56 protein-coding genes (1 of these 56 cut by a window edge) are annotated in these 55,630 nt (G+C 68.2%); 34 read left to right on the top strand and 22 right to left on the bottom strand.

What is annotated here, in order from left to right; genetic code table 11:
- The 3 genes in view from fliP to MT490_RS12800 are tightly spaced (each overlapping or abutting the next) and all read right to left on the bottom strand, a layout consistent with a single transcriptional unit that may run on beyond the window.
- On the bottom strand, positions 1–695 hold the 5' portion of the coding sequence (fliP, locus tag MT490_RS12810; RefSeq protein WP_297388186.1) for a flagellar type III secretion system pore protein FliP. Its footprint begins 52 nt before the window's first position; 695 of the gene's 747 nt are visible here — the first part of the coding sequence; it begins with the start codon at positions 693–695; the stop codon falls past the left edge of the window.
- Positions 688–1,239, bottom strand: coding sequence for a flagellar biosynthetic protein FliO (locus tag MT490_RS12805; protein WP_297388183.1), 552 nt, complete (start codon positions 1,237–1,239; stop codon positions 688–690). The genes fliP and MT490_RS12805 overlap by 8 nt, the downstream gene beginning before the upstream one ends.
- Positions 1,239–1,475, bottom strand: a complete 237-nt coding sequence (locus tag MT490_RS12800; RefSeq protein ID WP_297388180.1) for a FliM/FliN family flagellar motor switch protein — start codon at positions 1,473–1,475, stop codon at positions 1,239–1,241. Before MT490_RS12800 ends, MT490_RS12805 begins: the two co-directional genes overlap by 1 nt.
- Positions 1,476–1,640: 165 nt before the next feature.
- Between MT490_RS12800 and flgC the strand changes: the two genes are divergently transcribed.
- From flgC to katG, 6 genes are all read left to right on the top strand, one after another.
- Entirely contained in the window at positions 1,641–2,048 is a 408-nt protein-coding gene (flgC, locus tag MT490_RS12795) for a flagellar basal body rod protein FlgC (RefSeq protein ID WP_297388177.1), read from the top strand.
- 12 nt (positions 2,049–2,060) lie between these two features.
- A complete protein-coding gene (locus MT490_RS12790) occupies positions 2,061–2,375 on the top strand; it encodes a flagellar hook-basal body complex protein FliE (protein ID WP_297388174.1) in 315 nt (104 codons plus the stop codon).
- 2 nt (positions 2,376–2,377) lie between these two features.
- The gene (locus MT490_RS12785) at positions 2,378–2,641 is read left to right on the top strand and encodes a flagellar biosynthetic protein FliQ (RefSeq protein ID WP_297388171.1); all 264 of its coding nucleotides are present in this window, start codon (positions 2,378–2,380) and stop codon (positions 2,639–2,641) included.
- Entirely contained in the window at positions 2,638–3,396 is a 759-nt protein-coding gene (gene fliR / locus MT490_RS12780; RefSeq protein WP_297388168.1) for a flagellar biosynthetic protein FliR, read from the top strand. Before MT490_RS12785 ends, fliR begins: the two co-directional genes overlap by 4 nt.
- Positions 3,396–4,466, top strand: coding sequence for a flagellar biosynthesis protein FlhB (flhB, locus tag MT490_RS12775; protein WP_297388166.1), 1,071 nt, complete (start codon positions 3,396–3,398; stop codon positions 4,464–4,466). Before fliR ends, flhB begins: the two co-directional genes overlap by 1 nt.
- Before the next feature lie 128 nt (positions 4,467–4,594).
- Positions 4,595–6,799, top strand: a complete 2,205-nt coding sequence (katG, locus tag MT490_RS12770) for a catalase/peroxidase HPI (RefSeq protein WP_297388164.1) — start codon at positions 4,595–4,597, stop codon at positions 6,797–6,799.
- A gap of 180 nt (positions 6,800–6,979) precedes the next feature.
- On the opposite strand, the gene MT490_RS12765 is transcribed toward katG, so the two are convergent.
- Complete coding sequence (locus tag MT490_RS12765) at positions 6,980–7,402, bottom strand: flagellar assembly protein FliX (RefSeq protein ID WP_297388162.1); 423 nt, start codon at positions 7,400–7,402, stop codon at positions 6,980–6,982.
- Between the two features lie 83 nt (positions 7,403–7,485).
- Here MT490_RS12765 and MT490_RS12760 point away from each other — a divergent pair, with 83 nt between their 5' ends.
- From MT490_RS12760 to MT490_RS12745, 4 genes are all read left to right on the top strand, one after another.
- The gene (locus MT490_RS12760) at positions 7,486–8,589 is read left to right on the top strand and encodes a flagellar basal body P-ring protein FlgI (RefSeq protein WP_297388159.1); all 1,104 of its coding nucleotides are present in this window, start codon (positions 7,486–7,488) and stop codon (positions 8,587–8,589) included.
- Positions 8,589–8,876: a rod-binding protein gene (locus MT490_RS12755; RefSeq protein ID WP_297388156.1), complete on the top strand. Its 288-nt coding sequence runs from the start codon at positions 8,589–8,591 to the stop codon at positions 8,874–8,876. Before MT490_RS12760 ends, MT490_RS12755 begins: the two co-directional genes overlap by 1 nt.
- Entirely contained in the window at positions 8,876–9,298 is a 423-nt protein-coding gene (locus MT490_RS12750) for a flagellar protein FlgN (protein WP_297388153.1), read from the top strand. The genes MT490_RS12755 and MT490_RS12750 overlap by 1 nt, the downstream gene beginning before the upstream one ends.
- A 133-nt stretch (positions 9,299–9,431) precedes the next feature.
- The gene (locus tag MT490_RS12745; RefSeq protein ID WP_297388150.1) at positions 9,432–9,602 is read left to right on the top strand and encodes a hypothetical protein; all 171 of its coding nucleotides are present in this window, start codon (positions 9,432–9,434) and stop codon (positions 9,600–9,602) included.
- A gap of 263 nt (positions 9,603–9,865) precedes the next feature.
- Here the strand turns inward: MT490_RS12745 and MT490_RS12740 are convergent, their stop codons facing one another.
- Both MT490_RS12740 and MT490_RS12735 read right to left on the bottom strand, forming a co-directional pair.
- Positions 9,866–10,273, bottom strand: coding sequence for a flagellar basal body protein (locus MT490_RS12740; protein ID WP_297388148.1), 408 nt, complete (start codon positions 10,271–10,273; stop codon positions 9,866–9,868).
- Between the two features lie 2 nt (positions 10,274–10,275).
- On the bottom strand, positions 10,276–13,008 hold the full coding sequence (locus tag MT490_RS12735) for a hypothetical protein (protein ID WP_363321748.1): 2,733 nt from the start codon (positions 13,006–13,008) through the stop codon (positions 10,276–10,278).
- Between the two features lie 121 nt (positions 13,009–13,129).
- Here MT490_RS12735 and MT490_RS12730 point away from each other — a divergent pair, with 121 nt between their 5' ends.
- The 8 genes from MT490_RS12730 to MT490_RS12695 all read left to right on the top strand — a co-directional run bounded on the left by MT490_RS12730 (position 13,130) and on the right by MT490_RS12695 (position 22,851).
- Positions 13,130–14,164, top strand: coding sequence for a flagellar motor switch protein FliG (locus tag MT490_RS12730; protein WP_297388142.1), 1,035 nt, complete (start codon positions 13,130–13,132; stop codon positions 14,162–14,164).
- A 7-nt stretch (positions 14,165–14,171) separates the two neighbouring features.
- The gene (locus MT490_RS12725; RefSeq protein ID WP_297388139.1) at positions 14,172–14,840 is read left to right on the top strand and encodes a FliH/SctL family protein; all 669 of its coding nucleotides are present in this window, start codon (positions 14,172–14,174) and stop codon (positions 14,838–14,840) included.
- Positions 14,841–15,139: 299 nt separating this feature from the next.
- Positions 15,140–16,765 (top strand): flagellar basal-body MS-ring/collar protein FliF, encoded by a 1,626-nt coding sequence (gene fliF, locus MT490_RS12720; protein WP_297388137.1) that lies wholly within the window; start codon positions 15,140–15,142, stop codon positions 16,763–16,765.
- 10 nt (positions 16,766–16,775) lie between these two features.
- Positions 16,776–17,126, top strand: coding sequence for a flagellar motor switch protein FliN (fliN, locus tag MT490_RS12715; RefSeq protein ID WP_297388134.1), 351 nt, complete (start codon positions 16,776–16,778; stop codon positions 17,124–17,126).
- Positions 17,126–18,460, top strand: a complete 1,335-nt coding sequence (locus MT490_RS12710; protein ID WP_297388132.1) for a sigma-54 dependent transcriptional regulator — start codon at positions 17,126–17,128, stop codon at positions 18,458–18,460. The genes fliN and MT490_RS12710 overlap by 1 nt, the downstream gene beginning before the upstream one ends.
- Positions 18,461–18,566: 106 nt before the next feature.
- A complete protein-coding gene (flhA, locus tag MT490_RS12705) occupies positions 18,567–20,648 on the top strand; it encodes a flagellar biosynthesis protein FlhA (protein WP_297388130.1) in 2,082 nt (693 codons plus the stop codon).
- 67 nt (positions 20,649–20,715) lie between these two features.
- Complete coding sequence (locus MT490_RS12700) at positions 20,716–22,191, top strand: flagellar hook-length control protein FliK (RefSeq protein WP_297388127.1); 1,476 nt, start codon at positions 20,716–20,718, stop codon at positions 22,189–22,191.
- A 9-nt stretch (positions 22,192–22,200) separates the two neighbouring features.
- On the top strand, positions 22,201–22,851 hold the full coding sequence (locus MT490_RS12695; RefSeq protein WP_297388124.1) for a flagellar hook capping FlgD N-terminal domain-containing protein: 651 nt from the start codon (positions 22,201–22,203) through the stop codon (positions 22,849–22,851).
- A gap of 339 nt (positions 22,852–23,190) precedes the next feature.
- Here the strand turns inward: MT490_RS12695 and MT490_RS12690 are convergent, their stop codons facing one another.
- The 8 genes from MT490_RS12690 to MT490_RS12655 all read right to left on the bottom strand — a co-directional run bounded on the left by MT490_RS12690 (position 23,191) and on the right by MT490_RS12655 (position 29,525).
- Entirely contained in the window at positions 23,191–23,526 is a 336-nt protein-coding gene (locus MT490_RS12690) for a hypothetical protein (protein ID WP_297388121.1), read from the bottom strand.
- 126 nt (positions 23,527–23,652) lie between these two features.
- The gene (locus MT490_RS12685) at positions 23,653–24,054 is read right to left on the bottom strand and encodes a hypothetical protein (protein ID WP_297388117.1); all 402 of its coding nucleotides are present in this window, start codon (positions 24,052–24,054) and stop codon (positions 23,653–23,655) included.
- Between the two features lie 154 nt (positions 24,055–24,208).
- On the bottom strand, positions 24,209–25,066 hold the full coding sequence (locus MT490_RS12680) for a flagellin (RefSeq protein WP_297388114.1): 858 nt from the start codon (positions 25,064–25,066) through the stop codon (positions 24,209–24,211).
- Positions 25,067–25,236: 170 nt separating this feature from the next.
- Positions 25,237–26,592 carry an adenylate/guanylate cyclase domain-containing protein gene (locus MT490_RS12675; protein WP_297388113.1) on the bottom strand — a complete coding sequence of 452 codons (1,356 nt, stop codon included), beginning with the start codon at positions 26,590–26,592 and terminating at the stop codon, positions 25,237–25,239.
- Positions 26,593–26,764: 172 nt separating this feature from the next.
- On the bottom strand, positions 26,765–27,526 hold the full coding sequence (gene flgH, locus MT490_RS12670; protein WP_297388112.1) for a flagellar basal body L-ring protein FlgH: 762 nt from the start codon (positions 27,524–27,526) through the stop codon (positions 26,765–26,767).
- 19 nt (positions 27,527–27,545) lie between these two features.
- Positions 27,546–27,980 (bottom strand): flagellar basal body P-ring formation chaperone FlgA, encoded by a 435-nt coding sequence (gene flgA, locus MT490_RS12665; RefSeq protein ID WP_297388111.1) that lies wholly within the window; start codon positions 27,978–27,980, stop codon positions 27,546–27,548.
- Positions 27,980–28,762, bottom strand: coding sequence for a flagellar basal-body rod protein FlgG (gene flgG / locus MT490_RS12660; RefSeq protein WP_297388110.1), 783 nt, complete (start codon positions 28,760–28,762; stop codon positions 27,980–27,982). The genes flgA and flgG overlap by 1 nt, the downstream gene beginning before the upstream one ends.
- Before the next feature lie 22 nt (positions 28,763–28,784).
- Positions 28,785–29,525 carry a flagellar hook-basal body complex protein gene (locus tag MT490_RS12655; protein ID WP_297388108.1) on the bottom strand — a complete coding sequence of 247 codons (741 nt, stop codon included), beginning with the start codon at positions 29,523–29,525 and terminating at the stop codon, positions 28,785–28,787.
- Between the two features lie 116 nt (positions 29,526–29,641).
- On the opposite strand from MT490_RS12655, the gene MT490_RS12650 reads away from it, so the two are divergent.
- Genes MT490_RS12650 through MT490_RS12635 form a run of 4 tightly spaced genes read left to right on the top strand, consistent with a single transcriptional unit; the run spans position 29,642 to position 32,173 of the window.
- Entirely contained in the window at positions 29,642–30,193 is a 552-nt protein-coding gene (locus MT490_RS12650) for a flagellar basal body-associated FliL family protein (RefSeq protein WP_297388106.1), read from the top strand.
- On the top strand, positions 30,190–31,215 hold the full coding sequence (fliM, locus tag MT490_RS12645; protein WP_297388103.1) for a flagellar motor switch protein FliM: 1,026 nt from the start codon (positions 30,190–30,192) through the stop codon (positions 31,213–31,215). Before MT490_RS12650 ends, fliM begins: the two co-directional genes overlap by 4 nt.
- Positions 31,212–31,607, top strand: a complete 396-nt coding sequence (locus MT490_RS12640) for a DUF6468 domain-containing protein (RefSeq protein WP_297388100.1) — start codon at positions 31,212–31,214, stop codon at positions 31,605–31,607. The genes fliM and MT490_RS12640 overlap by 4 nt, the downstream gene beginning before the upstream one ends.
- A 23-nt stretch (positions 31,608–31,630) precedes the next feature.
- Positions 31,631–32,173: a hypothetical protein gene (locus tag MT490_RS12635; RefSeq protein WP_297388098.1), complete on the top strand. Its 543-nt coding sequence runs from the start codon at positions 31,631–31,633 to the stop codon at positions 32,171–32,173.
- 115 nt (positions 32,174–32,288) lie between these two features.
- Here the strand turns inward: MT490_RS12635 and MT490_RS12630 are convergent, their stop codons facing one another.
- Together MT490_RS12630 and MT490_RS12625 are read right to left on the bottom strand one after the other, a co-directional pair.
- On the bottom strand, positions 32,289–32,963 hold the full coding sequence (locus MT490_RS12630; protein ID WP_363321749.1) for a carboxypeptidase-like regulatory domain-containing protein: 675 nt from the start codon (positions 32,961–32,963) through the stop codon (positions 32,289–32,291).
- Positions 32,964–33,096: 133 nt separating this feature from the next.
- Positions 33,097–33,510, bottom strand: coding sequence for a hypothetical protein (locus tag MT490_RS12625; protein WP_297388092.1), 414 nt, complete (start codon positions 33,508–33,510; stop codon positions 33,097–33,099).
- A gap of 78 nt (positions 33,511–33,588) precedes the next feature.
- Between MT490_RS12625 and MT490_RS12620 the strand changes: the two genes are divergently transcribed.
- Together MT490_RS12620 and MT490_RS12615 are read left to right on the top strand one after the other, a co-directional pair.
- Positions 33,589–33,873, top strand: a complete 285-nt coding sequence (locus MT490_RS12620) for a hypothetical protein (protein WP_297388089.1) — start codon at positions 33,589–33,591, stop codon at positions 33,871–33,873.
- Positions 33,873–35,639, top strand: a complete 1,767-nt coding sequence (locus MT490_RS12615) for a hypothetical protein (protein ID WP_297388086.1) — start codon at positions 33,873–33,875, stop codon at positions 35,637–35,639. The genes MT490_RS12620 and MT490_RS12615 overlap by 1 nt, the downstream gene beginning before the upstream one ends.
- A gap of 250 nt (positions 35,640–35,889) precedes the next feature.
- Here MT490_RS12615 and MT490_RS12610 read toward each other — a convergent pair whose 3' ends face one another.
- From MT490_RS12610 to MT490_RS12600, 3 genes are read right to left on the bottom strand one after another with little or no spacing between them, the layout of a single operon-like run.
- Positions 35,890–36,798 carry a flagellin gene (locus MT490_RS12610; protein ID WP_297388083.1) on the bottom strand — a complete coding sequence of 303 codons (909 nt, stop codon included), beginning with the start codon at positions 36,796–36,798 and terminating at the stop codon, positions 35,890–35,892.
- 11 nt (positions 36,799–36,809) lie between these two features.
- Entirely contained in the window at positions 36,810–38,906 is a 2,097-nt protein-coding gene (locus tag MT490_RS12605) for a flagellar basal body rod C-terminal domain-containing protein (RefSeq protein WP_297388080.1), read from the bottom strand.
- Between the two features lie 25 nt (positions 38,907–38,931).
- Positions 38,932–40,233, bottom strand: a complete 1,302-nt coding sequence (locus MT490_RS12600) for a flagellar hook protein FlgE (RefSeq protein ID WP_297388078.1) — start codon at positions 40,231–40,233, stop codon at positions 38,932–38,934.
- 360 nt (positions 40,234–40,593) lie between these two features.
- Between MT490_RS12600 and MT490_RS12595 the strand changes: the two genes are divergently transcribed.
- From MT490_RS12595 to tmk, 10 genes are all read left to right on the top strand, one after another.
- On the top strand, positions 40,594–41,445 hold the full coding sequence (locus MT490_RS12595; RefSeq protein ID WP_297388075.1) for a hypothetical protein: 852 nt from the start codon (positions 40,594–40,596) through the stop codon (positions 41,443–41,445).
- A 467-nt stretch (positions 41,446–41,912) separates the two neighbouring features.
- Complete coding sequence (locus MT490_RS12590) at positions 41,913–42,305, top strand: flagellar biosynthesis repressor FlbT (RefSeq protein ID WP_297388072.1); 393 nt, start codon at positions 41,913–41,915, stop codon at positions 42,303–42,305.
- 15 nt (positions 42,306–42,320) lie between these two features.
- Positions 42,321–43,676: a flagellar protein export ATPase FliI gene (gene fliI, locus MT490_RS12585; protein WP_297388069.1), complete on the top strand. Its 1,356-nt coding sequence runs from the start codon at positions 42,321–42,323 to the stop codon at positions 43,674–43,676.
- Positions 43,673–44,101 carry a hypothetical protein gene (locus MT490_RS12580; protein ID WP_297388066.1) on the top strand — a complete coding sequence of 143 codons (429 nt, stop codon included), beginning with the start codon at positions 43,673–43,675 and terminating at the stop codon, positions 44,099–44,101. Before fliI ends, MT490_RS12580 begins: the two co-directional genes overlap by 4 nt.
- Positions 44,098–45,144, top strand: a complete 1,047-nt coding sequence (locus MT490_RS12575) for a peptidoglycan-binding protein (protein ID WP_297388062.1) — start codon at positions 44,098–44,100, stop codon at positions 45,142–45,144. Before MT490_RS12580 ends, MT490_RS12575 begins: the two co-directional genes overlap by 4 nt.
- A gap of 227 nt (positions 45,145–45,371) precedes the next feature.
- Positions 45,372–46,424, top strand: a complete 1,053-nt coding sequence (locus MT490_RS12570; protein WP_297388061.1) for a sigma factor-like helix-turn-helix DNA-binding protein — start codon at positions 45,372–45,374, stop codon at positions 46,422–46,424.
- Between the two features lie 65 nt (positions 46,425–46,489).
- Positions 46,490–47,002 (top strand): hypothetical protein, encoded by a 513-nt coding sequence (locus MT490_RS12565; RefSeq protein ID WP_297388059.1) that lies wholly within the window; start codon positions 46,490–46,492, stop codon positions 47,000–47,002.
- Positions 47,003–47,125: 123 nt separating this feature from the next.
- On the top strand, positions 47,126–48,277 hold the full coding sequence (locus MT490_RS12560; RefSeq protein ID WP_297388057.1) for a helix-turn-helix transcriptional regulator: 1,152 nt from the start codon (positions 47,126–47,128) through the stop codon (positions 48,275–48,277).
- Between the two features lie 82 nt (positions 48,278–48,359).
- Positions 48,360–49,970, top strand: coding sequence for an EAL domain-containing protein (locus tag MT490_RS12555; protein WP_297388055.1), 1,611 nt, complete (start codon positions 48,360–48,362; stop codon positions 49,968–49,970).
- A gap of 133 nt (positions 49,971–50,103) precedes the next feature.
- Positions 50,104–50,754, top strand: coding sequence for a dTMP kinase (tmk, locus tag MT490_RS12550; RefSeq protein ID WP_297388054.1), 651 nt, complete (start codon positions 50,104–50,106; stop codon positions 50,752–50,754).
- A 250-nt stretch (positions 50,755–51,004) separates the two neighbouring features.
- On the opposite strand, the gene MT490_RS12545 is transcribed toward tmk, so the two are convergent.
- From MT490_RS12545 to MT490_RS12535, 3 genes are all read right to left on the bottom strand, one after another.
- Positions 51,005–54,046, bottom strand: coding sequence for a TonB-dependent receptor (locus MT490_RS12545; protein ID WP_297388052.1), 3,042 nt, complete (start codon positions 54,044–54,046; stop codon positions 51,005–51,007).
- 35 nt (positions 54,047–54,081) lie between these two features.
- Positions 54,082–55,080: a N(4)-(beta-N-acetylglucosaminyl)-L-asparaginase gene (locus MT490_RS12540; protein WP_297388051.1), complete on the bottom strand. Its 999-nt coding sequence runs from the start codon at positions 55,078–55,080 to the stop codon at positions 54,082–54,084.
- Between the two features lie 243 nt (positions 55,081–55,323).
- Positions 55,324–55,630, bottom strand: a 307-nt coding sequence (locus MT490_RS12535) for a discoidin domain-containing protein (RefSeq protein WP_297388050.1), incomplete at its 5' end; no start/stop codon positions are given.

Raw genomic sequence — 55,630 nt, 5'->3', positions numbered from 1 at the left:
ACCAGCACGAAGAAGATGATCTTCATCGGCAGGGATATCGTCGGTGGCGGGAGCATCATCATGCCCATCGCCATCAGCACCGCCGAGACGGCGAGATCGATCACGAGGAACGGCAGCAGCAGCAGGAAGCCGATCTCGAAGGCGCGGCGCAGCTCGGAGATCATGAAGGCCGGAGCGAGCGTCGAGAGCGGCGTTTCGGCGCGGGTCGGGATCTGCTTGCCGGCCAGATCGGCGAACATCTTGAGGTCGCTGTCACGCACCTGGCTGAGCATGAACACGCGGAACGGCTCGGCGGTCTTCTCGAACGCGACCTGCTCGGTGATCTTGCCCTTGGTGTAGGGATCGACGCCCTCGTTCCACGCCTTCTCGAAGGTCGGCGCCATCACGAAGAACGAGAGGAACAGCGCCAGGCTGATGATCACCGGGTTGGGCGGCACGCCGGGCGCGCCGATGCCGGTGCGCAGCAGCGACAATGCCACCACCATGCGGGTGAAGCTGGTGATCGTCATCAACAGGCCCGGCGCGAGGCTGAGCACGGTCAGCATCAGCACGAGCTGGATCGCCCGCGCCGAGAGCTGGCCCTCGCCGGCGCCACCGCCGCCCAGGTTGATGGTCGTGCCGCCGGCCGCCTGCGCGTGCGCCGCCACCGGCAGCAGCACGAGCGCGGCGACGGCCGCGATCAGCAATCTACGCATTGAGCGCCTCGCGCACCGCGGCGCGGTTCCAGCGCTTGGTGTCGCGCGGACGGCGGGTGCGCTTGCGGGGCGCCGACGGGGACAGTTCGACGACGTCGTTAGGCGCCGCTTCGTCCTCATCATCAACGCGCTCGTCGTCGTTCGCGCCGCGCACCGCAGCGATCTTGGCGCGCGACAGGTCGACGAGCTTGCCGAAATTGCTGGTGAAGGCGGCGAGATCGCCCCGGAAATCGGCGACGGGCTCGGGCTGTGCGGGCGCCGGAGCGACAACCGGCTCGGGCGCGGTAATGCCGGTCTCGAGCGTAACATGCCCCTCGGGCCCGATCAGGATGAGGTGCTCGCAGCCGTCGCGGCGGATCAGCGCGATCGAACGCTTGGCGTCGACCGCGAGGCGCTCGACCAGCTCGACGCGCTTGCGTGCCGAGCCCGAGACGCGGCCCGGCAGCTTGATGTCGTAGCGGCGCACCACCCAGAGCGCGCCCGCCAGCATCGCCAGCACGATACCCAGCGCCCCGAAGGTGCGCATCATCGACAGGATATCCATCAGTGGCGCTGCTTCTTCACGAGCTCGGAGATTTCGAGCGACATCTGGTCGCCGTCGACGAGGATGCGGCCCTTGGCGACCAGCTCGCCGTTCACATAGACCAGGCTGGGATCGTCCTGGCCGCAATCGAGCGGGATCATCGCCCCGCGGCTCATCTTGAGCATCTGCCGGATCGGCACCTCGGCCGAGCCGAGCACGATCGACAGGTCGATCATAATTTCGTCGAGTACGGACATGCGCGCCCCTTTCAGAATGCCTTATAGGAAGCATTGTCCGCCCCCCGGCGCATGACCCGGCAAATTTTGCCTAGGACCATTTTTTCCGCGTCTCGAACTCACCCCCGGCAAGAATTGCCTATGATGGAGGAAATGGCCGCTCGGCCGCACTGGAGTTCGACCCACATGGACTTGAAGGCATCGCTCGGCGTCTCGGCATCGGGGCTTCGCGCCCAGTCGCTCCGGATGCGCGTGATCGCGGAGAACCTGGCCAACCAGGATTCGGTGGCGCAGACCCCCGGCGGCGATCCCTATCGGCGCCGCGTCGCCAGCTTCAAGGCCCAGGTCGACAGCGCCACCGGCGCCACCGGGGTCAAGGTCCAGTCGATCGAGACCGACAAGTCCGACTTCACCCGCGTCTACCAGCCGGGCCACCCGGCCGCGGACGGTGAAGGCTATGTGCTGCGTCCCAACGTCAACGGCCTCGTCGAGAGCGCCGACATGAAGGCGGCCCAGCGCAGCTACGAAGCCAATCTCAATGCCATCGAGGCCGCCAAGAGCCTGACGATGCGCACCATCGATCTCCTCAAGTAAGGGAAAAATCTCATGTCCATTGGAGCACTTGATGCGACCTCCGCTTATGGCAAGGTCGCAGGGATCGGCAGCGCCCTCGGCAAATCCCCGGTCGGCAAGACCGACGGCGCCGAAGGCTTCGGCTCGATGGTCGAGGACCTCGTCAGCGGCACAGCGCAGCAGATGCGCGCCGCCGAGCACGCTTCGGCCATGCAGGTTGCCGGCAAGGGCGACCTGATCGACGTCGTCACTGCGATCGGCGCCGCCGAGACCGCGCTCGACACGATGGTCGCCGTGCGTGACCGCGTCGTCAGCGCCTATACCGACATCATGCGCATGCAGATCTGACGATGTCGCCGAGCGAGGTCATCCAGCTGGTCGAAGCGGCGCTGCTGCTGGTGCTCACCGTGGTGGGCCCGCTGCTGCTGACGTCGCTGATCGTCGGCACCGTCATCGGCCTGCTCCAGGCGCTGACGCAGATCCAGGAGACCACGCTCACCTTCGTTCCCAAGCTGCTCGCGATGGGGCTGGTCTTCCTGCTGATGATGCCTACCATGGGGCAGGCGCTGTCCGGCTTCATGGCCAAGATCAGCGACCTGATCATCACCGGATGACCATCCCCGCCGACCTGGAATTCCAGGTCTCCGCCTTCTTCATCGTCTTCGCCCGCGTCGGCGCGGTGCTGATGCTGCTGCCCGTGTTCGGCGAGGATTCGATCCCCGGCCGCATCCGGATGATGATCGCCTTCGCCATGTCGGCGGCGCTCTACGGCGCGCTCGGCGAGCCCGCCCGCGCGGCGTTGCAGGGCGGTGCGGTGCTCCCCGCGGTGCTCGTCACCGAGCTGATGACCGGGCTCGCCATGGGCATGATCGTCAAGATCCTGTTCTTCGCGATCTCGATGGCCGGCTCGATCGTCAGCATGCAGGTCGGCCTCTCCGCCGCGGTGATCTTCGATCCGGCGCAGGCGAGCCAGGCGCCGATGATCTCCAAGTTCGTCGGCATCGCCGCCGCGCTCGTGTGCATGGGCATGCAGGTCCACCACCTCTGGCTCGGCGCGATCATCCACAGCTATCAGAGCTTCCCGATCGGCGGGCTGCCCCCGATGCAGGACTTCGCCCAGCTCGCCATCGCCGCCGTCGGGCGCTCGATGACGCTCGGCATCAGCCTCGCCGCGCCGCTGATCGTCTACGGCATCGTCTTCAACGTCGCGCTCGGCCTCTCGGCGCGCATCGCTCCCGCGATCCAGGTCTTCTTCATCGCCCAGCCGCTCAACCTGCTGCTCGGGCTCAGCATCTTCGCCGCCACCGTCGGCACCATGCTCACCGTCTTCGCCACCCAGATGGGCGACGCGATGCAGGGAGGCTGGTGATGTCGGGCGATACGGACCAGGAAGACAAGACAGAAGCCCCAACAGACAAGAAGCTCGAGGACGCCCGCCAACGCGGCGAAGTGCCGATGGCGCCCGAAATGAAGCACGCCGCGATGTTCGTCGCGGCGCTGGTCGTGATGGGCGGTCTCGGCACCTATACGATGCAAGCGATGGGGTCGCTGTTCATCCGGCTCTGGGGCAGCGCGGAGGATTTCCGCATGGACCCGGCCGGCGCGCAGGATTTCGCGACCGGCCTGTTCGGCGCGATCTTCACCACGCTCACGCCGATCCTCGCCGCCCTGTTCGGCTTCGCGCTGCTCGGTGGCTTCCTCCAGGGCAGGCCGATGCTGTCGTTCAGCCGGATCAAGCCCAAATGGTCCAAGCTCAATCCGGTGAGCGGCTTCCTGCGCACCTTCAGCAAGCAGTCGCTGATCGAGTTCGTCAAGACGCTCGCCAAGCTCTGCCTCGTCGTCGGCATCGGCGCGTGGATCGCCTGGCCGCATGCCGCGGGGATCGACCGGCTGGTCGGCGCCGACATGGTCTCGATGGGCGCGGCCGCGAACGACATCGTCCATGCGATGCTGGTGCCGATCGCGATGCTGGTCGGCGCGCTCGCGCTGTTCGACTTCGCCTGGCAGCGCTTCGCGTTCCTGAAAAAGATGCGGATGACGAAGCAGGAGATCAAGGACGAGTATAAGCAGAGCGAGGGCGACCCGAAGATCAAGGGCAAGATCCGCCAGCTCCAGATGCAGCGGGCCAAGAGCCGGATGATGGCCAACGTGCCCAAGGCCAGCGTGGTGATCACCAACCCGACCCATTACGCCGTCGCGCTCCAGTACGATCACGGCGCGATGAACGCCCCGGTGGTCGTCGCCAAGGGCGTCGACGCGCTCGCGCTCAAGATCCGCGAGATCGCCGGCGAGCACAATATCCCGCTGGTCGAGAATCGCCCCCTCGCCCGCGCGCTCTACGCCTCGGCCGAGATCGACCATCCGATCCCGGTCGAGCATTATGCCGCCGTGGCGGAAGTGATCAGCTACGTACTCAGGATCGCCAAGGCGAAGCGGTAACAACGCGCGATGACGCTGCAGCGCGTCATTTATTTTCGCGCTTGCGGTGAGCGGTTTTAATCGTTTTTGCCTTTCGTCGTCCGGACCTACCCTGTGGGCAAATCTCCCCCACAGGAAGGAATCGAGCCATGGACGCACCGACCACAGGCAGCCCGCTCAGCGACCCCGGCAAGGAGCCCGCTGCGCTCCGCACGCTGCTGGGACGCACCAATCGCGACTGGTGGCCCGAGGCGCTGAGCCTCGAGATCCTCACCCAGGGCGGCGTCTCGCCCGATCCGCACGACCCGGGCTTCAACTATCGCGAGGCGTTCAAGAAGCTCGATTACGCCGCGCTCAAGGCCGACCTGACCGCGCTGATGACCGACAGCCAGCCCTGGTGGCCGGCCGATTACGGGCATTACGGCCCCTTCTTCATCCGCATGGCGTGGCACTCGGCGGGCACGTACCGCACCGGCGACGGCCGCGGCGGCTCGTCCTCGGGCTCGCAGCGCTTCGCCCCGCTCAACTCGTGGCCGGACAACGGCAATCTCGACAAGGCCCGCCGCCTGCTCTGGCCGATCAAGAAGAAATACGGCGCCGCGATCAGCTGGGCGGACCTGTTCATCCTCACCGGCAACGTCGCGATCGAGTCGATGGGCGGGCCCACCTTCGGCTTCGGCGGCGGCCGCGAGGACATCTTCGAGCCCGAGCGCGACATCTATTGGGGCACCGAGGAGCAATGGGTCGGCCATCCCGACAACAAGACCCGCATCGACGACGAGGCCGGCATGGCGCTCGAGGAGCCGCTCGCCGCGATCCAGATGGGCCTGATCTACGTCAATCCCGAAGGCCCCGGCGGCAAGCCCGACACCAAGGGCTCGGCGCGCGACCTGCGGCGGACCTTCGCCAACATGGCGATGAACGACGAGGAGACCGCGGCGCTCACCGCGGGCGGGCACACCTTCGGCAAGGCGCATGGTGCGGGCGATGCCGCGAAGGTCGGCCCCGAGCCCGAAGCCGCCGACATCGCGCAGATGGGCCTCGGCTGGGCGTCGACCCACGAGAGCGGCATGGGCGATGACACGATCACCTCGGGCATCGAAGGCGCATGGACCCCGACGCCGACGAAATGGGACATGAGCTATTTCGACATGCTGCTCGACCATGAATACGAACTGGTGAAGAGCCCCGCGGGGGCCAAGCAGTGGCAGCCGGTCGGCAACCCCGAGGAGACCCAGGCGCCGGCGGCGCACACGCCGGGCAAGAAGGTCCCGACGATGATGACCACCGCCGACAAGGCGTTCAAGGACGATGCCGACTATCGCAAGATCCTCGAGAAGTTCCGCGCCGATCCGGCCTATTTCGCCGACGCCTTCGCCCGCGCCTGGTTCAAGCTGACGCACCGCGACATGGGGCCCAAGGCCCGCTATCTCGGTCCGGAAGTGCCCGCCGAGGATCTGATCTGGCAGGATCCGATCCCCGCCGGCACGCAGCTCAGCGATGCCGACGTCGCCACGCTCAAGGGCAAGATCGCCGGCTCCGGGCTGAGCGTGCAGCAGCTGGTCAAGACTGCCTGGGCCTCGGCCTCCACCTTCCGCAACTCGGACAAGCGCGGCGGCGCCAATGGCGCGCGCATCCGCCTCGCCCCGCAGAAGGACTGGGAAGCCAACGAGCCGGCCGAGCTCGCCAAGGTCCTTCAGGTCTATGAGGGCATCAAGGCGGAGCACGGCAATGTCAGCATCGCCGACCTGATCGTGCTCGGCGGCAATCTGGGCGTCGAGCAGGCCGCGAAGGCGGCGGGCCACGACGTGCGCGTGCCCTTCAGCTCGGGCCGCGGCGACGCCACCGCGGAAGCGACCGACGCCGACAGCTTCGCGCCGCTCGAGCCGCGGGCCGAGGGCTTCCGCAACTATCTCGGGGTGAAGTTCAACGTCCCCACCGAGGAGCTGCTGGTCGACCGCGCCCAGTTGCTCGACCTCTCGGCGCCCGAGATGACGGTGCTGATCGGCGGCCTGCGCGTCCTCGGCGCCAACCACGCCAAGGCGGGCAAGCACGGCCAGTTCACGAACCGGCTCGGCCAGCTCACCAACGACTTCTTCGTCAACATCCTCGACATGGACACCGCCTGGAAGCAGGTGTCCGAGACGAGCGACGAGGAGTTCGTCGGCACCGATCGCGCCTCGGGCGCGCAGAAGTGGACCGCGTCGCGCACCGACCTGGTGTTCGGCTCCAACTCGCAGCTCCGCGCGATCTCCGAAGTCTATGCCTCGGACGACGCCGGCACGAAGTTCGTGCAGGATTTCGTGAAGGCCTGGACCAAGGTGATGGACGCCGATCGCTTCGATCTGCGCTGAGCCCTAAGGACTCCCCTCCCTGCTTTGCAGGGAGGGGTTTGGGGGTGGGTGCGCGCGTCTGCGCGCCCGAAAAGACTCATTCCCGATCCGCCAAAACAGCGAAGGGCGGAGCATCGAGCTCCGCCCTTCGCTACACCCACCCCTAACCCCTCCCTTGCAGGGAGGGGAATAACGTAAGGACTAAGCCTGAACGTCGAGCTTGGCGAGCTCGACGCGGACGCGCAGCTCGATTTCGGAGAGGATCGACTGGAGCACCGGATCGTCCGACGCCTCGAAATTCTCCGACCATTCGACGATCTCGCGCAGCCGTTCGACGCTGGGGGTGCCCGTCGCCAGTTCCTTGTGGAGCCGCTCGAGCGCGTCGATCCCGCGCTCGGCATCCTTGGCCTGCTTGCGGCGGCGCTCGATCGCGGGGTCCGCGGCGGCGAGCGTCACCAGCATCGCCACCGAAGGCACGGGCTGGTTGGTGCCGGGACCCTGCATCGGCACCGGCATCTGCCGGGCCGCGGCCTCCTCCTCGGCGACCGGAAAACCCGGCGCAGCCTTGGGCAGCGCAGCCAGCAGGCTGCGTGCCATCAGCGGCGTCAGGCTGTCGATACGCACGAAATCAGGTCCTCTCGGCCCGCATTGGGCTTAATCCCTCTATAAGAAAGTTACCGCGGATTTTCCACTTTTCCCGAGGGTTTATGCACCGGTTCGCCGCCCCGCTCCTCCTGATGCTCCTGGCGCTGATCGCCAGCCCGAACGCGCTGGCGCAGACGCGGATCAAGGACATCGTCGATGTCGAGAATGTCCGCGAGAACCAGCTCGTCGGATACGGCCTCGTCGTCGGCCTCGCCGGCACGGGCGATCGCATGCGCAACGCGCCCTTCACCGAGGAATCGATGCAGGCGATGCTCGAGCGGATGGGCGTCAACATCCGTGGCACGAACATGCGCACGCAGAACGTGGCGGCGGTCTCGATCACCGCGACCATGCCGCCCTTCTCGCGTTCCGGCTCGCGGATCGACGTGCAGGTCTCCGCGCTGGGCGACGCGTCCAGCCTGCAGGGCGGCACGCTGATCGCCTCGTCGCTGCGCGCGCTCGACGGCGAGATCTATGCCGTGGCGCAGGGCCCGGTCGCGGTCTCGGGCTTCAAGGGCCAGGGTGCGGCGGCGAGCGTCACGCGCGGCGTCACCACTTCGGCGCGGATCGCCGGCGGCGCGATCGTCGAGCGCGAGGTCCCCTATTCGCTCCAATCCGCCGCGAGCCTCAAGCTCGCGCTCAAGAACCCCGATTTCGCCACCGCCGACCGCATCGCCAGCGCGATCAACGGCCGCTTCCCGGGCAGCGCGATCGTGCTCGACCCGGGCACGGTCCAGGTCGCGCCCGCCGCCAACTTCGTCGGCAACGTCATCGATCTCGTCACCCGCGTCGGCGATCTCGAGGTCAAGGTCGACCAGCCGGCGCGCGTCGTGATCAACGAGGCCTCGGGCACCGTCGTCATGAACAACGACGTGCGGATCACTCCCGTTGCGATCGCGCAGGGCGGCCTCACCATCACCGTCTCCGAGCGTCCGCAGGTCTCGCAGCCCGCGCCGCTGTCGAACGGCGAGACCACCGTGGTGCCACGCACCCAGGTCCAGGTCGACGACGGCAACGGCGCGCATCTCGCCATGGTCAGCGGCGCCTCGCTCCAGTCGCTGGTCAGCGGGCTGAACACGCTCGGCGTGTCCCCGCGCGACCTGATCACCATCCTTCAGGCCGTGAAGAGCGCCGGCGCGCTCCAGGCCGAGATCGAGGTCCAGTGATGAACGAACTCAACGCCCTTTCCGCCGCCTCCGCGACCGCCCCGGTCCGCAAGGTCGATCCTAAGAACGCCGAGACCGCCAAGGAATTCGAGGCGATGTTCCTGGGCCAGATGACCAAGATGATGCTCGAAAGCGTCCAGAAGGGCGAGTTCAACGGCGGCGCCGGCGAAGAGATGTTCCAGGGCGTTCTCGCCGAGAAGCTCGGCACCGAGATCGCCAGCCGCGGCGGCGTCGGCCTCGCGCCCGCCGTGCTCGATTCGATCCTCAAGCTCCAGCAGGGACAATAATGACCGTTCAGCTCATCGACGCGATGGTTTCGCTCACGGCCCTCATGGAGGAAGAGAGCGAGCAGCTCGCCTGCAAGGCCTATGTCCCCGAGCTCGGCGAGATCGCTGCGGCCAAGCTGCGCCTCACCGGCCGGATCGAAGCCGACTTCGCCCGGCTCAAGCGCGAGAGCCCCGATTGGGCCGAGAAGCTCGACGAGGAGGAGCGCATCCAGCTTTCGGACGCGAGCCGCAACCTGCGCGACGCCTCGACGGTCAACCAGCAGATCCTGTCGCGCCAGATCGAGCTTTCGGTCGAGATGATGGGCGCGATCGCAGCCGAGGCGCAGCGCCTCACCGGCACGCGCAGCACCACCTATGGCGCGTGCGGCGGGCTCGGCGGCATGGACGCACCCGCGCCGATCTCGATCAACGCGAAGCTGTGACGGCGAGCCCGCGCAAGCGGGCGCGCTCACGCCTCCGGATCGCCTCGAAACAATGCGATAACGCCGCTAGGTGATATCGCCTGGAAGGTGTATGCTCTTCGACTGGAGCCCGGACCGGCTCTGGAGAACGGCGATGAACCTCCTGCAATTGCCGCGTTGCATCTTCGGACAACATCACCGCGACAGACCACATGCCTGGCATGACGGGCCGGTGGTGCGCAGCCATTGCATCGGCTGCGGCAAACCGATGGTGAAGGACAGCCACGGCTGGCATCTCGCCTCTGACGTTCCCGCTGGGACCTAGGCGGCAGGGGGTCTGGCTTTTCCCGGGGGATGCGTCGAACGCCGCGCGATGCGTGCCGCCCGATTGCGGATGTTCCAAATCCTCCCCCGCCAGGGGGAGGTGGCATGCGAAGCATGACGGAGGGGGAGGAAGCACTAACCTCGCGGCGTGCTTCCTCCCCCTCCGTCGCCTTCGGCGACACCTCCCCCTGGCGGGTGAGGATTGGAATCTCGCTACTCCACAGAGCGCACTCCGCGCCCCAAGCCCCCGACAGCGCGCCGCTATCAGCCGCCGCGGCCGCCGACCGCGGTCTTCAGCATCGACATCTGCTTGCGGTAGAGACCGGTCATCGCGGTGAAGTCGGCCTGGATCTCGCCCATCTTGAGCAGCTGGTCCTCGAGCGTGACGTTGTTGCCGTCGGGCTTGGTCTCGGTGATGTCCTTGTCGAGGATCACGCCGGCGCCGACCGGCTGGATCGCGCCGAGGCTCTTCATCCGCGACGTCAGCTCGACGCGCGGCGCGGCGATCATGCCGCTGCCGCCCACCAGGCTCGCGAAATTGGGCTCGGAGACCTCGCGCGCCTTGTAGCCCGGCGTCTCGCTGTTCGCGAGGTTCTGGGCGACCACGCGCTGGCGCTCGGACAGGTTCTGCATCCGCTCGCGGATGCCGGCCAGGATCGGAGGTGTGTTCATGATCAGAATCCCAGGCTTGAGGAGGCGCCGGCGCTGAGCCGCGAAAGTGCCGCCTGATAGTTTTTGAGCTGCGCGGTCTCGCGCGCGGTCGATTGCGTGCCGGTCGCGGTGTTCTTGACGCCGTCGACCAGGCGGGCCTTGCCGTCGTCCCAATAAAGCGAGCGATAGGCGGTCTGCGACATCGAGACCGCTTCCTCGACCTTCTTCATCGCCACCTTGGCGTCGGCCTCGGTCGAGATGTTGAGCGCCTCGGTCAGCATCAGGCCGAAGCTGCCGCCCGGGCGCACCTTGGGCGCGCTCTTCGAGACGGTCTCGGGGGATTCGATCCGCTGCGGATCGATGCCGAGCTTGGCGAGCGCGTCGGTGTCGCCCGGCCCCGCGACGAACTGGATCGAATGCCCCGCCTTGGTGTCGATCCGGAGCGACTGCGTGCTGCCGGTCTTGGGCGTGGTGATCGTCGCCTTCGATCCGGTGATCCCGCGGATGCGATCGGCCAGCGTCTTCATCGTGTCGTCGGCGGTGATCTCGATCTTGCGCAGGGTTCCGTCGTCGACGCGGATCGAGAAGCTGTCGCCGGGGCGCAGCGAGGTTTGCGTGGTCACCTTGTCGGAAACCTCGGCGTTGATCGTGCCGCGCCCGAAGCCCAATGCCGAGAGGCTGCTCGCGCCGCCCTTGCTGGCGGCGATGCGCACCGGCTCGGTGCGCAGTAGCGAGGCGCCGAACTGGTTGGTGTTCTCGATCGCGCCGGTCGCCATGTCGATCCGCGACACGAAGCCGTCGGTCGCGCCCTTGCGCGTCGCGCCGAGATCGCCCGTGGTGCGGCCGCCGGCATAGAGCTCGCCGTTCATGAAGGCGATGCTGTCGACCTGGTCGTCGGCCGAGGAGCCGAGATAGGTCACGCTCGCGCCCGACAGGCCGGAATCGATCCGCGCGACGAAGCCGTCGCGGGCGCCGCTCGTGCCGTTGACCTGGGTGCCGTTCAGCGCCGCGCCGGTCGCGCCGCCCACCGCGATGGTGCCGTCGTCGGCAACCGCGATCGCGCGCGCATCGGCAGTGCCGAGGCTGATCGTGCCCAATTCGGTGGTGAGCGCCGAGCCGCTGAGCTTGCGCACCTCCGCCACGCCGTTGTTGGAGACCAAGGCGAGCACATTGCCGCTGCCGTCGACCGCGAGGCCGTTGACGCTGCCGCTGCCGGCTCCCGCGATCGTCCGCCGCTCGGCGAGCTTGCCGGTGGCGTCGATCCGCGCGACGAAGGCGTCCCCGCCGCCGCTCGCGGCCTTGCCGCCGACGAAGATCGAGCCGTCGGCGCCGATCGCCAGCGCCTTGGCGGTGTCCGCCCCGGTCGAGCGCACCACGGTCGAGAATTTCTCGTCGCCTTCCGCGTCGAACTTGGCGACGAGCATGTCGCCGTCGGTCGACGCCCCGTTGAAGCTGCCGTTGACCGTGCCCGCCACGACGACGTTGCCGTCGGGCGCGATGCTCACCGCCGCGCCCGAGGACGAGCCGCCGGCGCCGAGGCTGCGCTGCCACAGCACCCTGCCCTCGCCGTCCATCTTGGTGAGGAACAGATTGTCGTCACCGTCCGAACGGTTGGCGCCGAGATCGCCCTTGGTCGTACCGACGACATAGGAGTTGCCGAAGGCGTCGGTCGCCACCGACATCGCGTCGGTGTTGGCGTAAACGTTGCTGGTCTTGGTGGTCACCGTGGTGACCTTGCCGTCCATGTCGGTCTTGGTGGTGGTGTTGGTCGTGGTCTTGCCGAGCAGGGCCGCGCGGGCGGTCCCCGCGCGATCGAGCGCCGAGATCGTCGCCATCGAATTGCGCGTCGCGGCGCCCGCCGGATCGTCGATCCGGAACACGCTGGTCGCGGTCGGCGCGTCGAGCGCGGTCTGGCCGGTGGCGACCACCAGCGCGTCCTTCGCGCCGATCTCGTCGAGCGTGACGCGCTCGACTCCGCTCGGCGCGTTGAGCGTCATGCCCCATTTGTCGCCGCTCTTGGCCGCCTCGAACCGCGCCATCCAGCGCGGCACCGGGTTGCCCTGGGCGTCGAGGCGCACCGTGCCGTCGACATTGCGCTGGGGAATGGCGGCGATCGCGGCGTTGATCGCGGTGGTGACCGAATCCACCGTCGGCGGCTGCGGCCCCTGCGACAGATCGACGGTGACCGTATCGGTCGCGCCGGGCTTGGCCAGCGTCACCGAGAATTTCTCCTGGCCGGTGAGGCCGGGAAGCGCGTCGGTGCGTGCCTTGACCAGCCCCTTGCCGGGGACCTTGTACTGATCGGGCGCGCCGATCGCGATGCTGTTGAGGCCGCGATTGGGCTGGTAGAAGGCCAGGTTGATCTTGTCGGAAGGCGCGTTGACCAGGAAGGATTGCAGGTCGGTCAGCCCCTGCGCGAAGCTCTTCTGCAGCGAGGTGCGCTGCGCGGCGGACATCGTCTTCGCCGACGCGGCTTCGGCGAGCACGCGCAGCCGGTCCAGCGCCTTGTAGGCGATGAACGAGGTCTGGACGTCCTCGGGCAGCGTGTCCGAGCCGGTTCCCGCCTTGTCGATGATCGTCTTCATCGCCTTGATCGTGGAGGCCTGGGTCGAGAGCGGGGTGCTGGTCAGCGCCTCCTTCCAGGGCGGCGTGGTCTCCTCGAGCGTGAACAGCGCCTTGGCGGCACGCACGGCCTTGCTGTCATAGGTGACCTCGCTCACCGAAGTGAACGCGTTCGTGCCCGTGAGCAGGCTCAACCCCGCCAGACTGCTTGAGAAATTAACCGTCATGAAAGCCGACCCTTCCCCCACGCTCCTATAATAGGATGAGTGAACGCTTTCTTGCGTCCGCCCACGAATTTTCCGCGAGGGGTCCAGAATGAGCCTGATGGCGCCGATTGCCGAGCCGGTCGAACTCAAGCGCTATAGCGGTGCGCAGCGCGCGGCCGCGCTGATGCTGGCACTGGGCAAGCAGCATGGCGCCCCGATCTGGGAGCAGCTCACCACCGACGAGATCAAGGAGCTCTCCTCGACGATCTCGGGCCTGGGGCGCATTCCCGCGAACGTCGTCGAGCATCTGCTCGTCCAGTTCACCGGCGAAGTCGCCTCGATGGCGTCGCTCCACGGCAGCTACGAGACCACCGAGCGCCTGCTCGGCGGGATCCTGCCGGGCGAGAAGGTTCGGGAGATCATGGAGGACATCCGCGGCCCCTCGGGCCGGACGATGTGGGACAAGCTCTCCAACGTCAGCGAGACCGTGCTCGCCGGCGCGCTCAAGCACGAATATCCGCAGACCGTCGCGGTGATCCTGTCCAAGCTGCGCCCCGATCACGCCGCGCGCGTGATCGCCGAGCTGCCGCGCGACTTCTCGGTCGACGTCGTGATGCGCATGCTGCGCATGGAGACCGTCCAGAAGGAAGTGATCCAGCAGGTCGAGCAGACGCTCAAGAGCGAGTTCATGACCAACTTGTCGCGCTCGCAGCGGCGCGATCCGCACGAGGCGATGGCCGAGCTGTTCAACTCGCTCGACCGCTCGACCGAGGAAGCGATGCTCACCGCGCTCGACAACCGCGCGCCCGACAGCGCCGAGCGCATCCGCGCGCTGATGTTCACCTTCGAGGATTTGGCGAACCTGTTGCCGACCGCGATCTCGACGATCGTCCGCAACGCCGACAAGCGCGAGATGGCGATGGCGCTGAAGGGCGCCCCGGACCAGCTCAAGCAGATGTTCTTCGGCGCGATGACCGAGCGTGCGGCCAAGCTGATGCGCGAGGACATGGCGGCAATGGGTCCGGTGCGCGCGCGCGACTGCGAGGAGGCGCAATCCTCGCTCGTCCGCCTCGCCAAGAGCCTGGCCGACCGCGGCGAGATCCTTCTCGTCGATCCCAAGTCCGACGACGCGATGATCATCTGAGATGGGCATGAACTTCCAGACCGTCGAACGCTTCGCCTTCGACCGCATCTTCACCACGCCGACGAGCGACAGCGCCACGGTGCCGAGCGGCGACATGCTGCTCGAGATCTCCGCGCTGCGCGCCGAGCTCGCCTTGCTCCGATCGGACGTCGAGGCGCAGGTCTCGCTCGCCCGCGCCCAGGGCTTCGACGCCGGGCTCGCCCAGGCACGCGCCGAGCGCGACGTCGCGCTGCTGAGCGCAGTCGACGCCCTCCACGCCGGCATCGAATCGCTCGACGAGCGCTTCGACGACGTGTCCCGCCGCGTCACCGGCGAGGCGGCCGAGATCGCGCTCGCCGCCGCCGACATGATCGCCGGCCGCGCGATCGATGCCGCGCCCGCGGAGACGATCGACGCCGCCATCGGCCGCGCGCTCAGCCAGGTCGCGCGCGGCACCGAGCTCGAGATCCGCGTCCACCCGGACCTGATCGAAGCGATCGAGGCGCGGATCGCCGATCGCCAGTCCAAGGACCGCCGCAAGCTCCACCTGACCGTGGTGGGCGACGTGACCCTCGCGGTCGGCGATGCGCTGATCGGCTGGGAGCAAGGCGGCCTCGCCCTCGACGCCTCCGCGCGCCGCAAGGCGGTGATCGAGGAACTCGAGACGCTGCTGCCCTCGGCCGCCGGCGCGAATTGAACAATTCCTCCCCGAGCTCGCTCGGGGAGGGGGACCATGCGAAGCATGGTGGAAGGGCGCGCCGAAGGCGGCCGCCGCTTGCCGATAGGGACAACGCCGCTGCCCGGTGCCCCTCCACCACGCCCTACGGGCGCGGTCCCCCTCCCCGAGACAAGCTCGGGGAGGATTTTCGTATCTGCGCCCCTTCCCACCCGCCACTAGGCAAAAAATTCCCACCCGGCACAAACTGCCGCCCGCGCCCCTCCTATAAATGAAGGGAGAGGGGCGCTCCTGCCCCCAAGCCACATCACGGGGCGGCATTGGAAGCGATCAAGAAATTTGCCGGGCAGCTTAGCCCGAAGCGGCTGATGCTGATGGGCGGGGTGGCGTTCGTGCTGCTCGCCGCGCTCGCCTTCGTCGCGACGCGCGGCTCCGATCCGCAGATGGGCTATCTCTACACCGATCTCGATCCCTCGGCCGCGGCGACGATCACCGAGAAGCTCAAGTCGCAGAACGTCGAATACCAGCTCTCGGCCGACGGCACTTCGATCATGGCGCCGCAGGACAAGCTCGCCGAGCTGCGCATGTCGATGGCCGGCGAGAAGCTCGGCGGCAAGATCGGCTATGAGGTGCTCGACGAGGAGCAGCCCTTCGGCGTTTCCGCGAGCCGCGCCAAGATGAACGAGACGCGCGCCGTCGAAGGCGAGCTCTCCAAGTCGATCCAGACCATCCAGAATGTCAGCGCCGCGCGCGTCCATATCGTGATGCCCGAGCGTGCGATGTTCGCCGCCGAGAGCCGCAAGGCGAGCGCGGCGGTGACGGTCAAGACCAAGGGGCGCCTCTCGTCCGAGACGATCGCCTCGATCCGCTATCTCGTCTCCTCCTCAGTTCCCGAGCTTTCGCCCGAGGCGGTCTCGGTGGTCGACCAGACCGGCGCCCTGCTCGCCCGTGCGGGCGAGGCGGGTTCGGCCGGCGGCGCCGATGCCGACGAGCGCCAGCAGGCCGTCGAGGCCAAGCTGCGCGAGGAAGTCGAGGCGCTGCTCGAGCCGATCGTCGGCCAGGGCAAGGTCCGCGCCGAAGTTTCCGCGCAGATCGACCGCGACCAGACCCGCGAGGAATCGAACACCTTCGATCCCGACAAGCAGGTGATCGCGCGCCAGGTCAGCGTCGAGAATGGCGAGCAGAACAGCGAGCAGGATGCCGGCGCGCAGACCGCGAGCGTGGGCAACCAGCTCCCCGAGGCGCAGGGCCAGGCGCCCGGCGGCCCGGGCGGCACCGGCCGCCAGTCGCGCAGCAACCAGACTTCCGAGGATACGACCTACGACAACAGCTCGACCAAGACGGTCACGCTGCGCAGCCCGGGCAAGGTCACGCGCCTCACCGTGGCGGTGATGGTCGATGGCGGCGCGAACGGCCTGCCCCAGCCGCAGATGCAGCGCCTCCAGCGCCTCGTCGAGAACGCAGTAGGCATGGATGCCGAGCGCGGCGACAGCGTGGTGGTCGAGAGCATGCGCTTCGCCGCCGACGATTCGCTCGCCGACAAGGAAGCCGGCTTCCTCTCGCAGCTGCCGATGGACCGCATCTGGGGCCTGCTGCAGATCCTGGTGATCGGCGTGGTCGGCCTGATCGCGCTCAAGATGATCAAGCCGAAGATCCTGCCGCAGCTGCCCGTCGCGGCGATCGCGGCGCCCGAAGGCGTCACCCCGCTCACCGGCCAGTCGCCCGAGATGCTCGCGCTCGCCGAGCGCGCGGCGGACGGCGACGACGAGGCCATGCAGCAGCTCGAAGCCCTGGGTAACGGCGACCAGGCGCTCCTCGACCAGGAGATCGCGCTCGCCCAGGTCGACGGCCGCATCAAGCTCTCCGCCCTCAAACGCATTGGCGACGTGATCCATGCGAGCCCGCCCGAAGCGGCCTCGGTGATCCGCCAGTGGATGAACTCGTAAGGATTTGACGATGCCTACCGAACCCCACGACATCATCCCCACCGACGGCGGCGAAGCGAACGGCCCCGTGTTCGAGGATTTCGATCCCTTCCCCACCGGCGACCATATGCCCGCCGGCTCGGAAGGCCTCGAGGCGGTCCATGACGTTCCGGTCAAGGTCCAGGCGGTGCTCGGCCGCGCGCGGATGCCCGTCGGCGAGTTGCTCCACCTCGGCGCAGGCACGGTGGTCGAGCTCGACCGCCGCGTCGGCGAGCCGGTCGACATCTTCGTCAACGATCGCCTGATAGCACGCGGCGAAGTGGTGCTGATCGACAATGCGCTCGGCGTGACGCTCACCGAAATCGTGCGGCAGGACCGCTGATGCCCGGGACCGTCCGTATGATCCTGATCGGCGCCCCCGGCAGCGAGTTCCGTCGCGCCGCCGGGCTGGCGCGCGACGCGGGCGCCGACGTGGCGATGGCCGATATGCCGTCCCAGGCGCTCGACCTGCTCCGCGAAGGCGGCGGCGACATGGTGATGATCGACGTCGAGGCCGACATCGCCGGCTTCATCACCAGCCTGCGCGCCGAACGCTTCACGCTCCCCGTGCTCGCCTGCGGTATCCAGGCCCCGGCCGAACGCGCGGTCGCGGCGATCCGCGCCGGCGCCAAGGACTATGTTCCCCTGCCCCCGCAGCGCGAGCTGATCGCCGCGGCGATCGCCTCGGTGATCGAGCGCAAGGCGCCGATCCGCATCGGCGACCATCCCGTGCTCGCCCGGGCGCTGGCGCTCGCCACCGCCGTGGCCCCCACCGCCGCACCCGTGCTCGTCACCGGCGAGAAGGGCACCGGCAAGGAAGTCATGGCGCGCGCGATCCACGAGGCATCGGGCCGCACCAACCGGCTCCACGTCGTCGAATGCGCCGGCGTCGGCGCCGAAGTGCTCGAATCCGAGCTGTTCGGACACGAGGCGGGCGCATTTCCCGGCGCCGTGGCGCGCCGCGTCGGCCGGCTGGAAAAGGCCGGGCACGGCACGATCTTCCTCCGCGAGGTCGGCAGCCTCGCCCCCGCCACCCAGGCGCGCCTGCTGTCGGCGCTCCAGGAGCAGCGCTTCCGCCGCATCGGCGGCGACGAAGTCGTGCCGTTCCATGCGCGGCTGATCGCCTCGACCAGGATGGACCTCGAGGCCGCGGTCGAGGCCGGCGCCTTCCGCGCCGACCTGCTCGTCCGCCTCGGGCTCGTCCGCGTCGAGGTCCCGCCGCTCCGCGCGCGCGGCGGCGACGTGGCGCAGCTCGCGCAGCATTTCGCCACGCGCCTCGCCGAGGCCGACGGCGTCCCCGTCCGCCCGTTCGGCGAAGCGGCGCTCGTGCTGCTCAGCCGCTATACCTGGCCCGGCAACATCCGCGAGCTCGAGGATTGCATCCACCGCGCCGTCCTGCTCGCGCAGGGCCCGGCGATCGAGCCGCACGATCTCGTCCGCTCGGACGGCACGCGCCTCCTCGACCTCGAGCTCGCCGAGCCCGGCGGGCTGCAGATCGAGGGCCTGGTCGGCCGCACCGTCGAGGAAGTCGAGCGCGAGCTGATCCTGCACACGCTGGAGCGCTGCCACGGCAACCGCACCTCGGCGTCGAACATCCTCGGCATCTCGGTCCGGACGATGCGCAACAAGCTGCGCACCTTCATCGAGGCCGGGATCGCCGTCGCCCCGGCGCCCTGATGCACGCCACCCTTACCGTTCGCGCTGAGCTTGTCGAAGCGCTGTCCCGGTTCGGGCCCGAAGAACAACAGCCCTTCGACAAGCTCAGGGCGAACGGAAGAGATTGATGCCCCCCGCCCTCACCGCCCTCCTCAACCGCATCGGCATGAACCGCGACCTCGCGCTCGCCGGCTCGGTCGTCGCGATCATCGCGATGCTGATCCTGCCGATGCCGGGCTGGCTGCTCGATCTGGGCCTCGCGCTGTCGATCACGATCGCGGTGATGATCCTGATGACGGCCCTGTTCATCGAGAAGCCGCTGGAACTCAGCGCCTTCCCGACGATCCTGCTGATCGCGACGATGCTGCGGCTGGGCCTCAACCTGGCCTCGACGCGCCTCATCCTCACCCATGGCCATGAGGGCCACAACGCCGCGGGCGGGGTGATCGGTGCGTTCGGCGAGTTCCTGATGGGCGGCGAGGTCATCATCGGCCTCACCATCTTCATGATCCTGATCGTCATCAATTTCGTCGTGATCACCAAGGGTGCGGGCCGCATCGCCGAAGTCGCGGCGCGCTTCAGCCTCGACGCGATGCCCGGCAAGCAGATGGCGATCGACGCCGACCTCTCGGCCGGCATGATCACCGAGGAGCAGGCGCGCGAGCGCCGCGCCGAGATCGAGGCCGAGAGCGGCTTCTACGGCTCGATGGACGGTGCCTCGAAGTTCGTGAAGGGCGACGCGATCGCCGCCTTGCTGATCACCGCGGTCAACATCATCGTCGGCCTGACCATCGGCGTCGTCTCGCACGGCGTGCCGATCGGCGAGGCGTTCCACACCTATACCGTGCTCACCGCGGGCGAGGGCCTGGTCAGCCAGATTCCGGCGCTGATCATCTCGATCGCCGCGGGCCTGCTCGTCTCCAAGGGCGGCATCAAGGGCAAGACCGGCGCAACCCTGGGCGACCAGCTGGGCCGCTACCCCAAGGCGTTCGGCATGGTCGCGTTCCTGATGGGCGCGCTGGCGCTGATGCCCGGCCTGCCCTTCCTGCCCTTCGCCTGCTTCGCCGGCGCCGCGGGTTTTGCCGCCTGGAAGATGACCAAGCGCGCCGAGGCCAAGGCCGCGCTCGAAGTCGCCGTCGCCGCGCAGGAACAGGCGCAGGCCGCGATCGTCGAGCAGCCTATCTCGCAGACGCTTGCGCTCGACGCGGTGCGCATCGAGATCGGCTATGCGCTGCTGCCGATGATCAACGACGAGCAGCGCGAGCCGCGCCTCGACGATCAGGTCCGCGCGCTGCGCCGCCAGATGGCGACCGACTTCGGCTTCGTCCTCCCCTCGGTCCGCATCATCGACAATATGGGCCTGAAGCCCAACGAGTATGTCATCACGATCAAGGAGACCGAGGCGGCACGCGGCGAGATCCGGCTCGAGAAATTGCTGCTGATCAATCCGGGCGGCGGCCCGGTCGGCCTGCCCGGCGAGAACACCAAGGAACCGGTGTTCGGCCTCCCCGCCTTGTGGATCGATCGCGAGCTGCGCGACGAGGCCGGCTTCCGCGGGCTGACCGTGGTCGATTGCGGCACGATCATCACCACGCATCTGACCGAGCTGGTCAAGGACAATATCGCCGACCTGCTCTCCTATACCGAGACGCAGAAGCTGCTGACCGAGGTCCACAAGGACGCCGAGAAGCTCGTCGCCGACATCGTCCCCTCCAAGGTCTCGATCTCGAGCGTCCAGCGCATCCTGCAGAACCTCCTCTCGGAAGGCATCTCGATCCGCGACATCCCGACGATCCTCGAAGGGATCGCCGAGGCCGCGCCGCTGACCGCCAACCTCACCCAGATCACCGAACATGTCCGCGGCCGGCTGGCGCGCCAGATCAGCGCGTCGCAGGTGCGCGGTGAGGCGATCCCGGTGGTGACGCTCTCGGCCGAATGGGACCAGGCCTTCGCGGAATCGATCCTCGGCCAGGGCGACGAGCGTCAGCTGGCGATGGCGCCCTCCGCGCTGCAGAAGTTCATCCAGTCGGTGCGCGAGACCTATGACCGGCTGGCGCAGGACGGCGAGATCCCCTGCCTGCTCACCAGCCCCTCGATCCGCCCGTTCGTCCGCTCGATCATCGAGCGCGTGCGCCCGGCGACGGTGGTGCTCTCGCAGAACGAGATCCACGCCCGCGCCCGGATCCGCGCGCTCGGCACGATCGGTTGAGACCGTTCGCGCAACAATCATCCTATAATGAGAAGACGGCCTCCGAGGCCGGGCAAGAGGCGACCGGATGCAGATCAACCCCTTCGGCTTTCCGCTCGGCGCGGGCACACAATCCGCGTCGGCCTTCGCCGGCACCGGCCTCGGCTTCATCGATGCGCTCGGCGTCGTCGCCGAGGGCGGCGCGCCGCAGCAGTTCATCAGCCTGACGGCATCGCCCACGCCGCCTGCCCATTTCGACGCGAAGCTGTCGCAGACCCTTCTCGCGCAGGCGCAGCTCGACACGCAGGCCATCCCGGCGACCGTCACACTCCCCGGCCTCCAGCAACCGACGTCTCTGTCGCAGCTGATGACCACCGCGGCCAAGCTCCCGGTCGCGGAGCCGGCTCCGCTCGCCCCTGCCGCCGCTACCGCGACCGACGCGCCGGTCGCCGATCCGGCGACGGTGGCCGAGGCGCCCGAAGTGCCGGTCCAGCCCGAGGCGCCGATTGCTCCCCAGGCGCAGGTGCAGGCCCAGCCCGGCCCCGCCAAGCCCCGCACGCAACCGCAGATGCAGACGCAGACGTCCGCGCTGCCGGCCGACGGCCAGCCACAGCTCGGCGAGACGTTCGCGGCCGAGACCCCGGCCGTCGCCGCACCGACCGAAACCCCGCCGACTTCGCGCAAGGCGCCCCGCACCGCCGCGGCCGATGCCGACCCCGCGCAGCCGGCGGATGCCAAAGCCACGGTCCCGGCCGAGTTGCTCGCCGCCGGCGTGCCGCCCCAGCCCATCGCCCAGTCGCAACCGCAACAGCCCGCCCCGCGCGAGGCGATGCAGGCCGCGAACGGCGCCACCGCACCGGTCACCCGCAAGTCGGCAGCCGCGCACGCGCCCGCCGGCGAAGCCGGCCAGCCCGGTGCAACCGCCGGTACCCCGTCGACCGCCGACTTCGCCAATGCCGTCGCGGCACGCGGCGATTCCACGGGCGGCGAGACCAATGCCGACGCGCAAGGCCAGCCCGATGCGCGGCCCGCAGGCGTTGCCCGGACCGATATCCCTGCCCCGGCCTTCCAGCCGACCCAGACTGCCGCCGGCCCTGGCGCGCCGACCAGCGCCCCTGCTCCCACCGAGCCGGTGATCGAGGCGCGCTCCGGCCATCTCGGCCAGTCGCTCGGCGTCGAGATCGCGCGGAAGGTCGAGCTGGGCGAAGAGACCTTGCGCATCCGCCTCAATCCGATCGAACTCGGCCGCATCGAAGTGACGCTCGCCTTCGACGACAAGGGCAGCCTGCAGGCGACCGTCCGCACCGAGAGCGCGCAGGCGATGGACCTGCTCCGCCAGGACGCGCCCGATCTCGCCCGCACGCTCGACCAGGCCGGCGTCCGCACCGACGCGCAGAGCTTCCGCTTCGAGAGCCGCGCCGGCGATGGCGGCGGCCAGCAGGCGCAACAGCAACACCAGCAATCGAACCGCGGCCAGTTCGCCTCATCCGATGACGATGCCGGCGCCGCCGAACCCATCTACCGCCCCGTCCGCAGTGACGGGCAGGTCGACCTCATCGCCTAAGGAACGCCCATGACCACCGTCACTTCCACCACGACCGCCACCGGCACCACCAATGCGGCCTCGTCCAAGCTCAATGCCGACTTCGACATGTTCCTGAAGCTGCTGACCACGCAGATGCAGAACCAGGACCCGCTGGATCCGATGGACACCGCGCAATACACCCAGCAGCTCGTGCAATATTCGCAGGTCGAGCAGTCGATCGAGCAGACCGCGACGCTCAAGGAGATGCTCGCCGCGTTCGGCACGCAGAACCTCATGCAGGCCTCGGCGCTGATCGGCGCGCAGGTGGAGACAAGCTCGGCGACGTCGGGCCTCAGCGCCGCCACGCCGGCGCAATGGACCTGGTCGGCGACGCGCGAGGTCGCGTCGATGACCGCCACGATCAAGGACGCGAAAGGCAAGATCGTCGACACGCTGCCGATCGACGCCACCGGCGCCGCCGGTGCCTTCACCTGGGACGGCACGACCAGCGCGGGCAAGAAGGTCGATCCGGGCCTCTACACGCTCGAGCTAGCGGGCAAGGACGCGTCGGGCGCCGCGGTGACCACGACTGCGCACGCTTACGGCAAGGTCACCGATGTCGAGCTGGACAACGGCACGGTGCAGATGACCATCAACGGGCTCAAGGTCGCCTCGAGCGAGCTGCTCCGCATCGGCTGAGCGTTCCCATTCCCAAGGGCATCCATGGCGCCGGGGCGAGGGTTCTCGCTCCGGCGCTCTGCTTTCCGGTGCTCATGAATTCTAGCCCAGTACAATTACTTAGCGGAAGTTCTCTGATCTCCCTCGCGCGCGTCCCGCGCCGATTCGCTCTATAATGAGATAGAGAGACGGGTGGTCCGTTCCGATCCCCTCTGCGGCCCGCTCGTCTCTTTTCTCCCTTTTGCGGGCCGTCCCCCACGGCCTGAAACGACAAGAGCCAGGCTGGTCCCCTACCAGCCTGGCTCTTGCGTTTGCGCCCCCGCGCGAAGCTCGAATGGGTTGCCGTGGAGCGGGCGAGGCTCAGCCGTTGGCGGCCGGCATCAGCGCCGGGCGGCACGCTTCCACCGGCAGCGGGATAACGTCGGCGCTCACGGGCGCGACATCGACGCTGAAATCGTCGAGCGCGCAGCCGGCGACCCCGGCGGGCACGACCAGCATCGCGATGCAGTCCGCGATCGAAGGATCCTCGCGCGGGCCGAGCGTGTCCAGTACGTCCGAGAGCGTCATGCCGGGCGCCTGCATCGCCTTATCGGCGGCGGCGGTCCACAGCGCGCGTGCATCTTCGACAGTCAACGTCAACGTCGCGGTAAAGGCGGCCTTGGTCGCAGGAACGTTGCTGACGTCGCGAAGATTCATGAGTTTGACCCTTGTTCTTGCCCCGATCCGGGTTGCTGTTCCAATGCCTCAGCGCGACGCGGCGCCACAGTCCGGTGATGCCCCGATACGTAGAGTTACCGGTATCAACGACACCGGCATGACAGGCTAGTGGACCCGTGCCTCCGCGCGCCGGGCGAGCTCGCGGGCATGTGCCGCAACGAGACACAATTCGGCATAGAGCCGATCCCAGAAGGGCGCGGGAATCTCGAGCCTGGTATCGCCTTCCTGGCTGAGCTCGAGCGCCGCGCGGGGCTCGAGCCCCAGCTCGAAGCGCGTGCCGAACATGCCGTCGATATGCTCCTCGGGAAGCGCATGCGGCACCGCGAGCCGCGCCGACATGATGTAGCCCGCCAGCACGTCGGTGCCGTATCCGTCGAGCAGGATGCGCGGCCGGCCGGTCATGTCGGGCCGCTCGAGCACGACGAGCGCGCCGGAGGGATGCTCCTCGACGCTGACGCGGAGCTTGCTGCCGAAGGCGTCGGTGATTTCTCGGATGCGTGGGAACAAGCGACTATCTCCTCCCCATCATTATAGGTGGGTCAACCATTTGGACGGGCGGAGGCGCGCGGTTTTAGTTGCACGCCGTGCACGCAAAAAAGAGGCCGGGACGTTGCCGTCCCGGCCCCTCTCGTCAGGCAAGCTTCCAGGGAAAAGCTTGACCTTAACGGAACAGCGACGTGATGGTCTGCGGCGCCTGGTTGGCGATCCCCAGAGCCTGCACACCGAGCTGCTGCTTGACCTGCAGGGCCTGCAGACGCGCCGATTCCTTGGCGAGGTCGGCGTCGACAAGGTTGCCGATGCCCGCCTCGATGGTGTCGGAGAGCTTGCTGGTGAAGGCCGACTGAGCGTCGATCTTGCGCGATGCCGCGCCGAGCGTGCTCAGGCTGGTCTTCAGGTTGTCCTGCGTCGTGGTCAGCGTGTCGATCATGGTCTGCGCGGCGGCCTGCGTGCTGATATCGCCGCTGGCCGAAACGGTCACGACCGAACCACCAAGGTCGAGACCCTGGTTCGCAACGCTGAGCGAATCCGGATTCCAGGTCGTCGCCGAGCTGGTGTCCGAGTCCTTCAGCGACTGCAGCGCGGTCACGCTGCCACCGGAAGCCTTCAGCAGGTTGGTGCCGTTGAAGTCCGACGAGTTGACGATCGTGGTGATCTGATCGCGCAGAGCCACGAAGTCGTTGTTCAGCGCCGTGCGCGTCGCATCGTCGATGCCGGCGTCAGCAGACTGATAGGCCTTCGCCTTCATCTGGTTGACGACGTCCGAGATCTGCTCGGCGCCCGCGACCGCGACGTCGGTCACGCTCTTGGCGCGGCTCAGCGACGAGGAAACGGCCTTGAGGCCGCCCATGTCGCCACGCAGGCCCTGAGCGATCGTGTACGAAGCCGAGTCGTCCTTGGTCGAAGCAACGTTCAGGCCGGTGTTGATGCGGCTCTGAACCTGCGACAGGCCCTTGTTCGTCTCGGTGAGGCTCTGGAGAGCCGCCATCGCGCCGACGTTGGTGTTGACGGAGAAACCCATGATAATTTCCTTCTTGGACTAGAGCCGCTTCTGCGACCCGGATCGGAGGCGCCGATCCGCGACCGGGCGCATGCACGCCCCGCAGGTTCATCATGGGAAGATTTCCAGGAGGACCAAAATTCCTCCGCGAATTTTAAATGGTTAGCGGAAAGTTAACGACGATCGGCCGGTTAACCTGCGCGGTTGCCGCCGACTTCATAGGCCCCCGCGGTGAAGCGGGCCGCCTTGGCCGAGATCGGGCCTTCGGCGGCCGACACCGTCAGAGCGCCGCGGATGGGCCCCGCGGTTTCCTCCGCGGCGAGGACCACCGAACGATCGCGCGGGGCGGCATCGCACAGGGCCGCCGCGACCGAGACGGGATGGCCGAGCACCGTCAGGTGCTGGACCTGCGAATGGCCCAGATTGGCGCGTAGCAGCGGGCCCGTCGCGAGGCCGACCCGGATATGGGTCGCGGCGAGCATCGGACTATAGGCCAGCCAGCGCTCGCGAAGGCGCGCGAACTCGGCGACCATCTCGATCGCCGCATCGGCGGCGCCGCGTTCGTGATCGGGAAGCGGCCGGGGCACGTTGAAGCGCAGCAGCGCGCCGTCGCCCATGTACGTGTCCAGCGTCGCGCCGCGCCGGAAGGCGATCTCGCACATCCGCTCGAAGAACTCGTTGAGGAGGAGAAGCGCGTGGCTGGAGGCGAGCTCCTCGAAGAGGATGGAGGATCGCGTGAGATCGAAGATCAATATCGTCCCCTCGACCGTGAAATCCTCGGCCGACAGCCCGAGCAGCTTGCCGCTGTCGACATCGCGGGTGATCTCGAAGACCTGCCTGGCGACGTCCTCCGCCACCGGCGCCATGCCGGAGATGTCCGCCTGGACGAACGACGCCTCGCCCTGGCGCCGAAGCAGCTGCAGCACGCCGATCGTCTCGCCTTCGTGCCGCAGGGCCAGGTTCAGCATCGAGGACGGGCTATATTTGGCGATCTCGTCGGCCTCGCGGAAATGATCCTTGGTCGCCGCGACCTCGAGGACCGCCTCGGAGAGCCCCGAGGTGAAGCATCGTCCCGCGTGGCTGCGCAAAGGGATGATGTGGCTTCTGAGCTTCTGGTTGTCGGCGGTGAAGGGCTCGATGCACAGGAATGCCAGGCCGCGGACGTTGCCGCGCGGCCCGCGCACCGGCACATAGATGGAGCCGCCGCTCGCACCGCTCATGCGCATGATCTTCTCGAGCTCGCCGTCGAGCGCCGATTTCAGTGCCAGGGCGGCCCCGCCGGCGCGGCCGATGAGCACGATCTTCTCCTGAAGCGCGTCGCGCTGCGCCTGGCTCTCGGCAAGCTTGCCCGTCAGGCCCCGCACCTCTTCTTCATGCGTGCGGTTCGCATCGCGTATCTTGGCGGTGAGCTCGCGATTCTCGTCAAGGATCTTCGCGCGGTCCACCAACTCCTGGTTTTTGACATAGGAGCGGCCGATGCCGACAAGCGCCACGACGACGGCGATGATGCCCCCCGCCACGGCGAGGATGGTCCTCAGATCCTCCACGGCACACCTCATGTGAGCGGCAGGACGAAAGACGCAGTCTGCCATGCCGTCGGGCCAAGCGCCAGATGGCGCGCCTGTGGTCCTGGGCAGAAGGGAAAGCCGGAAAACAAGAAGGGCCCGTCCGATCGCTCGGACGAGCCCTCTCCTCCCCCCGGAGGATTCGCGCTTCCGCTTAGAACGGGAAGAGCGCGTCGTAGATCTGCTGGCCCCAGCGCGCCTGCTGCGCGTCGGTGAGCTGGCCCTTGCCGCCATAGATCACGCGCGCCTCGGCGATCTGCGAGTGCTGGATCGAATTGTCGCGCGCGATGTCCTCGGGCCGGATGAGGCCGGTTACGATCAGCTCGCGCATCTCGAAGTTCACCCGCACTTCCTGCTTGCCGCGGATCATCAGATTGCCGTTGGGCAGCACCTGGGTGACGATCGCGGCCATCGTCATGTTGATCGTCTCGGAGCGCGCGGTGGTGCCGCCGCCGGCATATTTGGAGCCCGAATTGGTCTCGAGCGCCGCCGCGGCGTTGTTGCCGAGCAGCTTGGCGACCGGCGCGATGCCGAGCAGCCCGCCGAGGCCGCCATTCTCCGAACCGCCGCGCGTGCGCGAGGTGTTGTTGCCGATATCGGCCTTGTCCTGGATGTTGATCTTGATCGTCAGGATGTCGCCCATCTTGCCCGCGCGCTGATCGCGGAAGAAGGCGCCCGCGCCGGTGCGGAACAGCGACGCGGTCGGCGCCGCCGCCGGCTGCTGCGCTGCGACCTGGGTCGGCCGGGCAGTGCCGGCACGGTCCGACGGCATCGCCAGCGAGGCCTCGACCTCGGGCGTCGCCACCGGGTCCATCCCCGAGAGCTTCGGCGCCTTGCCGACCTGCTGGAGGCGGCCCACTGCGCCGCAGCCCGACAGCGTGGCGCCCAGCGCCACGAGAAGAATGACCTTACGCATGTTCAAATCCTTCAATGAATTACGGTGCGGCGATCCGGACGGTGCCGGAGCCTTCGATCGTTCCATCGAGCGTGCGGTTGGTGGAATTGGTCACCACCCGCACCATTTCGCCCTGCCCGCCGCCGTTCAGCGCGCGGCCCGAGGCGGTGATCACCAGCGCGCCGCTGACGATGCGGATCGTCACCGGCTCGCCCCGCCGCACGAGCTGCGGCTTCATCAGGTCCGAGCGGCGCACGACCATGCCCGTGGACAGGTTGCGCGCGGCCTCCATGCCCGACGCGTCCTCGGCCGAGAGCGCCCCGCGCGCCGCCGCGGGCGTCCGCGGCTCGCTGGCGAAGTCGCCGGGCTCGAGCCTCGTCCCTTTCTCGACCGGATGCGCGAGGACGGCGACCTGCACGTCCTCGGCCGGCGCGGTTCCGGCGCCGAGCAGCGCCAGGGCGAGCAGCAGGCCCATCAGCGCAGCTGGCTGGTCGTCGCCAGCATCTCGTCAGCGGTCTTCACCACGCGGCTGTTCATCTCATAGGCGCGCTGCGCAGTGATCAGCGCGGTGATTTCGGCCACCGCATTGACGTTCGAGCCTTCGATGAAGCCCTGGCTCAGCGTGCCGAGGCCCGGCTCGCCCGGATTGGCGACCGTGGGCTGGCCCGAGGCGGCGGTCTCGAGGAAGAGATTGTCGCCCTTCGCCTCGAGGCCGGCGTCGTTCATGAAGGTGGCGAGCTCGAGCTGGCCGACGGTCTGCGGCTGGGGATCGCCCGCCACGATCACCTGGACCTCACCGGTCTTGGAGATCGTCACGTCGATCGCGGCCTGCGGGATGGTGATCCCCGGCTGCACCGGATAGCCGTCCTGCGTCACCAGCTCGCCCTGGTCCGACACGCCGAACGAGCCATCGCGGGTATAGGCGGTGTCGCCCGAGGGGAGCGTGATCTGGAAATAGCCGCGGCCGGTGATCGCCACGTCGTAGCGGTTCTCGGTCTGCTGGAGCGCGCCCTGCTGCTGGATGCGATAGACGCCGCCGGTCTTCACGCCCGCGCCGATCTGGATGCCCGAGGGCGATTTGGTGTCGGGGCCGGTCGCGCCGCCGGGGCGCTCGATCTGCTCGTAGAGCAGGTCCTGGAACTCCGCACGCTGGCGCTTGAAGCCCGTGGTGTTCATGTTGGCGATGTTGTTCGAGATGACGTCGACGTTGGTCTGCTGCGCGAGCATGCCGGTCGAGGCGATGGAGAGCGAACGCATTGGATGCTACCTTTCTGGAATATCAGCCGACGCGGCCGAGCCGGTCGATCGCCTTCTTGCGAAGGTCGGACATGCTTTCGTTGAGGTTCATGCTCGTCTGATAGGCGCGCAGGATCTCGACCATGTCGGTGGTCTCGACGATCGCGTTGACGTTCGAACCCTCGACGCCGCCGCTCTTGAGCCTGGTCTCGGCGGCGCTGAGCTCGCGGCCTTCCTTGCCGTTCATCATGCCGTCGCCGCGCGGATCGAGGTTGGCCTCGTTGAACACGGTGACGGTCAGTCGGCCGAGCGGGCCGTCGGGGCCCATCACGGTGCCGTCGCCGGAGATGGTGAGGCGGCCGGCGCTCTCGGGGGGCACGCTGATCGGCTTGCCGCCCTCGCCGAGCAGCTTCTGGCCGCCCGCGGTGGCGAGCTCGCCGCTCTCGAGCACCTTGATATAGCCCGCGCGCGTATAAGCGGTGCCACCGCCCGGCGCCTCGACGCTCAGATAGCCCGGCCCGTCGATGAAGACGTCGAGGGGGTTTTCGGTGAGCTGGAAGGCCCCGGCAGTCGCATCGTGCACCGCGCCGTAATCGAGCACGTACGACGTCTTCTTCGCGTCGGGCGTGACCGTGGTCTCGCCCTGCTCGACATATTCGCGGAACACCGGCTTCTCGCGCTTGAATCCCACCGTGTTCATGTTGGCGAGATTGTTCGCGGCCACGTCGAGCCGGCGCCGCAGCGCCTGTTCCTGGCTCAGCAATACGTAAGACGAGATGTCCACCGGACGGTCCCTTCAGAAAATTGTCGCTAGGCAGAAATTGCCGGGTGACCATCCTATAATAGAGGCAAATCAGCCGGCGCGGTGCCGGAACGCAGATTTCGAAAGGTGCCAGGGAAATGACGTCACCCGAGATCGTCGAGGAAGGTGCGGAGGGCACGCAGCCCGTCCAGCCCAAGTCGAAGAAGAAGCTCATCATCATCGGCGCGGCCGCGGGCGTGCTGGTGCTCGGCGGAGGCGGCGGCGCGGCGATGATGCTCTCGGGCGGTTCGGCCAAGGCCGAGACCGCGGCCGAGGGCGGCCATGGCGCGGCGTCGAACGAGGCCGAGGGCGCGAGCGGCGGCCATGGCGGCGAAGCCGGCAGCGCCGAATCCTATGTCGACGTGCCGGCGATGGTGGTGAACCTGCGTTCGCCCGACGGCGCCTCGCGCTATCTCAAGCTCCACTTCATGATCGTGCCCGGCGCCCACGGCTCGCCCGAGGGGATCAAGGAGAAGCTCCCGCTGATCCTCGACGCCTATCAGCCCTTCCTGCGCGAGCTCCGGCCCGAGGATCTGGCAGGCTCGGCCGCGGTCTTCCGCATCAAGGAAGAGATGCTGGTCCGCGCCACCCAGGTCGCCGGCGAGGGCGTGGTCAAGGACATCCTCATCCAGGACCTCGTCCAGCAATGATCGATCTCGACGATTTCGACCTTCCCGAACCCCCGATCGCCCCGATCGGCGGCGACGGCGACGTCCGCTTCGACCAGGCGGACATCGACGCGCTGTTCGGCGATCTCGGCGGCCCCGTCGAGAAGAAGAAGGGCCTGCGCGCGGTCATCGAGTCCAAGGTCATCAGCCACGAGCGTCTGCCGATGCTCGAAGTGGTCTGCGACCGCGTGGTCCGCGCCTTCGCCAGCTCGATGCGCAACCTCACCTCGGACGCGATCGACGTCAGCCTCGAGAACGTCACCTCGATCCGCTTCGGCGAGTTCATGAACCGCGTCGCCCTCCCCGCGATGGTCGGCGTGTTCAAGGTGCAGGAATGGGAGAGCTTCGGCCTCGTCACCGTCGAATCCGGGCTGATCTATGCCGTGGTCGACGCGTTGCTCGGCGGTCGTGGCGGTGGATCGCCGACGCTGATCGACGGTCGCGCCTTCACCACCATCGAGACCGGCCTCGTCTCGCGGATGCTCGAGCTCGCCCTGCGCGACTTCGCTGCGGCGTTCGAGCCGATCGAGCCGATCAACATCGATCTGGAGCGCATCGAGAGCAATCCGCGCTTCGCCGCGATCGCCGGCACCTCGAACATCTGCGCGATCGCGACCTTCCGCGTCGACATGGACGGCCGCGGCGGCGAGTTCACCCTGGTCTTCCCCTATGCGACGCTCGAGCCCGTTCGCCACAAATTGCTCCAGCGCTTCATGGGCGAGAAGAGCGGCCGCGACAGCATCTGGGAGGCGCACATGGCTTCCGAGATCCGCAAGACCAATGTCGACGTCAATGTCGTGCTCGGCGAGAAGGCGATGGCGATCGCGGAGCTGAAGGCGCTCGAGGTCGGCCAGACCATCGCGCTCCACAAGAGCCCCGACGACGCGCTCGACCTGGCCTGCGGCGGCGTCACGCTCGCCCAGGCCCAGATCGGCCAGCGCCGCGGCAAGGTCGCCGTGCGCCTCGTCAACGACGTCTCCTCCCACGGAAAGATGAACGCATGAGCTTCGCGCTTCTCGCCAATGTGCTGACGATGATCTTCTGCATGGCCGTGCTCGTGCAGAGCGTGCGGATGATGCGGAGCCTGCGCACCGTGAAGGACGGCGCGCTGACCGAGGTCGTGACCGCGCTCGAAAAGGCGACGGTCGGCGCCCGCGCGGTGCTCTCGGAGATGAAGGCGACGCTCAGCACCGATTGCGCCCAGCATGCCCGCCTCGTCGAGCAGGCCCGCGGGCTTCGCGACGAGCTCTCGGACATGATCGGCATCGCCGACGCTGCCTGCGAGCGCGTGGTCAACGCCGTCAGCCTCGCCAATGTGGTCCGCTCGTCGGAAGCCGACGAAGCCGAAGGCGAAGGCGGGGACGCCGAGCCCAAGCCCGAAGCCGAGCTCGCCTGATGGCCCGCCCCTCGCTCCTGCTGATGACCGCAGCCGCATCGGCGCTCGCGATCGTCGCCAACGCCTCGACCATCGCGTCTGAGGCCACCCAGAACAATGCGCCCAAGACGCGGCTCGGCAGCTCGATCGAGCAGGATATCGCCGAGCGCGACGCCGCCGCCGCGCGCCGCAAGCGCGGGCTCGACCTGCGCGAGCAGGCGACCAAGGCGGCGCAGGCGCGCCTGCAGGCGGACCTCGAAGCGCGGCAGAAGGAAGCCGAAATGGCTTCGGCGGCAGGCGCCGCCGGCCCCGCCGAGCCGCCCGAGGCGCAGTTCGACGAGCTCGCCCGCATCTACCAGGCGATGAAGCCCAAGGCCGCCGCAATGGTCTTCGAGCAGCTCGACATGGAAGTGCAGATGAAGGTCGCGCAGCGCATGCGCGAGCGCTCCACCGCGATGATCATGGCAGCGATGAGCCCCAAGGGCGCCGCCGCGCTGAGCATGGCGCTCGCCCGCAAATCGGCGCGCGCCGCCGCGGTCGCCGCCCCCGTATCGCCCAAGCCGCAGCGCCAGACCGCGGCGCGCTGAGGCGCCACTAAGCCCATTAAGCCCCTCCCCTGAAGGGGAGGGGCTAGGAAGGTCGCGTCCGCTTCCCGCCGTTCAGGCGCGGGGCGCCATCATGGCACCATCATAACGCCAGGACTCACTTCACTTCGAGCGACAGTTCGTAGAGCGAGCTCATGATCTTGGTGAACTGCGGCTCGACGAAGCGGCCATAAGCCCCCTGGTTCCGCACGCGGATACCGAGAGGACGACCGCCGAGCGTCGCCGAGATGCGATAGCGATTGACCGCGACGCCCTTCACCGCCGGCCCGTCGCCGGTGCTCACCGGGGTGCCGGCGAACGGCGCGCCGCCGTCGAGCGGCTCGAACCTGAGCTGGACCTGGAGCGGATCGATCCCCGACATGATCGGCGTATAGACGACCACCGACGCGCCATAGCTGCCGGTGCCGTCGGCCTTCATCCCCGAAGTGCGCAGCGTGAAGTTGCGGACCGCCCCCTGGTTGCCGGCGAAGCTGTCCTCGTCGTCGGGCGCGAGATCGGTCTCGATCTTCTCGCCCGCGACGGTGCGAACGGCCTTGCCGCTTGCATTCCAGGTCACATGGATGCGCGGCAGCACGATCCGGTAGCGGCCGTCCGCCCCCGTCGTGCCGCTGGCGTAGCTATTGTAGAGGAGCTCGTTGTCGGCGAGGATCTTGGCGCGCGCCACCGGCCGCCCCTGCTCGTCGACCACGCGGCCCTTGAGGACCCAGGGTTCGGCGGTTTGCGCCTGGCTCGGCTCGGCGCAGCCCGCCATCGCCATCGTCACTGCGACCATCCCCAAGAAACCAACGCTGCGCACCTTCGCCTCCCGCATCGAAATGATGCGAGGCTCTGTGCGCCGCTTCGTCGCGGAGCGAGCGCGCCGCGACGAAGCCCGACCGCCGCGCGACGCAGCGGCGGCGGCCGCCTCAGCTGTGGCTGGCGGCGACTTCGACGATGAGCACGCGCGAAAGCCCGGGTTCGGCTATCCGCAAGGCGGCATTGAGGTCGTGATCGAGCTTGCCCGCATCGATCGCGCGCATGCTGGACGCGTTGATCCGCGCGAATTCGAGCGCGGCGGCGATCGTCGCCTCGCGCAGCCGGGGCATCTCCGCCCGGGCCTTGGCGAAGACTTCGCCGGTGCTCGCCTCGAGCACAAGCTTGACGCGCATGCGTCCGGCGACGCGGTCCGCCTCGATGATCGGTACGGTCACTTCTTCCATCGGAACGAAGTTTAGGCTGCCACGCGAGCTGCTGCCGCCGCCGGACGCCTGTGCGCCGCCGCCGCCCGGAAAGGGCACCAGCGCCGTGGTCAGCGCGAGCGCGGCGAGACTGTTACGCACGTCAAAACTCCGTGGCTCGGGCGGTCGAGTGCGCCCCATGCCTCTATAATAGAATGAAATGAGCCAGAGGGTGTGTCAGTGAGTCACGATCAACGTCCGGGCAGGATGCGCGTCGTCCAGGATCCGGCCGACTTCCAGCGCCGTCGCGGCGATGCGACGACGATCGAGGGCACCGCCAACACCGTCGCGATCGACGGGAGCGCGCGCCCGCTCGCAGGCGTCGCTACGGCTGCCTCTACCTCTGCCGCTGCTGCCGTCGTGGAGGACAAGCGCCTGCCCCTGCTTCCCGCCGGGCTCTTCCTGCTCGCCTGCGCGGCGGGCGGGGTTCTCGTTGCCGTCGTTCGCCCGCTCGGGCTCGGCTGATGCGCAGCGCACTGATTGCCCTGATCGCCGGCACCGCCGCTGCGACTCCGCACCCGGCGCCCCATAATGCCGCGCCCGTCGCCGGGCCCGCGGTCAATGCCGCCGCCGCGACGCTGCCCCCCTTCGCCGCCGACCTCGCGCAGATGCCGATGATCACCGGCGCCTCGGGCTGGCACGGCGAGACCGGCGAGGCCGGCTGGGCGCTGCTCGCCGCCGCGCGCCCGGAGAACCGCCAGCAGCACCGCTGGAGCTATGCGCTCGGCCTGATCGCCGAGAATCGCGGCGCGGAGGCGCTCGGCGTGCTCGACGTGATGCTGTCGAGCGACCGCGACCTGGGCCTCGTCGCTCCCTTCCTCCTCGCCCGCGGCGTCGCGCTGACGCTCGTCGGTCACGACGAGGAGGCCGTCTCGGCGCTCGCCGCCGACGAATTGGCCGCCAATCCCGAGGCCTGCGCCTGGCGGATGCGCGCGCTCGCGCATGCCGGCGCCGCGCTGGACGCCGTGCGCCAGGTCAATTGCGCGCTCCCCGCGATCAACGGCCGCGGTGCCGAGGCGCGCGCGCCCTTCGTGCTCGCAGCCGCCGGCGCCGCGATCGACTCCGGCCGGCCGGAGCCGGCACTCGCCTGGCTCAAGCTGTTCGGCGACCGGAACGCCGAAGCCAATGTCCTTCGCGGCCGCGCGCTCGTCGCCACCGGCGATGTCCCGGGCGGGCGCCTTCGCCTCGACCGCGCGGCACGCAACGGCGATTCCGCGGTACGAGCCAACGCCAGGCTGGGCATGATCGAGGCCGGACTCGCCACGCACAGCCTCTCCCCCGCTGACGCGATCAAGCAGCTCGACGCACTGCGCTTCGGCTGGCGCGGCGACGCGGTCGAGCAGCGCGCGCTCGAGATCCAGCTCCACCTCGCCAACGAAGCGCACGATTTGCGCGGCCAGCTCCGCGCCGGCGCCGCGCTGATCCGCTATTTCAAGCTCGGCGCGAAGGCCGGGCCGATGCTCGCCGAGCTCCAGGCGGCGCTCTCCGCGGCGCTCGCCGCCGACAGCGGCGTCCCGCTCGCCGAGGCCGCCGGGCTCTATTGGGATTATCGCGAGCTCGCCCCGGCGGGCGGCGAAGGCGACGCGCTCGTGATGCGCCTCGCCGGCCGGCTCCAGGACGCCTCGCTCTACGCCCGCGCCGCCGAGCTGCTGGAATACCAGCTGACCCAGCGCGCGCAGGACGTCGCCCAGGGTCCGCTCTCGATCAAGGTCGCCGCGCTCCACATCCTCGCCGGCCGCCCCGATCGCGCGCTCGAGGCGATCCGCACGACCGAGCAGCCCAGCTATTCCCCCGCGATGCGCCAGGACCGCAAGCGCGTGGAGGCCGTCGCGCTCCACCGCCTCGGCAAGATCGACGCGGCCAACGCCGCGCTCGAAGGCCTGCCCGACGCGGCCGCGATCCGCGCCGAGATGCGCTGGCAGGTCAAGGACTGGGGCAGCTTCGTCACCGAGAACGCCCTCCCCGCCCCCAAGGGCCTGAGCGAGCCCGCCCAGGCCGCGGTGCTGCGCCAGGCCGTGGCGCTGGCGATGCTCGGCCGCGAGGACCAGCTCGAAGCGCTCCGCGCGCGCTATGCCGCGGCGTTCAAGACGCTCCCCAGCAGCCAGGCGTTCGACGTGCTGACGCGCAAGGTCGCCAGCATCGATCCCGCCGCGATCGGCGCCGCGATGACCGCCATCCCCCAGGCGAGCCCTGCCGGCGCGATCGGCGACCTGCTCGACGCGGCTTCGTAGGCGCGGCCAGCAGAAGCAAGATATCGTCACCCCGGCCGAAGTGCCGGGGTCCACTATGCTGATGGGCGAAATCCCGCACGGACGGCGCTGAGAATGTGCGGCTTGAGGCGCTTCGTGCCAGCGGGTGGAGGAGTGGATCCCGGCCTTCGCCGGGATGATGGTCTCTTGGGTGGCGCCGCGCGCAAAAAAGGGCCACCGCGCGCGGCAGCCCTTTCGTAATGATCCCCGCCGACCCGAGGGGGTGACCCGTTTACCGGATGTAGCTCACCAGGCTCAGGTCGGAGAGCTGCGAGAAGACCGAATAGCTCGCCTGCAGCATCGTCTTCTGCTGCGCGAGGTCGATTGCGACCTGACCGAGATCGGCGTCCTCGTTGGTTTCGATCACGCTCTCGAGCAGCAGCGAGCGCTGCTCGCCGCGCGTGGTCAGCGTCTCGACCTGGACCTGCTTGCGGCCATTGTCGGCGTTGACGGTGCGCAGGCTGCCGAGCCCGGTCTCGAGCTGGCCCACCGCATTCTGCAGCGCGGTGAGCTGCGCGGCGGTCGGCGTCTCGCCGATCGTGCCGGCCTGCGCCAGCGTCTGGAACGCGGCGTAGAGATCCTTGCCGACGCTGCCCGCGCTGATGCCGTAGGTCACGTCGACCCCGTCGGCGACGCGCGCGCTCGAGCGCACGCCGTCGTCGCGGAACGCGGCCGAGGCCGGCATGGTCGCGGTGTCGGCGAGCGTGTCGGGAACGAAGGGATTGCCGTCGGTCTGCGAGCCGCCGAATAGCGGGGTGCCGCCCTCGGCGCCGTTGAGCGAGTTGCGATACTGGCTGAACGCGGTCTCGATCGCCTCCTGCAGGCCGGCGGCCTTGCCGGTGCCGACCGCGGTGAGGATCTGCGACTTCAGGTCGCTGGTCGCGGATTCGATGCTCTCCAGATGGCCCTGGTAAAGCGACAGCGTGGTGCCGACGCGCTTGGCGACGGTCGACTGCGCGTCCTGGCGGGCGAGCAGGCTGTGCGCGGAGAGGTTGCGGACCGTCTCGGTGCCGAGATCGGCGAAGTCCGCCGCCTTCTTGCCGGTGGAGAGGCGCTGCTGGGTGATCGCCAGCTTCTCCTGCGAACGCTGGATGGCGCTGGACATGGTGCGCTGGAGCGGGATGGTGGCTACGCGAGACATAAGGGCTCCGATCAGACCATGTTGAGAAGGGTGTCGTACATTTCCGACGTGGTGGAGATCACGCGCGCGGCGGCCGAATAGCTGTTCTGCAGCACCACCATCTGCGCGAGCTCCTCGTCGATGTTGACCCCCGAGAAGCTGTCGCGCCGGTTGACGGCGTCGTCGCGCCGCGCCGAGGCGTCGAGCAGATTGTCATTCGCCTGGCTCGCCTCGAGCCCGGTGCGGCCGAGCAGCAGGCTCGAGAAGCGCTCGAGCGTGGTCACCCCGTCCTTGCCGAGATCGAGCGCCGCGCCGAGCTTGTCGACGAAGGCGGTCGCGCCGCGGGTATCGCCGGCGCCGAGCGCCTTGGCGCCGACCGCCGCGCTTTCCTGCAGCCGCGCGAGCGGCAGCTGGCCGGGACTGGCTAGGACGGCGGGGCGCACCTGCGCATCGCCCAGCCCGCTCGAGGCGCCGGTGAGGCCGAGCATGGTCGAGAATCCCAGCCCCGAGCCATAACGGTCGGTCGAATCCGACGGGATCGAGAGCGTCGCGCCCGACAGCGAGGCCGAGGGCTCGAAGCGCATGCGGCCGCGATCGTCGAGGCTGAAATCGCCGAAATCGCCCAGCGGACTGGCGTTGAGCTCGGTGACGAGGTCGCCCACCGTGCCGCCCGCGGCCGGCGTCAGCGTATAGCTGGTCAGGGCGCGCCCGGTGGTATCGCGCAACACGATCTGCGCGGTTTCGCCCGCAGCGAAGCCATGGGGGTCGCCGGTTGCGAGACCCGAGGGGACCAGCGTGCTTGAATCGCTGCGGACGAAGTCGTTCAAGCCGAAATATTGCGAGACGCCCACCCCGGCGCGCGCGCTCGGATTGGTCTCGTTCTGCGCGACGACGACGCCGTTGCCCGCACCGCTAGCCGTGATGCTCAACTTGCCGTCGGTGAAGCTCGCGGTGCCCGCGCTGCCCAGCCCGGCGTTGATCGCGGCGACCATGTCGTCGATCGTCGCACCCGCCGGCATCGCGTCGAAGTCCACGCTGGTCTTGGCGACCAGCGTCCCGTCGGCCTTGGTGACGGCGAAGGTCGCCGCGCCGGTGAAGCCGAGCCGGTCGGTGCCGATCAGCCCCGTCTGGCGGCCGTTCAGGCTCGCGGGCGGCGGCACGGTGGTGCCGGCGTTCGAGACTGCGTTGAGCGCCTCGGAAAGCCCGGAGAAGAGCACGCCCATCTGTTCGGAAAAGGCCGGCAGCGCGCGATCGCGCAGATCGAGCAGCCCGCCCAGCTTGCCGCCGACAGCCGCGGAATCGAGCTTCTCGCCCGTCGCCGCGCCCATCGCGCCGCTGTCCTCGGCGAAGCGGATCTCGATGTTCGGGTAGATAGGCTGCGAGGCGCCGAGCCCCGAATTGGGATAGGAAAGCTGGCGCAGCTTCTTGTCGAGCAGCACCGCGCCGTTCGCGGTCTCGATCGAGACGCGGCCATCGGGCTGTTCGCGGACGTTGACCGAGATGAGGCTGCTCAGCTCCTCGATCGCGCTCATCCGCTGGTCGGCGGCGCCGCCGACATTCTTGCCGAGCCCGGTCGCCTGGGCGACCGTGGCGTTGAGGTCGTGGATACGGCTCAGCAGGCTGTTGATCTTGTCGACCGAATAGCCAACCTCGGATTCGACGTCGCCGCGCAGCCCGGCCACGTCGGTTTCGAGCTGCTGCATCGAATCGATCGCGTCCTGCACGTCGGAGGTGAACACCGCGACGGTCTGGGCGGAGGATTGCGAGCCGGTCATCGCCACGGCCGACGCCGTGATCGCGTCGAGCCGTGCCGGCAGGCCCGAGGCCGCGCCGGGCTCGCCGAGCAGCGACTGGAGCCGGTCGAGATAGCTGGCGGTGACGTCCGCGCGGCCATAGTCGCCCGCGCGGCGATAGACATTCGCCTCGAGGAAGCGGTCGGCAACGCGGCTGGGCTCTCCCACCACGACGCCGGCCACCTGGCCCGAGACCACGCCGGTGGTGAGGTTGACGCGCTCGCGCGCATAACCCGCCACGCCGACATTGGCGATGTTGTTCGAGACCGAGCGGAGTCCGGCCTGGGCTGCTGCCAGGCCGGAAACCGCGGATCCGAGGATGTGATTGAGCGACATCGCTATGATCCCGGATTTTGGAGGATTAGCGCTTCAGGTCGCTCACTTCGCGAAGCATGTCGTCGACCGTGGTGATGATCTTCGACGATGCGCTGTACGCCCGCTGGAAGCGGATCATGTTGGTGAACTCGCCGGCGAGGTCGACGGTCGAGGCCTCGAGCGAGTTGGCGGCGATCGCGCCCGCGCCGAGCTGGCCCGGCGCGTTGAGCGTCATGCCGCCCGAGGCGCGGCTGATCGTATAGGCGTTGCCCGACACGCGGGTGAGGCCGTCCGGGTTCTGGAAGGTCGCGATCGGCAGCTGGAACACCGAGCGGGTCGAACCGTCGGAGAAGATCGCGTTGACCACGCCTTCCTTGTCGATCTCGACCGAGGAGAGGTTGCCGAGCATGCCGCCGTCGACGTTCGACGAGATCAGCGAGCTCTCGGTGCCGAACTGGGTGATGCCGTCGATGCCGTCGTCGCTGCCGAGCGCCAGCGTGATCGGAACCGAACCGGCGCTGTTGGTCCAGCTGACGTTGAGCGGGTTGAACAGCGCGGCGGTCGAGCCGCTGCGATCGAGGCTGCCGTCCCCGTTGAACCGGATCGTCCCGCTGGCGAGCACGCCGCCCGCCGCAGTGACGTCGGTCGCCGGGCTGGCATAGACTTCGCTCTGCCAGGTGTTCGCGCCGGTCTTGATGAAGCCCATGGTCACGCGGTGCGTGCCGCCCTGCGAGTCCGACACGTCGAACGAGCGGGTGAACTGCGGGGTCACAGTGCCCGACGCCATGTCGCCGGCGGTATAGGCGCCGGTATAGTTGGCGGTGGTGGACTGGAGGTTCATGCGCGCCTGGATGCGCGTGGTCGGCGAGGCGGTGCCGATCAGGTCGCTCACGCGCACCGGCTCGAGCGCTTCGATGCTGCCGGTGTTGGTATATTCGCCCGTGGCGTCGAGACGCCAGCCATAGAGATAGAGGCCGGCCGGGTTGCGGAGATAGCCTTCCTCGTCGGGCCGGAACGCGCCGGCGCGGGTATAGGCTACGTCACCGGTCGAATCCGAGGTGGCGCGCGTCACGAAGAAGCCGCCGCCGTCGATCGCGAGATCGGTGCTGCTGCCCGAAGCCTGGAGCAGGCCCTGCTTGGAAACCATCGAGACCGGCGCCGCGGCGACGCCGCCCGCCGAATAGTTGCTCTTGGCACGGCCGTCGGTGACCATGGTGCGGAACTGGGCTTCGACGCCCTTGTAGCCGACGGTGTTGATGTTGGTGATGTTGTCGGCGACGGTCGCCATCGCGCTCGCCTGGGCGCTGAGGCCGGACACGCCGGCGTAGAGAGCGGAATAGAGGCTCAATGTATCACTCCTGACAACGCCCGCGGATCGATCGCGCAGGCCTCAGGTGCTTTTTAGGAAGGAATTTGCGGGGGCGGCGTTCAGCGGAAGCGAAAATGCCGATCGAATGCGCCCACCTTCGCAGGATCGGGAGAAATCCCGCTTCCCGGGAGAGCGAGGGACCGTTCAAGACGCGGAAGGATGAGGGCGACATATGGCGCGAATATCCCCTCCCGCTCGACTCCGCCGGGCGGACCCGGTCGCCAACCGCCAGTTCCGATTTTCTGCTGCGAAAGCGGACGGTCTTCTAACGCCCCATTGCGGACGTTTCGCTGCTGTGCCACCTCCGTCACGATCTGACGAATCGACCGAGGTAGGTAATTGGGATTTCAGCCTTTCGGATACCGCTTCGAAATCTTTGCGAGCCTGCCCCCGGCAGAGGCAAGGGCGGCAATCCGGTCGAAGATGACAGGCATATTCGATGCCAAGAATGGCGCGCGCGGCTGGATCGCTGGTCCTTTTATATGCCTTTGGTTCAGCGCCTTTGACCGCTACGGGCCAATGTTGTTCGGTCTGATCTCAGCTAACAACTTTGGCACGCGCGTGCACGGCAGGGCGGGGTCCGACCTAAACGGCGTTTTGATGTTCACCTTACTGATCCCGTTAATGGCTTGGCTGCTCTTCAAGATGGTCTCCGAAGGTCAGGCTTCCGGCGGTCAACTTCTCGTTATTGCGTTGGTTTTCTTGGTGGGCGGCCCACTCATATATTGGTCGGCACATAAGGAGCGGAAGGATGCCGAACCGCTCGAGCGGTTCTTGCGGAAGGCGCTCGCCCAACCGGATGCCCGTTCGAAATCCACGGTAAGCGCTCGTAAGATTCAGGAAGGCTTGCGCCTGAATTTGAACGGCGAATACCTTGAAGGTCCGGTGACGGACGCGGCTATTCAAAGCGCGCTCATGCGAGTGGGCAACCGAGATTTCATGATTATCGAGTCAGCCCCACAGGACTACCTGCAAACCGCCTGCCGCGATGGACGATATATCTTGGAGGTGCGCAAAGGCGGTCCCGGCGAGCACTACCAAGCCGTCCGAAATGGAGGGGCAGTTGGCGGTGCCGCGAAGGCGAACGACACCCTTACCTACGAAGAAGTGAGCGCAGCGATGGCTTCCTACGCCCTCGGTGATTCCCTTCCGAGTCTTCTGCGATTGCAGCCAATGGTCTCAGGTCAGTGAATGTCCGCTTCCCACCAATTCCGGACACAAAGCTCCTCGGAGGTTGGGGGCGTGTCCGCGACCATCTTGCAATGTAGGATTTCGTCTGCTTGCCTGAGACGGCCGGCCTCGCCGCCCGCTCTTTGACATCGTCAGCACCCACGAAATGGCGCGTTTCGTGCGGCCTTGTATCGACCTTCACGCCATAGCCGCGGAACACCGGACACGTCGCCCGCCATTGCGCAAAGTCCCCGCGTCGCTGAGCGATGCGGAACAATGCACGCGCACCGTGTCAACTTCGGCGCCGCCATGTTCCGCGTTTCCGGAGGCGGTGGGCAACAATTCCGAATTCGCCCACCGAATCTGACAGCGCCGTAGCGTCGTTCGCACCCGCCATCGGACCAACTGGGCAAAATTTGCCGGGTGCGCCGCCTAACCCGCCGCCTTCATCCTATAAGAGAGCAAACGCACACGAAAGGTTTGCTCCAATGCTCCGCATCACGCTTCGCGACGGCGAGAAGGCGATCGTCAACGGCGCCGTGCTCCGCGCGGTCGGCCGCACGCAGATCGCGGTCGAGAACCAGGTGTCGATCCTGCGCGGCCGCGAGGTCATGCAGCCCGAGGAGGCCACCACCCCCGCGCGCCAGCTCTATTTCTCGGCGATGCTCGCTTATATCGATCCGGCCAATCGCGCCCAGCACCAGGACCATGTCGTCGGGCTGATCGGCGGCCTCGTCGCCACGCTCACCGCCCCCGAGGCGCGCGCCGCCTGCATCGCCTTCGCGCACGACATGGCGACGGGCGACTATTACAAGGCGCTCTCGGCCGCGCGCGAGCTGATCGGCTTCGAGAACGCCGCGACCGAATCCCAGGCCGCGTAAGGGCTCCCGGCTGCCATGCAGACCCTTGCCAGCGCAGCCCGCGCGATCCGCACCATGGTGCCCGATCGCCGCTTCGGCAGCGTCGTCGCGGTTCGCGGCGCGCTGATCGAAGTGGAGGGGCTGACCGGAGTCGCGCAGATCGGCAGCCGCGTCGAGATCCAGGGCATCAACGGCAAGGTCGAGGCCGAAGTCACCGCGCTCGACCGCGAAGTCGCGCTCTGCCTCCCCTTCGTCGATCCGCAGGGCGTGGGCCTCGGCTCGCGCGCCGAGCTCGCCGCCGGTCAGTTCAGCGTCCGCCCCTCCACTGCCTGGCTCGGCCGGATGATCGACGGCCTCGGCCGCCCGGTCGACGGCCTGGGCCCGCTCCCCAACGGCGCCGACCCGCAGCCGATCAAGGCTGCACCTCCCGCCGCCGCCAACCGCGCCCGCGTCGGCCCGCGCATCGAGACGGGCGTGCGCACGCTCGACCTGTTCGTGCCGCTCTGCATCGGCCAGCGCCTCGGCCTGTTCGCCGGCTCGGGCGTCGGCAAGTCGGTCCTCCTCTCGATGCTCGCGCGCTGGACCCAGTGCGACGTCGCCGTCATCGGCCTGATCGGCGAGCGTGGCCGCGAGGTCCAGGAATTCATCGAGGACGATCTCGGCCCCGAGGGCATGGCCCGCTCGGTCGTCGTCGTCGCCACGTCGGACGAGCCCGCGCTGATGCGCCGCCAGGCCGCCTGGACCACCCTCGCCGTCGCCGAGCATTTCCGCGACCAGGGCCTCAACGTCCTCTGCCTGATGGATTCGGTCACCCGCTTCGCCATGGCACAGCGCGAGATCGGCCTCGCCTCGGGCGAGCCCCCCGCGACCAAGGGCTATACCCCCACCGTCTTCGCCGAGCTGCCCCGGCTGCTCGAGCGCGCCGGCCCCGGCGCACCGGGCAAGGGCATGATCACCGGGCTGTTCACCGTGCTCGTCGACGGCGACGATCATAACGAGCCCGTCGCCGACGCGGTGCGCGGCATCCTCGACGGCCACGTCGTGATGCGCCGTGCGATCGCCGAGCGCGGCCGCTATCCCGCGATCGACGTATTGAAGTCGGTGTCGCGCACCCTGCCCCATTGCCTGAGCGACGGCGACAACCAGACCCGCCTCGCCGCCCGGAAGCTGCTGTCGACCTATGCCGACATGGAGGAGATGGTCCGGCTCGGCGCCTATAAGGCCGGGTCGTCCGAGGAGGTCGATCGCGCGGTCGCGCTCGCCCCGCAGATCGAGGCGCTGATCAACCAGGGCAAGCACGACCAGGGCTTTGCCGACGCCGCCTTCGCCGCGCTCGCCGAGATCGTCGGCGGCGAGGCATCCGCGGCCGAGCCGCTCGGTGTCGCCGCATGACTCCGTTCGACACCGCGCTCCGCGTCCAGCGCCGCGAGGTCGATGCCGTCAAGGTGTCGATCAGCGTCGAGGTCGAGCGCATCACCACCCTCGAGACCCAGACCCGCACGCACGACGCCACGGTGCAGCAGGAACGCGCGCTCGCTTATTCGATGCCCTTCGCCAGCGACGCCTGGACCGCGCGGATGAAGGCCGAACGCGCCCGGCTCGACGAAGCGGCGTATCTGGCGCAGGCCCGGCTGGGCAAGCTGCGCGCCCAGGCGGTCGAGGCCTATGGCACGATGCGCGCGATCGAAGGCGCCGCCGAGCGTTATTCGGACGAGGCCGAACGCGTGCTCTCGCTCGCCGAGCAAAGCGCGATCGACGACATCGCCGCAGCCCGCTTCCTGCGCGCGCGCGCCATCGTCAAGAAGCGCTCGGCATGATCGGCCCCTCCCAGCTCGCCGCGCTCAGCCCGCAGAAGCGCGCCCAGGTCATCTATGCCGAGGCGCAGTCGCAGCTCTCGACGCGGCTGTGGCGCGCCGCGCTCGGCGACGGCGACAGCAAGGACGCGAACGAAACCTCGCCCTTCTCGCCCAACAACATGAAGATGGATTCGCTGCTCGGCCTGCTCGGCGGCGGCAGCGAGATTGCCGGCGCGCAGGGCCATTGCGCCTGCCACTGCCCCTGCAGCTGCCACAATCCGACGAGTGCCGGCGCAACCGGCGCGACCCCCGACACCGGACGCGGCACCACCGGCGCCGGCACCATGGATCCCGAGGAGTCCCGCACGGCCACCCCCGTCGCGGCCGTCTCCCCCCCCGCCGGCGCGGCTTCGACCGGCGGGCTCCAGCTGGGCCCCAATGCCCGCTACGCCGCGACCTTCGCCACCGCCGAGGCGCGCACCGGCATCCCGGCCACCGCGCTCGCCGCGATCGTCGATGCCGAGGCCGCCAAGACCGGCGACGGCAGCTGGAACACCCATTCGCGCAATCCGCGCTCGAGCGCCGCGGGGCTCGGCCAGTTCCTCAGCGGCACCTGGCAGGATCTCGCGCAGACCCAGGGCACCTGGCTCAACGCCTATGCCGCCGAGCGCGGCTGGCTCGACGGGCGCGGCCGCGTCCAGACCGGCAATCGCGCCGAGCTACTCGCCTTGCGCTACGATCCCAAGGCGTCGATCCTCGGCGTCGCCGATCTCGCCAAGGGCAATCTCGACCGGCTCGAAAAGGCGGGAGTACGCGTGCGCACCGATGCCGAGACGCTCGCCAAGGCGGCCTATCTTGGCCACCATCTCGGGCTCGGCGACGCGAAGAAGTTCCTCAGCGGCGGGATCGAGGCCGGCCGCGCGCGCATGCTGCTCTCCGCCCAGATCGGCTCCTCCGCCGCCGAGCAACGGATCGCCAGCGCAGGCGACGCGACCCAGGCGCACCGCCAGTGGCTGCTGGGGTTCATCGATCGCAGAATTCGCCCCGAAGCGTTCGCTGCGTAAATTTCTTCCTATATTTAATTTACAGGAAGCCCTCCGACCCCAGGTTGGTAAATTCCCTGTAAACCACTGCACATGGCGGATTTTCGCGGTTCTTCGGTGCCCTCCGGGGCATCCCAACTGCGTATTTATACATATAGGAGCGGTTTCCATCCGTTAAAGGATTACCGGCATTTCTCTCCCTGTGAACGGGCGGCCTCACGGCCCTCACACAAACCAGGGGAACGCAAATGTCGAAAATCACGATCGCGCTCGAAGCAGCCGTCGCCACCGTCATCGAGAACACGCCCGCCGACGGCAACCGCACCAACCGTCAGCGCGTCTATGTCGATCGTGCCTTCGCCCAGATCCTCAAGCTGATCGCCCCCCGCATCCGCCACTTCATCCGCCAGTACGGCCTGGTCGCCCATTGGGACGATGCCGAGCAGTGCTGCGCGATCGCCGTCCACCGCGCGATCGAGGCCTATGATCCCGCCAAGGCGCAGTTCACCACCTTCGTGAACTGGCAGATCCGCGGCGAGCTCCAGAGCCTCCGCTTCCGCCTGATGACCGACCAGCGCCCCTCGGCGAAGAAGGTCGAGGCGACCACCGTGTCGCTCAACGCGCTCGCCACCGGCGCCGACGGCGAGGAAATGTCGCCCGAGACGCTGATCGAGGACGAGGACGCCCTCGCCCGCACCGAGGCTGCCGCCTCGGACTATCTCGCCGACGGCGCGATCGCCTCGCTCGTCGACGCCTATGTCGATCACCTCCGCAAGGTCGGGATCGAGGCGCTCCGCCGCCGCCCCCGTCCGAAGCGCGAGGAAGCAGCGCTGCGCCGCGAAGGCCCGCGCTTCCGCACCGCCACCCACGGCATCGATCCCGCCGAGCTCGAGAAGCTCGAGGCCAAGCTGGCCCGCGACCGCGAGATCGTCGCCCGCCGCGTGTTCCAGGCCTCGACCCTCGACGACCTGTCGCTCGAGACCGGCGTCACCAAGGAGCGCGTTCGCCAGATCACCAAGCGCGCCGCCAAGACGATCGCCGAGATCGCCGCCGCCGATCCGCGCTTCGCGGTGATGGCCGAATATGGCCGCCCGACGCCGACCAAGCGCCGCCAGCCGGCCCCGGTCACCGCGTCGCTGCTCCCCGACGCCGATCAGCCGCACAACCGCCTCGCCAGCGTCCGCGCCATCCAGCCGGCCGAGCTGGGCATCGCCCTCGCCGCCCCGGCGGAGAGCGTCGAGCGGGTCGAGGCGATCCTTCTCGCCCATGCCGAGATCCCGTCGAGCGCCGCGCTGCACTAATTGCATCGGACAACCCACATATCCGTAATCTTCCTATAATGCAGGCAGATAGTAGGAGGGGCCCGATGTACGGCGAAGTCGAGACCAACGAAGGCGGACTGGGCTGGGCGATGATCCCCCGCCCCAACCGCCGCCTCACCGCGCTGGCCCGCGAAGTGGCGCGCTGCGCGCAGGCGCTGCTGCCCGAGGGCGCCGGGCTGTTCATGGGGCTCGAGACCGACGCGGCCGGCTTGCTCCATCTGATCTGGTGGCGCCGTGACGATTTCGCGCTGGTCGCCGAAGTCAGCGCCTCGCCCGAGGGCTTCTGCCCCGTCGACACCGAGGAGGGCGCGCTCCAGGAAGCCGGCATCGAACTGCTCGACTATCTCGCTGGGCGCTGGCCCGCCCCGCCGGCAGGTTATGGTGTAATCACCGACGGTACCGGCGTCGCGTTCGCGCCCGATCATCCCGCGCCTTCGGCCTCGGGCTGGTTGATGCGACAGGCCACGGGCAGCGTGCCGCTCCTTGCGATAATAGCTCTCGATCCCTCGGGCCCTTGTGCGCTTCTCGCACCCCGCCCGCATCGCTCTCTCCACTAAAAGAGACACGCATTCCATTAGGACGGGACGTGCATTCCACTATGGAAGGCGCCGTTAACCTTGCATTATTCTTGAAACGCTTCAGAATAGGTCCAAAGCGGCATCAGTCCGCGGAGGGACTAGATGGCAAAGGGGAATGGGAAGCGGCAGGGCGGTGCCCATGCGGCGGCCGGTGACGTACCGGTCGACCTGTACCGCTGCTTCGTCTTCCCCAATCGCATCCGCGAGCAACGCCATGCCGCCGGCCATGCCAGGCTGCTCCGCCTCGCCTCGCGCATTCCCGAGATCCCGTACATCCGCCTGTCGAAGATCGAGCGCGGCGAAGTCGTCCCGCGCCCCGACGAACTGCGCCGCATCGCCGACGCCCTGGGGATCGCGCCCGCTGGCCTCCTGCTCGACATGGACGCACCGGGTTTCGACATCGCCAAATGGGCCGCGCCGTTCATCGACGACACACCTGCCGATTTGGAGGAAGAGCGTTTCGCGGTGCTGCTCGGCGCCGCGCTGCGCGCCCGCCGCACCGGCGACCCCGCGCTCACCATAGCGGCGATCGAGCGCGACTACGGGCTTCCGCCGGTCAATCTCTCGCGCATCGAGAACGCGCAGAAGACCTTCGATCGCTGGGGCGCCGCCGCCCGGAACGCGCTGCTCCAGCTCTTCAAGGTCCCCAACGAGACCGAGCTGCGCGGGCATGTCGCGGCGCTGCACGCGGCCGGCGCACTCGACGGCTTCATCGGCAACGTCGCCAACCCCGCGCTGCGGCACGAGCGGAGCCGCGCGCGCATCGCCGAGCTCGCCGCGTCGCTCGCCGCGCCCGTGCCCGTGCCGGCGCCCGCATCCGCACCCGCACCCGCACCCACCGAAACCCTCGCGGTCGTGGCGGCGATCCCGCTGGCGCCCGGCGCCGCGTCGGTCCGCCTCGTGCCCGTGCTCGGCGCGCCGCTGCCCCACGGACTGATCGCCGACGCGCCGACCGCCGAGAAGGTCGAGGCGCCGCATGCCGCCGGGCCGCGCGCGTTCGGGCTCAAGGTCTGCCGCGCCACGCTCGGCGGCGGGCTGCCCGGCCAGGCGGTGGTGATCGTCGATCCCGAGCGCTTCCCCTCCCCCGGCGGCATCGCCGCGCTGCGCGAGGAGGCCGGCTGGCGGCTGCTGTCGGTCGGGTCCGATCGCGACGGGCGGATGATAGGCTATAGCAGCAATCCGGAGAGGGAGATCGGGCTCGACGATTGCGATCCGGCGCGCCTCGCCGCGGTGATCGGCGCGATCTTTCCCTGACCCGGGCTTTCCCTGGGAAGCGATCTGGTAAGCAAATCTCCTATAAGGAGATGAGGCGGCATCCGGCCGCAGGAGGTTGGCCATGGGTAGCCGGCTGCGTCGGTTGTTTGTCGGCTATCGCGATTACCTGATCATCGGCGTTCCTGTGGCGGCGATGCTCGCGCTCGCCGTCGTGTTCGATCTGAGCGAGCGCATCCGTGCCCTGGTCCATCCCTATGAGGCGTGGCAGCTCGACGAAATCGTTCCCGCCTTCTTCCTCGCCGGCCTGCTGTCGATGGGCCTCCTCGTCTGCCGCACCCGCATACTCCGGCGCGAACTGCGGCTGCGGCGGCACGCGGAGCGGGAAGCGAACCAGCTGGCGCGGCACGACGCGCTCACCGGCCTCGCCAATCGCCGGACGCTGATCGCGCATCTCGACGCGCAGATCCGCCACGGCGCGCCTGAAACCGAGCTCAGCGTCCTCATGTTCGATCTCGATCGCTTCAAGCCGATCAACGACACCTATGGGCATGGCGGCGGCGACGCGATGCTGCGCACCATCGCCGATCGTCTCGCCTTGCTGGTCGGCGACGCGGGGCTGGTCGCGCGGATGGGTGGCGACGAATTCGCCTGCGTGCTCGTCCACCCGCCGGAAGCCGAACTGCCGGCCGAAATCGCCGAGGCGATCCTCGCCGCGGTCGCCCGGCCGGTCCAGCTGCGCGGCGGGCTCGCCGAGATCAGCGCCTCGGTCGGCCTCGTCACCTGCCCCTCCGGCACGTCGAGCGCGGAGGCGATGCTGCGCGACGCCGATTTCGCGATGTCCCGCGCCAAGCGTTCGGGCCGTTCGACCTGGTGCCGCTTCGTTCCCGAGATGGAGGCGGAGATGCGCGAGCGCGCCCAGCTCGAGCTGGACATGCACGCCGGCATCCATCGCGGCGAGTTCGTCCCCTGGTTCCAGCCGATCGTGACACTCACCGGCGGCGAGGTCGTCGGGTTCGAGGCGCTCGCCCGCTGGCGCCACCCGACGCGCGGGCTGATCGCGCCGAACGTGTTCATCCCGATCGCCGAAGATGCGGGCATGATCCAGGACCTCGGCTTCGCCGTACTGCGGCGCGCCTGCACCGAGGCGCGGATGTGGCCGCAGCACCTGACCCTGTCGGTCAACATCTCCCCGCTCCAGCTCAACGACGCCTGGCTCCCCGAGCGCATCCTGCAGGTTCTGTGCACCACCGGCTTCCCGGCCGGGCGCCTGATCGTCGAGATCACCGAGAACCGGCTGGTGCAGGACATCGAGGCGGCCCGCGCCATCCTGCTCTCGCTCAAGAGCGCCGGCATCCAGATCGCGCTCGACGATTTCGGCACCGGCTATGCGAGCCTCAAGCATCTGCGCGAGCTCCAGTTCAACCGGATCAAGATCGACCGCGCCTTCGTCCAGAACATGCGCGCCGACGACAATGGCCAGATCGTCCGCGCGATCCTGAGCCTCAGCGAGGGCCTCGGCCTGCCCGTCACCGCCGAGGGCGTCGAATCGGGCGAAAGCGCCGAGCTGCTCGCCGGCCTCGGCTGCGAATACGGCCAGGGCTTCCTCTACAGCCAGCCGGTCGAGGCGGAGACGGCGCTCGCGATGGCGCACGACGCGCATCTCGGGGAGCCTGTCGCCGCCACCGATGGCGACCACGCGCCCGGCGACGCGGGCGCGCGCTACGGCACCTGATCGCCATGCCGTGACATCGCCTCCGCCCGTGCTAAGGCTGAGGCCATGGGCAAGAGCGTCGCAATCGAGGGTGTCGGCTGTTTCGCCGTGACGAGCCGGCCGACCGGCGCTTCGCCGGATAGGACGTGTCGTCATGGATGAACCCGCCCGCTTCTATGCGATCGAAGGCGTCGACGGCTGCGGCAAGACGAGCGTGGTCAGCCACCTCGTCGAGCATCTGAACAGCACGGGCCGCCCCGCGATCATGACCCGCGAGCCCGGCGGGACGCCCCAGGGCGAGAAGATCCGCTCGCTCATCCTGTCGGGCGCCGACGATGCCTGGGACCAGCATTCTGAGTTGCTCCTGATGACCGCCGCACGGGTCGAGCACGTCAGGCGCGTCATCCTTCCCGCTCTCGCGAGCGGAAGCTCGGTGGTTTCCGATCGGTATGTCGGCTCCACCATCGCCTATCAGGGTGCCGGGAGAGGCGTTCCGGAGGACTTCATCCGCCTCCTCCATCGCGTCGCGGTGGGCGATATCTGGCCCGATCTCGTGATCGTGCTCGACCTGGATCCCCGGATCGGCCTGGCGCGCAGCAAGGGGCGGCTCAGTGCGTCCGCGGTCGACGAGGGGCGGTTCGAGACCCTCGACCTCGAATTCCACCGCCGCATCCGCCAGTCCTATCTCGACCAGGCGTCCGCCGACCCGCAGCGCCACGTCGTCGTCGACGCCACCGGCGATCCCGAGCAGGTCCGCCGGCGCGTGATCGACGCGGTCGAGGATTGGCACAGGCGGCGGAGCTAGGTCCGCACTCGATTACCGTCATCCCGGACAGCTCAATTTTCTCCAAATCTTTGATTTGGGTAGAAAATTGAGCTGTCCGGGATCCACCGGGAGGCAAGGACGGGATAAGAGGCCCTGGTTCAGCAGGCGAGGCCAAGTGGACCCCGGAACAAGTCCGGGGTGACGAAGGAATGCAGACAAAAAATGGGCCCGCCTCGAGGGAAAGGCGGGCCCATCTGGGTGACCCCGGGGGGGACCGGGGTCGGGGGGCTCAGAAGTTGATCGTCGTCCCGAACGCGATCTGCCGGCCGAGCGAGTCGTAGCGGGCGGAGATCGTGTTCGCGCGCGACAGGCCGATATTGTACGAGTTCGGCAGGATCGGCGGCGTCTTGTCGAGGATGTTGTTCGCCGCGATCCGGAACGAGAAGCTCTTGTCGACGCGGAAGTTCAGCGCGAGATCGAAATAGTTATAGGCTCCGATCCGGTAGAACGTCGTGCGCACGGCGTCCGGCGTCCAGCCCAGGCTCTCCTCGCCCGAGTTCGACACGTTGGTGAGCGGCCCGAGGTGGCGCCAGTTCAGCGACGCGCTGAAGAACTGGTCCTGCGTGGTGTAGGTGGTGCGCAGGCCGTGCGACCATTTCGGAATGAACTGGCCGCAGCCCGCGCCGCCATAATAGCCCACGCAGTTCTTCTCGAGCAGGATCGGCGAGTCCTGGCCGCCGGCCATGGTGGTCAGCGAGCCCGAGAAGTCGAAGTCGAGCCGGCCGGCAGCGCCGAGCGGCAGGGCATATTGGGCCTGGAAGTCCCAGCCGTGCGACTTGCTCTTATAATAGTTGGTCGTGCCCTGACGGATGAAGCCGGTCTGCGGATTGCCGTCCGGATTGCTGAAGAGCGTGCCGTCGGAATTGCGCACGAACATCTGGCAGAAGAAGTCGCTGCCGGTGAGGCGGCAGCCTTCCGAGAAGTAGCTATAGTCGTTGTAGCCGATCGAATCGTTCAGATCGATCAGGAAGCGGTCGACCGACAGGACCAGGCCCGGCAGGAACCGCGGCTTCAGGACGATGCCGAAGGTCTTGGTATAGGCCGTCTCCGGATCGACGGTGAACCCGCCGGCGCGATAGGTGCAGCCGACATCGGTCGGGCAGAGCAGGGTGGCGCTGCCGTAGAGACTGTCGGCAAGGCCGGTGGCGGCGCAGACTTCACGCGACGCGGCCGGCGCGCCGTAGATCGGGATCTGCTGGCCGGTGTTCGGATCGATCGTCGACCCGGTGATGGTCGGGGCGCAGATGTCGTTGAACGCCGTCGTGATCCGGCCGTAGCTGGTGTTGCTGCCCTGGAACGCCTCGACCACGGTCGGCGCGCGCTGGGCGCGGTTGATCGACGCGCGGAAGGTGATGTCCGGGATCGGCGCCCACAGGGCTTCCGCCTTCCAGGTCGAGAAGGTGGTGGGGTTGCTGCTGTACTTCGACAGGCGGTACGCGCCGTTGAACTGCAGCAGGTCGGCGAACGGCTTGTGCTGCGCGATCGGCACCTGGAGCTCGACATTGGTTTCCCAGACATGCTGCGAAAGGCTCCGGTCGGCGCCGCCCATATTGTCGCGCCACAGCTGGTCGGCGAAGCTCTCGAGCTTGTCCTCGCGATATTCCGCGCCGAGCGCGATCGCCACGCCTTCCTCGGCCCAGGGGCTCTTGATCCCGTAGGTGCCGAGGTCGCCCTGCACCGTCGCGATGACGTTGTAGAGCTTGTTGATCGTGCTCTCGGTGCCGTAGCTGTCGCGCGTCAGATAATTGAACACCGCCGAATTGTTGACGGTCGAGTAGGAGCTGAACGGATCGAGCGGGAGGCAGCCGTCGGCCGTGCCCGAGGCGCAGGTCGGCACGCCGTTCACGTTGACGACGTTGAGCGCGTTGTTGACGCGGTCGATGCCCGGGAACGACCAGCTCCAATCCTGCTGGTTGCGCGCATAGACGCCGCCGACGTCATAGCTCCACCCCTCGGCGAAGTCGCCGCGGATGCCGCCGGTGATGCGCAGGCCCTTGTTCAGATAGCGGTCCTCGAGGTCCGGCACACCGCTGAAGCGATAGCGCAGTTCGATCGGCACCATCGTGCCGGTGCCGGCGGCGGCGCCGCAGATCACCTGCGCCTGCGAGGCGGAGAGGAACGGATTGTTGCAGTTCACCTGATACGGCGTCGAGCCGAAGGCGGTGTAGCTGTAGAGCCGCGCCGGGAAGCCGTTGGCCGACTCGTCGCGGAACCACATCGCGCTGGCATAGAGCTCCGCCGCGTCGGAGATCTCGAACGACGCGAAGCCGCCGGCGTTCCAGCGCTCGTTCGCGCGCTGGAAGGAATAATCGGAATAGGGATTGGCCGCGACCGCATTCGAATAGGGAATGAAGGTGCGGGTGCCGTTCGGATTGTTCACATATTGGTTGCCGCTGTTCGCGCCGGTGCGCGGCGACACATAGCCGTGATAGGTGTAGGTCGAGAGGCTGCAGCTCAGCGGACCGTCCTTGACGTTCTCGACCAGCTGGCAGCCCGAGGTCTCGCGCGCCTCGAAGGGCACGAGATCGGCCTTGCGATAGTTGACGTAGCCCGAGATGTGGAAGCGGTCGTCGAACAGCTTGGTGCCCGCGGTCAGCGACAGGTCGACGCGGCCGCCGTCGGTCGCGAAGCCGCGGCTGGGCTGCGCGAAGCCGTACTGGCTGGCGACCTGCGAGACGAGGCCCGCCTTGTTCTGGTGCGCGTAGAAATTGTAGTTCGCGTTGAGCTGGATGCCCTCGAAGTCATTGTTCATGATGAAGTTGACGACACCGGCAACCGCGTCCGAACCATAGACGGCCGAAGCGCCGCCGGTCAGCACGTCGACGCGCTGGATCAGCGACGTGGGGATCATGTTGGCGTCGACGCCGTTCATCGTGCCGACGCGCTTGCCGTCGATCAGGGTCAGCGTGCGCTCGAAGCCGAGGTTGCGCAGCTTGATGCGCTGGCGGCCGTCCGAATCCTGATAGTTCTGCTGGCTGTCCGGCGCGATCTGCGGGATGCGGTTCAGCACTTCCTCGATGTTCACCGCCGCCTGGGCGCGGATCGCCTCGGACGTGACCGACGTGATCGGCGCCGCGGCGGTCGCGTTCGGGCGCCGGATGCGGCTGCCGGTGACGACGATGTCGCCGCTGTCGCCGCTCTCGGCCTGGCCGGCATCGTCGGCCTGCGCCGTCGTGACGGGCTGGTCGCCGGCGTCCTGCGCCATTGCGGGCACGGCGAGCACGCTGGCGAAACAGGTCGTGCTCAGTAGCAGTCGATTCAAACGTGACATTTCATAGACCCCTTTGATCGTTGATCTGTTGTCGATCACTTCGTTCCGCCGGGCCCTTTTAGGCTCTCGGCAGCTCGGATTTGCGTGACCCCCGCTTGGTCGGTCACGGCAAAGGTGAAGCCGGGCTGGAGCGCGAAGGCGCCCGTCCGGCCGGCGCGGTCGACGGCGAGGAACGCGACCTGCGCATCCTTCACCGCGTCGCCGCGAAGCTTCGCGATATGCGTCACCGCCTCGCGGCATGCCGCCATCGGCGACATGCCCGCGCGCATCGACGCGACCACGCGCGCCGTCCCGGCGATCCGCGTGACTTCCTCGCCCACGCCCGTCGCGGTCGCGGCGCCGACGCCGGCCTCGACGAACAGCCCGCAGCCCGCCTGGGGCGAATCCCCGACGCGGCCGTGGAGCTTGAACGCCATGCCCGACGTCGTGCACGCGCCCGCCAGCCGCCCCTGGGCATCGCAGGCGAGCATGCCGATCGTGTCATGGTCGAGCGCGGACCCACGCTGGTTCTCGATATTCGCGACCGGCTTGTACTGCGCGGTCTTCAGCCATTCGCGCCACGCGGCCTCGGACTCGGGCGTCAGCAACTTGGTAGTGGTGAAGCCCTGCTCGAGCGCGAACTGGCGCGCGCCCTCCCCCACCAGCATGGTGTGCGGGGTCTTCTCCATCACGCGCCGCGCGACCGAGATGGGGTGGAGGATGTCCTCGAGCGCGGCGACCGCGCCGACATGGCCGCGATCGTCCATGATGATCGCATCGAGCGTCACATGGCCGTCGCGATCGGGATAGCCGCCCAGGCCGACCGAATGGTTGGAAGCGTCCGCCTCGGTCACTTGCGCGCCGGCCTCGAGCGCGTCGATCAGGCTGCCGCCCGCCTTCCAGCGCGCATAAGCGGCATTGTTGGCGGCCGCTCCGAAATCCCAGGTCGAGAGGAGGAAGGCGCGCTGTGCGGGCTGCGCCAGCGCCGGCCGCGCGGCAGCCGCAGCGGCGCCGCCCAGCCCTAGCGCGAGTGCCCCGCGGCGAGACGTCCTCATTGACACAGCTCTACTTCCCCACGCGCGGTCGACGCCGTCGTTCGGATCGTCGGCAACGCCATGAAGTTGTCATATATGAAATATCAATTCAATACCAAAAATCACTTTGGTGCTATCGTTTCCCTACAGATCGCATGCCGGGAACATTGTTGCGACAGCCCGGACGGCGCCCGATGCCTTTGGCGGGCACCGTTCGTCGATTTAATTCAGAGACTTAGGGAGAGCAGCCGCCGCCGAGGGGCTTCAGGGCAGCGCGATGAACCCGCCTATGCCGGCGATAGCGAGCTTCGCCGCCGGCACTGCCGTCTCGGAAAAGCGCAACCGCAGGAACCGCGCGCGGCGCGTTTTGGCGAAGGCGATCCGCTGCGTGGATAAGGCATAGGCAATATTGGAGAATTCTCCCGTCGCCGCAGGTTCCCAATTGGTACCGTCGCTGCTCGTCTCGGCGACATAGCCCCTGGGCGGCGCCGCGCCGGTCATCACCTGGCGCGAGGGCGTGAGGCTGAATCCGGCGAGATTCGCCTCCGCACCCAGGTCGACCATGACCTGC

The sequence above is a fragment of the Sphingomonas sp. genome, from assembly GCF_026460985.1.
In the GTDB taxonomy this organism is placed as follows: Bacteria; Pseudomonadota; Alphaproteobacteria; order Sphingomonadales; family Sphingomonadaceae; genus Sphingomonas.
Note: the sequence above shows the minus strand (reverse complement) of the source record. Positions and strands in the feature narration are given on the sequence as shown.

What these genes read in the sequence shown, in the direction of transcription:
- MT490_RS12755 (WP_297388156.1), top strand. Translation starts at nt 8,589, where the DNA reads ATGAACGAACTCAACGCCCTTTCCGCCGCCTCCGCGACCGCCCCGGTC.
- MT490_RS12785 (WP_297388171.1), top strand. Translation starts at nt 2,378, where the DNA reads ATGTCGCCGAGCGAGGTCATCCAGCTGGTCGAAGCGGCGCTGCTGCTG.
- MT490_RS12605 (WP_297388080.1), bottom strand. Translation starts at nt 38,906, where the DNA reads ATGTCGCTCAATCACATCCTCGGATCCGCGGTTTCCGGCCTGGCAGCA.
- fliI (WP_297388069.1), top strand. Translation starts at nt 42,321, where the DNA reads ATGCAGACCCTTGCCAGCGCAGCCCGCGCGATCCGCACCATGGTGCCC.
- katG (WP_297388164.1), top strand. Translation starts at nt 4,595, where the DNA reads ATGGACGCACCGACCACAGGCAGCCCGCTCAGCGACCCCGGCAAGGAG.
- MT490_RS12690 (WP_297388121.1), bottom strand. Translation starts at nt 23,526, where the DNA reads ATGAATCTTCGCGACGTCAGCAACGTTCCTGCGACCAAGGCCGCCTTT.
- MT490_RS12760 (WP_297388159.1), top strand. Translation starts at nt 7,486, where the DNA reads ATGCACCGGTTCGCCGCCCCGCTCCTCCTGATGCTCCTGGCGCTGATC.
- MT490_RS12560 (WP_297388057.1), top strand. Translation starts at nt 47,126, where the DNA reads ATGGCAAAGGGGAATGGGAAGCGGCAGGGCGGTGCCCATGCGGCGGCC.
- MT490_RS12790 (WP_297388174.1), top strand. Translation starts at nt 2,061, where the DNA reads ATGTCCATTGGAGCACTTGATGCGACCTCCGCTTATGGCAAGGTCGCA.
- MT490_RS12710 (WP_297388132.1), top strand. Translation starts at nt 17,126, where the DNA reads ATGCCCGGGACCGTCCGTATGATCCTGATCGGCGCCCCCGGCAGCGAG.
- MT490_RS12570 (WP_297388061.1), top strand. Translation starts at nt 45,372, where the DNA reads ATGTCGAAAATCACGATCGCGCTCGAAGCAGCCGTCGCCACCGTCATC.
- MT490_RS12740 (WP_297388148.1), bottom strand. Translation starts at nt 10,273, where the DNA reads ATGAACACACCTCCGATCCTGGCCGGCATCCGCGAGCGGATGCAGAAC.
- MT490_RS12610 (WP_297388083.1), bottom strand. Translation starts at nt 36,798, where the DNA reads ATGTCTCGCGTAGCCACCATCCCGCTCCAGCGCACCATGTCCAGCGCC.
- MT490_RS12590 (WP_297388072.1), top strand. Translation starts at nt 41,913, where the DNA reads ATGCTCCGCATCACGCTTCGCGACGGCGAGAAGGCGATCGTCAACGGC.
- MT490_RS12680 (WP_297388114.1), bottom strand. Translation starts at nt 25,066, where the DNA reads ATGGGTTTCTCCGTCAACACCAACGTCGGCGCGATGGCGGCTCTCCAG.
- MT490_RS12580 (WP_297388066.1), top strand. Translation starts at nt 43,673, where the DNA reads ATGACTCCGTTCGACACCGCGCTCCGCGTCCAGCGCCGCGAGGTCGAT.
- MT490_RS12725 (WP_297388139.1), top strand. Translation starts at nt 14,172, where the DNA reads ATGAACTTCCAGACCGTCGAACGCTTCGCCTTCGACCGCATCTTCACC.
- MT490_RS12730 (WP_297388142.1), top strand. Translation starts at nt 13,130, where the DNA reads ATGAGCCTGATGGCGCCGATTGCCGAGCCGGTCGAACTCAAGCGCTAT.
- MT490_RS12800 (WP_297388180.1), bottom strand. Translation starts at nt 1,475, where the DNA reads ATGTCCGTACTCGACGAAATTATGATCGACCTGTCGATCGTGCTCGGC.
- flhA (WP_297388130.1), top strand. Translation starts at nt 18,567, where the DNA reads ATGCCCCCCGCCCTCACCGCCCTCCTCAACCGCATCGGCATGAACCGC.
- MT490_RS12750 (WP_297388153.1), top strand. Translation starts at nt 8,876, where the DNA reads ATGACCGTTCAGCTCATCGACGCGATGGTTTCGCTCACGGCCCTCATG.
- flgG (WP_297388110.1), bottom strand. Translation starts at nt 28,762, where the DNA reads ATGCGTTCGCTCTCCATCGCCTCGACCGGCATGCTCGCGCAGCAGACC.
- flgH (WP_297388112.1), bottom strand. Translation starts at nt 27,526, where the DNA reads ATGCGTAAGGTCATTCTTCTCGTGGCGCTGGGCGCCACGCTGTCGGGC.
- flgC (WP_297388177.1), top strand. Translation starts at nt 1,641, where the DNA reads ATGGACTTGAAGGCATCGCTCGGCGTCTCGGCATCGGGGCTTCGCGCC.
- MT490_RS12700 (WP_297388127.1), top strand. Translation starts at nt 20,716, where the DNA reads ATGCAGATCAACCCCTTCGGCTTTCCGCTCGGCGCGGGCACACAATCC.
- MT490_RS12545 (WP_297388052.1), bottom strand. Translation starts at nt 54,046, where the DNA reads ATGTCACGTTTGAATCGACTGCTACTGAGCACGACCTGTTTCGCCAGC.
- MT490_RS12695 (WP_297388124.1), top strand. Translation starts at nt 22,201, where the DNA reads ATGACCACCGTCACTTCCACCACGACCGCCACCGGCACCACCAATGCG.
- flhB (WP_297388166.1), top strand. Translation starts at nt 3,396, where the DNA reads ATGTCGGGCGATACGGACCAGGAAGACAAGACAGAAGCCCCAACAGAC.
- flgA (WP_297388111.1), bottom strand. Translation starts at nt 27,980, where the DNA reads ATGGGCCTGCTGCTCGCCCTGGCGCTGCTCGGCGCCGGAACCGCGCCG.
- MT490_RS12615 (WP_297388086.1), top strand. Translation starts at nt 33,873, where the DNA reads ATGCGCAGCGCACTGATTGCCCTGATCGCCGGCACCGCCGCTGCGACT.
- MT490_RS12540 (WP_297388051.1), bottom strand. Translation starts at nt 55,080, where the DNA reads ATGAGGACGTCTCGCCGCGGGGCACTCGCGCTAGGGCTGGGCGGCGCC.
- MT490_RS12555 (WP_297388055.1), top strand. Translation starts at nt 48,360, where the DNA reads ATGGGTAGCCGGCTGCGTCGGTTGTTTGTCGGCTATCGCGATTACCTG.
- MT490_RS12635 (WP_297388098.1), top strand. Translation starts at nt 31,631, where the DNA reads ATGACCGCAGCCGCATCGGCGCTCGCGATCGTCGCCAACGCCTCGACC.
- tmk (WP_297388054.1), top strand. Translation starts at nt 50,104, where the DNA reads ATGGATGAACCCGCCCGCTTCTATGCGATCGAAGGCGTCGACGGCTGC.
- MT490_RS12745 (WP_297388150.1), top strand. Translation starts at nt 9,432, where the DNA reads ATGAACCTCCTGCAATTGCCGCGTTGCATCTTCGGACAACATCACCGC.
- MT490_RS12805 (WP_297388183.1), bottom strand. Translation starts at nt 1,239, where the DNA reads ATGGATATCCTGTCGATGATGCGCACCTTCGGGGCGCTGGGTATCGTG.
- MT490_RS12650 (WP_297388106.1), top strand. Translation starts at nt 29,642, where the DNA reads ATGACGTCACCCGAGATCGTCGAGGAAGGTGCGGAGGGCACGCAGCCC.
- MT490_RS12640 (WP_297388100.1), top strand. Translation starts at nt 31,212, where the DNA reads ATGAGCTTCGCGCTTCTCGCCAATGTGCTGACGATGATCTTCTGCATG.
- fliN (WP_297388134.1), top strand. Translation starts at nt 16,776, where the DNA reads ATGCCTACCGAACCCCACGACATCATCCCCACCGACGGCGGCGAAGCG.
- fliM (WP_297388103.1), top strand. Translation starts at nt 30,190, where the DNA reads ATGATCGATCTCGACGATTTCGACCTTCCCGAACCCCCGATCGCCCCG.
- MT490_RS12565 (WP_297388059.1), top strand. Translation starts at nt 46,490, where the DNA reads ATGTACGGCGAAGTCGAGACCAACGAAGGCGGACTGGGCTGGGCGATG.
- MT490_RS12630 (WP_363321749.1), bottom strand. Translation starts at nt 32,963, where the DNA reads ATGGTCGCAGTGACGATGGCGATGGCGGGCTGCGCCGAGCCGAGCCAG.
- fliR (WP_297388168.1), top strand. Translation starts at nt 2,638, where the DNA reads ATGACCATCCCCGCCGACCTGGAATTCCAGGTCTCCGCCTTCTTCATC.
- MT490_RS12575 (WP_297388062.1), top strand. Translation starts at nt 44,098, where the DNA reads ATGATCGGCCCCTCCCAGCTCGCCGCGCTCAGCCCGCAGAAGCGCGCC.